The sequence below is a fragment of the Caldivirga maquilingensis IC-167 genome (assembly GCF_000018305.1).
Classification (GTDB): domain Archaea; phylum Thermoproteota; class Thermoprotei; order Thermoproteales; family Thermocladiaceae; genus Caldivirga; species Caldivirga maquilingensis.
Window position 1 is genome coordinate 173,015 of record NC_009954.1, and the last position, 57,671, is coordinate 230,685.

At 42.4% G+C, this 57,671-nt stretch carries 50 protein-coding genes (2 of these 50 running past the window's edge); 26 read left to right on the top strand and 24 right to left on the bottom strand.

From position 1 onward, the window contains the following. Positions 1 to 569, top strand: the 3' portion of a protein-coding gene (locus CMAQ_RS10315; protein ID WP_012185215.1) for an ABC transporter permease. Its footprint begins 784 nt before the window's first position; the window shows 569 of its 1,353 coding nt (coding positions 785-1,353); its start codon lies beyond the left edge, outside the window; the stop codon is at positions 567 to 569. Positions 570 to 597: 28 nt separating this feature from the next. On the opposite strand, the gene CMAQ_RS00760 is transcribed toward CMAQ_RS10315, so the two are convergent. Next, positions 598 to 1,026: a helix-turn-helix domain-containing protein gene (locus tag CMAQ_RS00760; RefSeq protein ID WP_012185216.1), complete on the bottom strand. Its 429-nt coding sequence runs from the start codon at positions 1,024 to 1,026 to the stop codon at positions 598 to 600. Positions 1,027 to 1,126: 100 nt separating this feature from the next. Between CMAQ_RS00760 and CMAQ_RS00765 the strand changes: the two genes are divergently transcribed. Next, positions 1,127 to 2,083, top strand: a complete 957-nt coding sequence (locus tag CMAQ_RS00765; RefSeq protein WP_012185217.1) for a carbohydrate kinase family protein — start codon at positions 1,127 to 1,129, stop codon at positions 2,081 to 2,083. Here the strand turns inward: CMAQ_RS00765 and CMAQ_RS00770 are convergent. Next, positions 2,051 to 3,226 (bottom strand): MFS transporter, encoded by a 1,176-nt coding sequence (locus tag CMAQ_RS00770; protein WP_012185218.1) that lies wholly within the window; start codon positions 3,224 to 3,226, stop codon positions 2,051 to 2,053. The genes CMAQ_RS00765 and CMAQ_RS00770 overlap by 33 nt on opposite strands. Before the next feature lie 233 nt (positions 3,227 to 3,459). On the opposite strand from CMAQ_RS00770, the gene CMAQ_RS00775 reads away from it, so the two are divergent. The 3 genes from CMAQ_RS00775 (at position 3,460) to CMAQ_RS00785 (ending at position 5,965) form a co-directional block, all read left to right on the top strand. Next, on the top strand, positions 3,460 to 3,810 hold the full coding sequence (locus tag CMAQ_RS00775) for a hypothetical protein (RefSeq protein ID WP_012185219.1): 351 nt from the start codon (positions 3,460 to 3,462) through the stop codon (positions 3,808 to 3,810). 157 nt (positions 3,811 to 3,967) lie between these two features. Further along, on the top strand, positions 3,968 to 4,933 hold the full coding sequence (locus tag CMAQ_RS00780; protein ID WP_012185220.1) for an Lrp/AsnC family transcriptional regulator: 966 nt from the start codon (positions 3,968 to 3,970) through the stop codon (positions 4,931 to 4,933). 150 nt (positions 4,934 to 5,083) lie between these two features. Continuing rightward, positions 5,084 to 5,965, top strand: a complete 882-nt coding sequence (locus CMAQ_RS00785) for an ATP-grasp domain-containing protein (RefSeq protein WP_012185221.1) — start codon at positions 5,084 to 5,086, stop codon at positions 5,963 to 5,965. A gap of 21 nt (positions 5,966 to 5,986) precedes the next feature. Here the strand turns inward: CMAQ_RS00785 and CMAQ_RS00790 are convergent, their stop codons facing one another. Further along, positions 5,987 to 6,736 (bottom strand): TrmB family transcriptional regulator, encoded by a 750-nt coding sequence (locus CMAQ_RS00790; protein WP_012185222.1) that lies wholly within the window; start codon positions 6,734 to 6,736, stop codon positions 5,987 to 5,989. A gap of 471 nt (positions 6,737 to 7,207) precedes the next feature. Beyond that, on the bottom strand, positions 7,208 to 7,357 hold the full coding sequence (locus CMAQ_RS10615; RefSeq protein WP_156769800.1) for a hypothetical protein: 150 nt from the start codon (positions 7,355 to 7,357) through the stop codon (positions 7,208 to 7,210). 130 nt (positions 7,358 to 7,487) lie between these two features. On the opposite strand from CMAQ_RS10615, the gene CMAQ_RS00795 reads away from it, so the two are divergent. Next, positions 7,488 to 8,684 (top strand): mandelate racemase/muconate lactonizing enzyme family protein, encoded by a 1,197-nt coding sequence (locus CMAQ_RS00795; protein WP_012185223.1) that lies wholly within the window; start codon positions 7,488 to 7,490, stop codon positions 8,682 to 8,684. Positions 8,685 to 8,689: 5 nt separating this feature from the next. Here the strand turns inward: CMAQ_RS00795 and CMAQ_RS00800 are convergent, their stop codons facing one another. The 8 genes from CMAQ_RS00800 to CMAQ_RS00840 all read right to left on the bottom strand — a co-directional run bounded on the left by CMAQ_RS00800 (position 8,690) and on the right by CMAQ_RS00840 (position 18,232). Further along, on the bottom strand, positions 8,690 to 9,697 hold the full coding sequence (locus CMAQ_RS00800; RefSeq protein WP_012185224.1) for an RNA-guided pseudouridylation complex pseudouridine synthase subunit Cbf5: 1,008 nt from the start codon (positions 9,695 to 9,697) through the stop codon (positions 8,690 to 8,692). Positions 9,698 to 10,529: 832 nt separating this feature from the next. Continuing rightward, positions 10,530 to 11,213, bottom strand: a complete 684-nt coding sequence (locus tag CMAQ_RS00805) for a hypothetical protein (RefSeq protein WP_012185225.1) — start codon at positions 11,211 to 11,213, stop codon at positions 10,530 to 10,532. After that, positions 11,191 to 11,889 carry a hypothetical protein gene (locus tag CMAQ_RS00810; RefSeq protein ID WP_012185226.1) on the bottom strand — a complete coding sequence of 233 codons (699 nt, stop codon included), beginning with the start codon at positions 11,887 to 11,889 and terminating at the stop codon, positions 11,191 to 11,193. The genes CMAQ_RS00805 and CMAQ_RS00810 overlap by 23 nt, the downstream gene beginning before the upstream one ends. A 368-nt stretch (positions 11,890 to 12,257) precedes the next feature. After that, positions 12,258 to 12,572: a 50S ribosomal protein L14e gene (locus CMAQ_RS00820; protein WP_012185227.1), complete on the bottom strand. Its 315-nt coding sequence runs from the start codon at positions 12,570 to 12,572 to the stop codon at positions 12,258 to 12,260. A gap of 134 nt (positions 12,573 to 12,706) precedes the next feature. Beyond that, entirely contained in the window at positions 12,707 to 13,486 is a 780-nt protein-coding gene (locus CMAQ_RS00825; RefSeq protein ID WP_012185228.1) for an HAD family hydrolase, read from the bottom strand. Positions 13,487 to 13,509: 23 nt separating this feature from the next. Further along, complete coding sequence (locus tag CMAQ_RS00830; RefSeq protein WP_012185229.1) at positions 13,510 to 14,733, bottom strand: TiaS agmantine-binding domain-containing protein; 1,224 nt, start codon at positions 14,731 to 14,733, stop codon at positions 13,510 to 13,512. Between the two features lie 82 nt (positions 14,734 to 14,815). Further along, positions 14,816 to 17,539, bottom strand: coding sequence for an MMPL family transporter (locus tag CMAQ_RS00835; protein WP_198002081.1), 2,724 nt, complete (start codon positions 17,537 to 17,539; stop codon positions 14,816 to 14,818). A gap of 108 nt (positions 17,540 to 17,647) precedes the next feature. Next, positions 17,648 to 18,232 carry a hypothetical protein gene (locus tag CMAQ_RS00840; RefSeq protein WP_012185231.1) on the bottom strand — a complete coding sequence of 195 codons (585 nt, stop codon included), beginning with the start codon at positions 18,230 to 18,232 and terminating at the stop codon, positions 17,648 to 17,650. Between the two features lie 364 nt (positions 18,233 to 18,596). Here CMAQ_RS00840 and CMAQ_RS00845 point away from each other — a divergent pair, with 364 nt between their 5' ends. Further along, positions 18,597 to 20,015: a hypothetical protein gene (locus tag CMAQ_RS00845; RefSeq protein ID WP_048062582.1), complete on the top strand. Its 1,419-nt coding sequence runs from the start codon at positions 18,597 to 18,599 to the stop codon at positions 20,013 to 20,015. 102 nt (positions 20,016 to 20,117) lie between these two features. Continuing rightward, entirely contained in the window at positions 20,118 to 20,303 is a 186-nt protein-coding gene (locus CMAQ_RS00850; RefSeq protein WP_012185233.1) for a 50S ribosomal protein L37e, read from the top strand. 1 nt (position 20,304) lies between these two features. Here CMAQ_RS00850 and map read toward each other — a convergent pair whose 3' ends face one another. Further along, a complete protein-coding gene (map, locus tag CMAQ_RS00855) occupies positions 20,305 to 21,219 on the bottom strand; it encodes a type II methionyl aminopeptidase (RefSeq protein WP_012185234.1) in 915 nt (304 codons plus the stop codon). A 52-nt stretch (positions 21,220 to 21,271) separates the two neighbouring features. Further along, the gene (locus CMAQ_RS00860; RefSeq protein ID WP_012185235.1) at positions 21,272 to 23,692 is read right to left on the bottom strand and encodes a valine--tRNA ligase; all 2,421 of its coding nucleotides are present in this window, start codon (positions 23,690 to 23,692) and stop codon (positions 21,272 to 21,274) included. A gap of 321 nt (positions 23,693 to 24,013) precedes the next feature. Here CMAQ_RS00860 and rrp41 point away from each other — a divergent pair, with 321 nt between their 5' ends. Beyond that, positions 24,014 to 24,742, top strand: a complete 729-nt coding sequence (gene rrp41 / locus CMAQ_RS00865; protein WP_012185236.1) for an exosome complex exonuclease Rrp41 — start codon at positions 24,014 to 24,016, stop codon at positions 24,740 to 24,742. Then, positions 24,739 to 25,578, top strand: coding sequence for an exosome complex protein Rrp42 (gene rrp42 / locus CMAQ_RS00870; RefSeq protein WP_012185237.1), 840 nt, complete (start codon positions 24,739 to 24,741; stop codon positions 25,576 to 25,578). The genes rrp41 and rrp42 overlap by 4 nt, the downstream gene beginning before the upstream one ends. 20 nt (positions 25,579 to 25,598) lie before the next feature. On the opposite strand, the gene dnaG is transcribed toward rrp42, so the two are convergent. Continuing rightward, complete coding sequence (dnaG, locus tag CMAQ_RS00875) at positions 25,599 to 26,957, bottom strand: DNA primase DnaG (protein ID WP_012185238.1); 1,359 nt, start codon at positions 26,955 to 26,957, stop codon at positions 25,599 to 25,601. A gap of 644 nt (positions 26,958 to 27,601) precedes the next feature. Here dnaG and CMAQ_RS00880 point away from each other — a divergent pair. Continuing rightward, positions 27,602 to 27,985 carry a hypothetical protein gene (locus tag CMAQ_RS00880; protein ID WP_012185239.1) on the top strand — a complete coding sequence of 128 codons (384 nt, stop codon included), beginning with the start codon at positions 27,602 to 27,604 and terminating at the stop codon, positions 27,983 to 27,985. A gap of 167 nt (positions 27,986 to 28,152) precedes the next feature. Continuing rightward, complete coding sequence (locus CMAQ_RS00885; RefSeq protein WP_012185240.1) at positions 28,153 to 29,499, top strand: glycoside hydrolase family 57 protein; 1,347 nt, start codon at positions 28,153 to 28,155, stop codon at positions 29,497 to 29,499. Positions 29,500 to 29,546: 47 nt separating this feature from the next. Here the strand turns inward: CMAQ_RS00885 and CMAQ_RS00890 are convergent, their stop codons facing one another. Further along, a complete protein-coding gene (locus tag CMAQ_RS00890; RefSeq protein ID WP_012185241.1) occupies positions 29,547 to 32,231 on the bottom strand; it encodes an alpha-L-rhamnosidase in 2,685 nt (894 codons plus the stop codon). 141 nt (positions 32,232 to 32,372) lie between these two features. Between CMAQ_RS00890 and CMAQ_RS00895 the strand changes: the two genes are divergently transcribed. Both CMAQ_RS00895 and rhmD read left to right on the top strand, forming a co-directional pair. Further along, positions 32,373 to 33,386 (top strand): galactitol-1-phosphate 5-dehydrogenase, encoded by a 1,014-nt coding sequence (locus tag CMAQ_RS00895; RefSeq protein ID WP_012185242.1) that lies wholly within the window; start codon positions 32,373 to 32,375, stop codon positions 33,384 to 33,386. 1 nt (position 33,387) lies between these two features. Next, on the top strand, positions 33,388 to 34,584 hold the full coding sequence (gene rhmD, locus CMAQ_RS00900; protein WP_012185243.1) for an L-rhamnonate dehydratase: 1,197 nt from the start codon (positions 33,388 to 33,390) through the stop codon (positions 34,582 to 34,584). Here rhmD and rqcH read toward each other — a convergent pair. After that, positions 34,581 to 36,533, bottom strand: a complete 1,953-nt coding sequence (gene rqcH / locus CMAQ_RS00905; RefSeq protein WP_012185244.1) for a ribosome rescue protein RqcH — start codon at positions 36,531 to 36,533, stop codon at positions 34,581 to 34,583. The genes rhmD and rqcH overlap by 4 nt on opposite strands. Positions 36,534 to 36,581: 48 nt before the next feature. Next, positions 36,582 to 38,342, bottom strand: coding sequence for a chloride channel protein (locus CMAQ_RS00910; protein ID WP_012185245.1), 1,761 nt, complete (start codon positions 38,340 to 38,342; stop codon positions 36,582 to 36,584). A gap of 147 nt (positions 38,343 to 38,489) precedes the next feature. Between CMAQ_RS00910 and CMAQ_RS00915 the strand changes: the two genes are divergently transcribed. The 4 genes from CMAQ_RS00915 (at position 38,490) to CMAQ_RS00930 (ending at position 44,420) form a co-directional block, all read left to right on the top strand. Then, on the top strand, positions 38,490 to 39,596 hold the full coding sequence (locus tag CMAQ_RS00915; RefSeq protein WP_012185246.1) for an AAA family ATPase: 1,107 nt from the start codon (positions 38,490 to 38,492) through the stop codon (positions 39,594 to 39,596). Positions 39,597 to 39,666: 70 nt separating this feature from the next. After that, on the top strand, positions 39,667 to 42,960 hold the full coding sequence (locus tag CMAQ_RS00920; RefSeq protein WP_012185247.1) for a coiled-coil domain-containing protein: 3,294 nt from the start codon (positions 39,667 to 39,669) through the stop codon (positions 42,958 to 42,960). After that, the gene (locus tag CMAQ_RS00925; RefSeq protein ID WP_012185248.1) at positions 42,950 to 43,537 is read left to right on the top strand and encodes a hypothetical protein; all 588 of its coding nucleotides are present in this window, start codon (positions 42,950 to 42,952) and stop codon (positions 43,535 to 43,537) included. Before CMAQ_RS00920 ends, CMAQ_RS00925 begins: the two co-directional genes overlap by 11 nt. Continuing rightward, a complete protein-coding gene (locus tag CMAQ_RS00930) occupies positions 43,524 to 44,420 on the top strand; it encodes a DNA double-strand break repair nuclease NurA (protein WP_012185249.1) in 897 nt (298 codons plus the stop codon). Before CMAQ_RS00925 ends, CMAQ_RS00930 begins: the two co-directional genes overlap by 14 nt. Here CMAQ_RS00930 and CMAQ_RS00935 read toward each other — a convergent pair. The 3 genes from CMAQ_RS00935 to CMAQ_RS00945 form a co-directional block, all read right to left on the bottom strand. Continuing rightward, on the bottom strand, positions 44,417 to 44,839 hold the full coding sequence (locus CMAQ_RS00935) for a helix-turn-helix transcriptional regulator (RefSeq protein ID WP_012185250.1): 423 nt from the start codon (positions 44,837 to 44,839) through the stop codon (positions 44,417 to 44,419). The genes CMAQ_RS00930 and CMAQ_RS00935 overlap by 4 nt on opposite strands. Beyond that, positions 44,824 to 45,528 (bottom strand): hypothetical protein, encoded by a 705-nt coding sequence (locus CMAQ_RS00940; RefSeq protein ID WP_156769801.1) that lies wholly within the window; start codon positions 45,526 to 45,528, stop codon positions 44,824 to 44,826. Before CMAQ_RS00940 ends, CMAQ_RS00935 begins: the two co-directional genes overlap by 16 nt. Positions 45,529 to 45,740: 212 nt before the next feature. Next, positions 45,741 to 46,235: a peroxiredoxin gene (locus CMAQ_RS00945; RefSeq protein WP_012185252.1), complete on the bottom strand. Its 495-nt coding sequence runs from the start codon at positions 46,233 to 46,235 to the stop codon at positions 45,741 to 45,743. A gap of 137 nt (positions 46,236 to 46,372) precedes the next feature. Between CMAQ_RS00945 and CMAQ_RS00950 the strand changes: the two genes are divergently transcribed. The 5 genes from CMAQ_RS00950 to CMAQ_RS00965 all read left to right on the top strand — a co-directional run bounded on the left by CMAQ_RS00950 (position 46,373) and on the right by CMAQ_RS00965 (position 52,189). Then, complete coding sequence (locus CMAQ_RS00950; RefSeq protein ID WP_012185253.1) at positions 46,373 to 47,284, top strand: dihydropteroate synthase; 912 nt, start codon at positions 46,373 to 46,375, stop codon at positions 47,282 to 47,284. Between the two features lie 11 nt (positions 47,285 to 47,295). Then, positions 47,296 to 47,469 carry a hypothetical protein gene (locus tag CMAQ_RS10620; protein WP_156769802.1) on the top strand — a complete coding sequence of 58 codons (174 nt, stop codon included), beginning with the start codon at positions 47,296 to 47,298 and terminating at the stop codon, positions 47,467 to 47,469. 71 nt (positions 47,470 to 47,540) lie between these two features. Beyond that, on the top strand, positions 47,541 to 50,210 hold the full coding sequence (gene rpoA1 / locus CMAQ_RS00955) for a DNA-directed RNA polymerase subunit A' (RefSeq protein ID WP_012185254.1): 2,670 nt from the start codon (positions 47,541 to 47,543) through the stop codon (positions 50,208 to 50,210). Next, on the top strand, positions 50,203 to 51,369 hold the full coding sequence (gene rpoA2 / locus CMAQ_RS00960) for a DNA-directed RNA polymerase subunit A'' (RefSeq protein WP_012185255.1): 1,167 nt from the start codon (positions 50,203 to 50,205) through the stop codon (positions 51,367 to 51,369). Before rpoA1 ends, rpoA2 begins: the two co-directional genes overlap by 8 nt. Positions 51,370 to 51,544: 175 nt before the next feature. Beyond that, entirely contained in the window at positions 51,545 to 52,189 is a 645-nt protein-coding gene (locus tag CMAQ_RS00965) for an acetate uptake transporter (RefSeq protein ID WP_048062586.1), read from the top strand. 9 nt (positions 52,190 to 52,198) lie between these two features. On the opposite strand, the gene CMAQ_RS00970 is transcribed toward CMAQ_RS00965, so the two are convergent. The 3 genes from CMAQ_RS00970 to CMAQ_RS00980 all read right to left on the bottom strand — a co-directional run bounded on the left by CMAQ_RS00970 (position 52,199) and on the right by CMAQ_RS00980 (position 55,185). Next, entirely contained in the window at positions 52,199 to 52,432 is a 234-nt protein-coding gene (locus CMAQ_RS00970) for a helix-turn-helix domain-containing protein (RefSeq protein WP_012185257.1), read from the bottom strand. A gap of 87 nt (positions 52,433 to 52,519) precedes the next feature. Further along, positions 52,520 to 54,034: an APC family permease gene (locus tag CMAQ_RS00975; RefSeq protein ID WP_012185258.1), complete on the bottom strand. Its 1,515-nt coding sequence runs from the start codon at positions 54,032 to 54,034 to the stop codon at positions 52,520 to 52,522. Continuing rightward, positions 54,031 to 55,185, bottom strand: coding sequence for a pyridoxal-phosphate-dependent aminotransferase family protein (locus CMAQ_RS00980; RefSeq protein ID WP_012185259.1), 1,155 nt, complete (start codon positions 55,183 to 55,185; stop codon positions 54,031 to 54,033). Before CMAQ_RS00980 ends, CMAQ_RS00975 begins: the two co-directional genes overlap by 4 nt. A gap of 432 nt (positions 55,186 to 55,617) precedes the next feature. Between CMAQ_RS00980 and CMAQ_RS10625 the strand changes: the two genes are divergently transcribed. The 3 genes from CMAQ_RS10625 to CMAQ_RS00990 form a co-directional block, all read left to right on the top strand. Further along, positions 55,618 to 55,782 (top strand): hypothetical protein, encoded by a 165-nt coding sequence (locus CMAQ_RS10625; RefSeq protein WP_156769803.1) that lies wholly within the window; start codon positions 55,618 to 55,620, stop codon positions 55,780 to 55,782. Further along, positions 55,739 to 56,146, top strand: a complete 408-nt coding sequence (locus CMAQ_RS00985) for a pepsin/retropepsin-like aspartic protease family protein (protein WP_232203776.1) — start codon at positions 55,739 to 55,741, stop codon at positions 56,144 to 56,146. The genes CMAQ_RS10625 and CMAQ_RS00985 overlap by 44 nt, the downstream gene beginning before the upstream one ends. A gap of 231 nt (positions 56,147 to 56,377) precedes the next feature. Next, positions 56,378 to 57,671: the 5' portion of a M48 family metallopeptidase gene (locus CMAQ_RS00990; RefSeq protein ID WP_048062587.1), read on the top strand. It continues 398 nt past the right edge of the window; the window shows 1,294 of its 1,692 coding nt (coding positions 1-1,294); it begins with the start codon at positions 56,378 to 56,380; its stop codon lies beyond the right edge, outside the window.

The window sequence follows — 57,671 nt, forward strand, 5'->3', positions numbered from 1 at the left end:
GTTTAGCCGCCTTCGCTCAATCAGTTCCATCATACGTAATAGCGTTAACCCTCATAGTTGTCTTTGGGGTGGTGCTTAAGATACTGCCAATAGCTGGTATTAATTCCATGGGGATTAAGCCTGGGGTAAGCATATTCTATTTCATTGATGTTGCTAAGCATTTAATTTTACCAATATTCTCATACTACATAATACTGTTTCCGAATTGGGTCTTCATTACGAGGAGCTTAGCGACAATGACCCTTACTGAGGATTATGTTTTAACAGCTAAGGCTAGGGGGTTACGTGAAAGGAGAATACTTAACTCTTATATTGGTAAAAATTCAATACTGCCTCAGTTAACCTTACTGGCTTACTCCTATGGCTTACTCTTCGGTAATAGTGTATTTATTGAAACAATGTTCGCAATACCTGGATTAGGCTACTTAATTAGTGTGACTGCAGGTACCTCAGACTACATGACTACCGTGGGAGCCTTCATGGTTATAATAATATCCGTGATCATAGGTAACTTCATAGCTGATTTAACGTATGGACTAGTGGACCCAAGGATAAGGGGGGTTGTTTAAAATCCCCCTAAGTGGGGCTTATTTTCACTCACTCCCCACTTAGGCTTGACTCCTCAATGGACTTTATCATTACTGATGATGTTGTTGACTCTATTAACTCCTTGGCTATATCATAATACGAGTTAACGAGTTGAAGCAACCTCTGCTTAACGTGATCAATGGGTAATGCATAGTAAACGTAGGTATAGCCTCCCCTCCTGGTTAACACGGCTCTCCTAGCCACTAATCCAAGTTGAATAAGCTTCATTAGTGACTTCTCCACGGTGCTTCTGGACTTCTTAATGGCTGTTGATATTTCTGATACAGTTAATGGATCATTACCATTATTGTTTAGTAACGTGTGATATACAGTAACATCAGTTATTGACAATTTCAAGATACATCTAAGTATATATTTCAAATCAATGTTCTTAACTAGATTCTCTACATCTACTTCTCTCAATGTATTTAGATACATCTAACCACCTAAGAGGGTTAGCCAGCAGCTATTTATAAACCCTTCTCTAATGAAGCCGTAATGAGTCAAGTTTAATTACTCCAAGTCTGAATCTTCAAACGTGAAGAAGCCGACAATAGCCTCAGTGGGTAACCTTAACCTAGATGTGTATTTCCGAATCCAGTCCCTACCTGAGAATGATGGGGCTGTTGAAGCATATGAGGCATACATAGGGGGAGGCGGGTCAGCAGCCAACTTCGCCATACAGGCCTCAAAGCTTGGAGCTTACGTAAGATTCATTGGGGCAGTTGGCTCAGATACCATTAGTGATGCGTTACTGGAGGATCTTAAGGAGGCTGGGGTTGATGTTAAGTGGGTTAAGAGAATTAATGTCGAGAGAAGTGGACTAGTAGTTGTTCTAATAGGTCCCGAGAACGGTAAAAGGATGATTGAGTACAGGGGTGCTAACCTAGGCTTAACACCCAGTGACGTAAACAGTGAGTCACTTAATGGGGTTAATCACCTACACGTAGCGTTAAGTAGATTAAACATAATTGAGGCTGGGGTTAAGAGGGCTAAGGAACTTGGCTTAACAGTCTCCGTTGATGGGGGCGCTGGGTTGTCATCATATGATTTAAACATACTTAAACCATTAATGGATGGGGTAAACACATGGTTCATGAATAGCCTTGAGGCTAGGAAGCTAACAGGCATTGATGACCCTATTTCAGCCGGATTAAGGATACTTGAGAGTATTAACGTTGAGGAACTTATTATTACCCTTGGCCCAGGGGGTGCAGTATCATTTACTAAAGATGGGGCTAAACTTGTTGAGGCCTTTAAGGTAGCGCCCATTGATACCACTGGGGCCGGCGACGTCTTCGCAGCATCATACGTATTCGCTAAGTTAATAGGCTTAGATAGGGTTAGTAGGTTAATATTCGCTAACGCCGCAGCCTCAATTAAAGTTACCAGGAGGGGGGCTAGGGCTGGACCAAGCTTCAGTGAAGTCCTAGAGTTCCTTAGGACCGTGGGTTACAGTGACTTAACGAATGAGATTAGGAGTATTCTTAACTAATGATGCCTTAGGGTTCAATTCCCTTAAGGACCTATATAGCAGCCAGGTGAAAGCTACGACTGAGGCTTCAACAATTATAGTCATATACCTTAAACCCATTAATTCAGCTGATACGCCTAAGGCGATGGGTGATAGTATGCCGATTATAGTCATTATTGATGAAAATGCGGAGTTCATTAAATTCCTCTCATCATCCTTCGAATCCCTTGAAATCACTATTAGTGAGAGGGGGTATGTTAAACCATGAGGCACACCAAGTATAGCCAAAGAAATGGCGTATAGGTAAATGTTCGGTGAAATAGTCATAATTACTAGGCCCACTATTGTTAGCATTGACATTGATAATGAAGCATACTTAACATCTCTAATAGGTCTTACTGAAATATAGAGCCTAGTGGCGAAGGATGTGGTGAAGAAGGCTGAGAAAAGTAAGTACACTAGTGAATTATTTGCATGGAAGTACTCTATGGCGTATATTCCCCCGAAGGCGGTTAACATGGCGAAGGGTAAACTATACATGGCATTATTGTATATTGCAACCCTGAAGCTGGCTCTACCCCATATTGAGCTTAACTTAAACTTAACTCTGCCAGGCTTCTCCGCTGGGAAGGGTAGTTTGGGGGATAGTAGGATCATTATTGCTGAGAAGACTGAGAAGAATAGGAATACATCCCTGAGGGTGAAGTAACGTAGTATTATTGACTCGATGACTGGGCCTATTGTTAAACTTAAACTAAGGGCAAAGGTATATAACGCTATTACCCTCTCCCTTGTCTCCTGATCCCTCCCTATTATGCTTGATGCCGTTGCAACGTTAGGCATTATTATACCGAGTAGAAAGCCCACTGCAATTGACGTTAACCAAAGGCCAATGTAGTTTACGAAGGGGTATATTAGGAATGTGAGGAAGTAGAGGAGTGTTGATGCTTCAAATAGTATTCTCCTCTTGGCTGAATCTAGCCTTGCGTTAACCCACATTGTAGCAATGAATAATGACACTGAAATAATACTACTTAGTAACCCCACCTCAGCCTCAGTGGAGTTGAAATACTCCCTAGCTATTAACGGTACCGTGGTCTGTATCATATTGTTGCTTGCCCTAGCCATAAACGTGAATACGAGTAGGATAATGATGGCTTGCATTAAGTCTCTTCCCTCTGAATTAATTAAGGAGCCTAGCTTACTCATATTTCGTTTTCTAAAGGCCTAAACCCGGTACCTTTTATAAAACTTACCCGGACAGATATATAGATCCACACTAAATATAAATAACCAATATAGTAATATATAATTATCAACACCGCTAAGCCAGCACTATTAATGCATTAATTAACATGAGGCTCATATTTATAAACAGATGAACCGCACTCGAATACGTGGGAAGCAGCATTAGCGCCATTGTTGATGGGATTGTGGGTGGTTGCGTAGATGGATACGTTGAAAAACATACCTTTAAGAGCGGGTCTAGGTATATTATAAAACCAAGCAACATGTTCATTGAACTCCACGTAATAAGTGAGGGCGATAACATTTGTGTGGAGATTTGGGACCATGAAACCAGTGCAGCCCCTGTGTATGCGCAGAGCTTTAGGGATAATGAATTCGAGGAGTCGGTAAACTACATAATTTGCAGGATATATCAATTATTAATGATCAAGAAAATGATGAGCATTAGACCTGAATCTGAAACCCCTCTAAGTTTAAAAGCCACGGCAGTTAAGCATTAAGGAGATTGAGTGATCATGGGCCCTAGCGCTGATTAATAATGATGAGGATGAATCCTTCCTCACAGGCTTAATAGTTTTAATTAAGGCGCCCTTAGGTAGTTAACTAAATGTATCAACCGCATAATTCATTTATATACGCTAATTAATCCAGACTCCAATGCTTGATGATAAGTCAAGGGAATTACTAATGGAGGCTCAATACAACTTCCCGATAACTGATAGGCCATTTCTAGAATTGGCCAGGAGGATTGGGGTCACTGAGGATTGGGTTATTGATTCATTAAGGAGGTTTAAGGAATTAGGCCTAGTAAGGAGGATTGGGGCTCTGGTTAATTATAGGGCTAGGGGCATGGTGTCGGCATTAGTGGCTTTAAGGGTTAGGGATGATTTAGTTAATGAAGTGGCCGCTGAGATTAATAGGGATAAGTACGTGACTCATAATTTCCTCAGGCTTCATAATAGGTATAACATATGGTATGTAACTAAGGCAACCAGTAAGGGGGAGCTTGAGGATAAGGTGAGGAGCGTGGTTAATAAGTTCGCATTAAGCCCAGAGGACTACGTAATACTTTACGCTGAGAAGACCTATAAAATTGATGTTAAATTTGATTTAAATGTCGGAGTTTCTAGGGCTAAGGTGCATAGATTACCTGAGACCAATCTTAAACTTGAGGATGTGGGATTACCCCTGGAGTTCTATGAGATGATTAAATCAATAAACATTGTTAAGGAACCATTCAATGAAATTAAGGATAAGTTCAAAATACCGATAAGCAGGATGACTGAGTTAATAGGGGAGTTAAGGGATAAGGGTGTTATAAGGGACTTCTACGCAATGATCGACCCTGACCTCGCAGGCTTTAAGGCCAACGCCATGGTTACCTTCAGTATAAGTGACTGTGAAGAGGTTGCTAATATTGATGAGGCAACTCATGTTGTTAAGAGGATTATTGTTCCAGGTAAGTGGAACCACAACTGCTACTTCATGATTCACGGAGTTAACTATAACATAATAAGTAGTATTGTACAGGATAGGTTAAGTAAACTTGGGGTTACTGAATATGATGTATTACCAAGCATACGTAACCTGCTACCGAATATGGCTAGGAGGATTGAACAGTAGACTTAAATGCATTATAGTGTCAATAAATGTAAATAAAATACTTTACAATAATACCATTTACTGAAGAGGGTTCCCTATTTTTAATGATTGGTTAAAAGTTTAAAAGCCATTTCATAGGCGATTTCATGGTGATTTAATATACCTTACACAATGGCTGTGGTGGCGGATGCACCTATACCGAGTAGGAGTAATAGGGACCTCTACTACAGTATTAGGGCTAAGGGGCATGTGGCTAAGTATATTTCAATCTCACGATTATCAATAAAGCTTGATGGAAGTGATGTCAGTGTAGTTGTTGGTGATAATAAGGTGGCTATTGATGGGGTCTTCCTAAGAAGCATAGGCTTCCTAATAGATGTTGAGCAATTCTTCCACAGGGTTAGTGTATTGAGGACCCTTGAGGACTCTGGTACAGTACTGGTAAATACTGTTGATGGCTTATTAAGGACCAGGAACAAGATAGAGACCCTTGCCCTATTAGCCAAGAACAAGATACCAGTGCCCTCAACAGTCTCCACTGAAAGCCTACTAACGGCCTACACTGCGGCTAAGAGCATGGGTCAGGTTGTTATTAAGCCTGTTCAAGGCTCCAGGGGTTTTGGCTCAGTCATGATCACTGACCCTGATATAGCCTTCCAAGTGGCTAAGTCACTTCTCGTGGTTAAGAAACCAATATATGTTCAGAAGTACATTAAGAAGCCTAACAGGGATATTAGAGTCATGGTTATTGATGGTGAAGTCTTCGGATGCATGCTTAGGGTTGCAACTGATGGTCAGTGGAAAACCAACATTGCCCAGGGGGCTTACGGTAAGCCATGTGATAAGATTGATGAGGAGCTTAAGGAATTATCCATTAAATCCACTGAGGTACTTGGATTAACGTACGCTGGTGTTGATGTTGGGGAGGGGCCTGATGGGTACGTGATTTTTGAGGTTAACGGTAGTCCTGATTGGCAGGAGTTAGCGTCAGTAACCATGAATAACCCAGCCCCTAGGCTAGTTGAGGTAATGGAGAGAATAATCAGGAAGTAGGTGTATTCCCCGTATTAATCCTTACCTATTAATGGGCTCTGACTCCCTCCATAGGGTTTCAAAGTACGTCTTAGCTATCTCAATAATATACTCCTGAGTGGAGTATAGTGATAGGTAGTCGGCACCATATTGAATAGTTAATAATACTCCATCCCCAATGAAGCCTGCGCCGAACATCATATCCCTAACCCTAAGACTAACCCTGGGTGGTAGGGTCTTAGCGTAATCAACTAGATCCCTTGTAACAAGTAACTTAACCTCAGACTTCTCCGTGGCCTCAATAATCATTGAGGCAACCTCATCATCAAGAAGCTGGCTATATGGTATTGCAACACTAACCTCCTTCACATTACCCAGCATAATCACCCTGGCTAAATTCTTAGTGTTCTGAAGCCCCTTAACAGTGAAGAGCATTTCACTCCTAGCTTTAATCGTCCTTTGGTTTGAAGCCTCATAAATCATCTGAAGGGTATTAATCATGGGCTTAGCCTTCTCGACAATATCATTAATCCTAGATACCACAATATTAAACATCTCCTTAGGTGGCTTAGCCACGAAAACCTCAGGCCTCTTACCTGAATCAACATCAATCAAACCCAACCTAACCATGCTCTTTAAAACACTGTAAACTTTAGATGAAGGCACATCAGCGTACTTCGCTATTAAACCAGCCGTTAAAGGCCCCCTCTCAACCAAGGTCAAGTACACCCTAAGCTGATACTTAGATAAACCAATCATCCTTAACAATGAGTTAACGTAATCATCCATCATTAAGTTAAACCCCCAACACCACAATACAATACCACTTAAAAACCTAAGGCTAAAGTTAGCATAAATTACTTATTTATAATTAAGAAAACCGATTTTTACCTTCTCATGCCGTATATCAGTATCATTAACGTTGAATACTCACCGGTACTATTAACAATACCTAAATGCACCCCTGAGGGAATAGCATAGGTGATCTATCTTGCCAAGTCATTATGTACACTAGAGTTTGCGTATTACTGGTAGTGCCTAATTCCCACTATTGTTAGGTCATAATAGTTCCAGTCATTGACATTAAGAACACTTGAGACCATGCATTAAACAAGTGTACGTTAGGTAGAAGAGACTAAGTGATTAGTATGGTGCCATGTTCTTCCGACCAAATAAATATGTTTCACTCATATTCATTACCTTCAATTTATTAATGGTCCACTTTCAAATAGACCATGGGGGTAAATACGTGATGCATGGCTTTTAAAAGGCCTTAACCTTAATGTAGAAGTAGGTGTAAACATGCCAAGCAGTGAAGGGCATTGTAGCTGAACCATTAAACCAATAGAAGCCTCTCCTAAGACATATCATTGATAATAATGAAATATTTGGAAAGTTTCCAAGTAACTTCATTAATACTCTAAGGATGACTAGGTTTGGATAACTTAAGAGTCTTTTCTTGATGCTTAAGTACGAATTTCTTAATTCATAACATTAGTGATCACGTAGTAATGCTTAATATTGGGGTTTGCAGACTCTAGTTATGGTTACTATTAAGGATGTGGAAGTCTACCCGGTTAGTGACTTAGCGACTGCTAAGGCAAGTCCATGGGCCTCTGTCTCAATAATAGTTAAGGTTACTACATCTGATGGGCAGGTAGGTTACGGTGAAGCCGTTCCAACACTTAGGGTTAATCAGGTTATTAAGGCTATTGAGGAGGTCAGAAGACTGGTTATTGGTAAGGATCCATTTAGGGTTAGTTATATATTCAGGGAGTGGTATAAGCATGACTTCTATATTAGTAGATCCTTTGAGTCAGCCACGGCATATAGTTCAGTGGATATTGCTCTCCACGACATATTAGGCAAATACTACGGTGCCCCTGTGTATCAGTTAATTGGTGGTTTAATTAACGATAAGGTGAAGGTTTACGCAAACGGCTGGTATTCGGACTGTGTTACACCTGAGGATTTCGCTAAGAGGGCTAAGGAGGTTGTTTCAATGGGTTTTAAGGCCATGAAGTTCGATCCCTTCGGCCCATACTTTGACTCAATGGATAAGGCTGGCTTAGAGGAGGCTGTGGAGAGGGTTAGGGCTGTTAGGGAGGCTGTGGGTAAGGATGTTGATATCCTCATTGAGGTTCACGGTAGGTTCAACGTCAATACCGCTGTGCAGATGGTTAGGGCAATGGAGCCCTTTGAACCATTATTCATTGAGGAACCTATTCACCCTGACTTAAACATGGAGGGGCTTAGTAAGGTTAAGAACGCCACAGGGGTTAGGATAGCCACTGGTGAGAGGATTATAAGTATTGAGGAGGCCCTCCAGTTAATTGAAAGGGGGCTTGTGGACGTTCTTCAACCAGACATAACCAATGCCCTAGGCTTCACAGGGATGAGTAGGATTAGGGCATTAACCGAGGCCTATGGTATAGAGCTAGCGCCGCATAATGCCTTTGGCCCCATTCAACATGCCGCCACTCTTCAATTTGATGCAAGCAGCTTTAACATACTGATTCAGGAGAGTTTCTACGAGTTTTGGCCTCAATGGAAGCGTGACATAATTGGTGATGCCTTTAAGCTTAATGAAGGCTACCATACAGTGCCCAGTAAGCCAGGCCTTGGTGTTACTGTTAATGAGAGGTTACTGGATGAGTTGAGATTCACGGGTATGGAACCATTCCATGAGGAGGAGCCCGTGTGGGTGATTAAGGGTACGTGGAGGAGGTACGGCTCCTAATTAGGCTACGTGGCCTGCTTACTGGTTCTCCTCCAGGTTGATGGATAAACACCCCTAGGCATAATAACCCTAGTTGGCTTAGCTACAATCCCCCTATTCATGTTAAGTATCTCATTAGTTGAGGCAGTGGATTCAGCCAACGCCACTAACTCACCCTTAAGCGTCATTAAGGCTACTAATTGACCACTCCTAATACCCTCCTCAACCTTAGCAACCCCCGGTGCCGCCAGTGATGCACCGTGGGCTATTGCATCCACTGCGGAGTCCCTAATGTAGATTCTAGGTAGGTGAATCACCATTTCCTCAACAGGCCTAATTAACCTCCTAAGCAGTGATTCATCACCGTAATCCCTCCAAAGTGAGTAAGCTTCCCTTAACGTATTCAAGTTAACTGTATTCTCCTCCCTGAAGCAACCGACCCTAGTCCTCCTTAACTCCCTCATGCTTGCACCAACACCTAAAACCTCACCAATATCGTAGCATAGTTTCCTAATGTAAGTCCCTGACTCAACATCAGCCTTAAACAAAACGTACCTACCGTCGAATTCCATTATATCCAGGCTATAAACCGTCTTAACCCTAATCCTCCTCTTAACAGCACTCTTGAGGGGTGGGCGTTGATATATTTTACCCGTGAACTCCCTGAAGACAGCCTTAACCCTCTCCTGATCCACAGTAGAGTGAAGGAGCATAACACCCACGTACTCCTTATCAACATTACTTATACCTTGCAATACCTTAGTTGAATCACCCAGAGCTATTGGGAGAACCCCAGAAACCCCTGGATCAAGTGTACCAGAGTGCCCAGCCTTACTGATATTAAGCAGCTTCTTAACCCATGCAACAACCTCACTACTAGTCGGCCCCCTTGGTTTATCAAGGATTATGAAACCGTAGTTAATGTACTCCTCAATCCTTCTTTCATAAGGATTAACACCATACCTTGGGTCAGTACCCTCATCCACCTTAACCTTAATGATCCTTTCACCACTACAGTTAAGTACATTAAACATAAACCACAGTCTCCTTCCCTTTGAAGGATTTTTATAAAAGTTAGGGGTTCAAAGGAGACTTCCCTACCTTAAAAAAAGAAACATCATGCCCCTTTCATAATAGACGTTTTTAAATCATCTGAGCAAACTTCTTTAATCACACTCCTTCCCTCAATGAATCCCCCTGGTTTACGAGTGAGTGCCTATTCCCTGACCTCCTCGCACTAGTGGGTTAGTTTGAGGTAAATTTGTGGATGAAAAACTTAATTAGTTTATACGCATACTGGCGAAAACCATAGCCCTGAGTCTCCATGACATGGGAAGTGAGGTTAATGAGGTTACTCCCGTGGAGAGATAGAGGTAATGGACTTTAGACTTAGCCCGAGGCTGAACCGGGCAAAGGCTTATGATGTTACCAAAAACCAATGAACCACCCAAAGGGAAATCCCACCCAAAGAGGTGCTATGTATGTTATCACTTTGACTAGTTAAGAAATGTCCTTAACTTAGATTTATAAATATTACTTTATAATCTTTGTAATTTATTACAAATTATAAATCTTATTTATGATAAAAACAAATAAAACATTATAACAGAAAATATCATTATATATAAGGCACAAAACAAGAACTACTAACTAATCGTCACATCACAGAACAAGGAATCTAAAACCACAAATCAATGTAACCAACATACAGCAACGCTCCATAAGAGCCGTAGTTTAGCCTGAAAGGATGCTTGCTTGGCATGCGGGAGATCCCGGGTTCAAGTCCCGGCCAGGTTACCAAACCTCTTATGTAATTAAATCCGTAATAATCTAAATCTCAGAAGTGGTCTAGAAGTTCTATGATTTTTAATTTATTATTTTTATTAACTGAATTTTACCTTTTATCATACATTTATCAATATTTTTATCTTTAATATTAACATCATAATTTTTAATTAAAAGGGATAAATCGTACCTTTCTTCCTCCTCGTTATAGGAAATATCTAAATCAGGCATATTTCTTATTGAGATCAATCCTTTTACGAAATTCTCATCCTTAGTTATGTACATAGCATTGTTACGAGATGATATTATGAAATAAAGTAAATCTCTACCTATACCCAACTTATGAATTAAGGTCTTTCTCTCTTTCCTAGGGATCTTATGCCTTATTCTATTATAAATATTTGAAGCAAGTTCTATATCAGACCAGCTTACATTAATGTAGCCAAAGCCAATATTCATAAAATCATCCCTTATTCTGTCAATGAAAGACTCAACATCATTATTGCTGATTTTTTGTAATTCAGTTATTGGTAATTTTATCTCAATTATTTTATCAATAATTTTATTTAAAAATTCATATGCAATTAAATTAATAATGCATATTTCACTAATTTTCGCTCTACGTAAAATATCAAGTATATAACTAGCAAAATTATTTATTACATTTCCCTCTGATATTATATATTTATTTAATAAATTATTAACAATGAAGTCAATTATTAAGCTAGTATCTAAGATGTATCTACAGCGTGATTCCCCATTCATAGAGTTTCACATATAGGCTACATAGTTTAAGTATTATTTTTAAGCCGTCCTCAGTGGCTAATTCATGTGATTGTAGTAGTTCCAGGGCTTCTTTGTACTTGTTGTTGAGTACCAGGAGTGATGATACCATGAATGCTAATGCATCACTAACTCTACCCCTGAGTAGGTAGTCCCAGTAGTCACCTATTAGTAATAACGCGATGGAGTTATTCTCGTTTAGATTACCATTAGCATAGGCCTTGCATGCTACGTTTCTTATTACCCATGGGGTTAACTTAAATATCATCTTCACCCTCTTAATGAGCTCCTCATAATCCTCCGCTTCATCTGGGTTTAATTTATCGATGTAGCTCGGTAGTTCACTTGAAATTAATCCCCTATCAATTAGGAATTTGAAAATACTGTAGAGTTGTTTAGCTGTGTTAATAAGTGCTTTTATGTAAGTTTCATAATTGCGATCCTTCATGGTGTATGCACTGGCGAGATACTCAATGTCAGTACTAAGTGAGTTAATAAATTCCTCAGCATACTTAATGCATTCTTCATTACTGCATTCTCCAAGGTTTTTTAATCCATTAATAATATTATTAGTGGATATTTTGAGAGTTTTGATTAATAATTCATTAATATCTGGTTTATCCTTAAGTATTATAATTGAAGTTCCATCAACACTCATACATGCAGTTAAAAGTTAATACACTATTTAAATTTTGCCCAACAGGCGGCTGGGCCTTCAATCCAATCACCTTGATCCCTCCATGGGACTCGGGGTATGCAGAATATTTGCACCTCACTTTTAAACTACCCAAACCTAAAGGGGCGAGACTTGCCGTTTATTTTTTGTCAATAGCTTTACATGGATTTAAACAGTGCCTTAAGTATAATGGGGAAGGCTGATGGAAAGTAATAACAATAATGAAGAAGCCATCAATGTCTCATGATTAAGCATCACCAATAAGAGGCGTAACCTCCAAGACCTTAGGGAAACTGCTAATTCAGGATTAGGAAGAGGTTAGTACTTACCGGTGGGTTTTAAGTAATCATTCACTTAGTTACCTTAACTGTAGGTACCATGAATAGCTTGGGTTGAACACCCTTCTTCATAATGTCAACGAGCCCAGCTGCCTCAATGGCCTTGGTCACCTCCTCATCTGAAGCACCCTTACTTATCTCAACTCTGTACTCTGTTGGTTCGAGGTGTTTAACATTGGTTCTCCTCCTCTTAACACCAGTTAGGTTCTTGGGTCCAGTAACAATGACGAATCTCTCATCCACTATATCAACTACAACGCACATTTTCCCTGCCTCCTTACCCGCCAGCTTAACGCATACTCTCCCAACATCAAAAACCTTAGGCATGATTAAGCCCTAGAGACAGGCCTTAAAATGCTTTATGGTATTTAAACCACTTAAGTTAACCTTAATCCCCGCTGGTTAAGGCGCAGTATTGGATCAAGTATAGTGAACCAATGAATACCGCTGATCCCCTTCATTTAACGGCATTTAGTCAAAGTATCTGTTAGCGTGAGGACGTCCTTTGTTCTTCTTATTATATATGCCTTACATTTAATGGCCTCATAGGGGCTGGAGTTAACTGGAGTATACACGCCGCCTGGGTCGTAGAGAACCCCCACTATACCGTACATTAATGCTCCAACGAAATCCTCCTGCAGATTATCACCCACGTGCGCAACTACGTCAGGCACCCTATCACCGATCAGGGAGTTTATGAGTGTTTCAAATATTATTGGGTGTGGTTTTGGGTAACCCACCTCATCTGAGAAGACTGCGTAATCTATGAATCTCCATAAGCCAAACCTAGTTAAGAGTGCCCTAGATACTCTACCGGGCCAGAATATGACGTTTGAAACTATGCCCACTAACCAATCCTCCTCCTTAAGGATGCTGAACACCTCCTCAACACCCTCAATGACTTTAATGTTCTGTGAATTAACCACGGTGTCCGCTATAACGTTTTGAACATCATTAACAAGCCTATTTGAGAACGGTATACCATATCTCTGCCCAATCCTCTTAACCAACCTCCTAGTGTTCTCGGCGGGTGGGGTGTATAGTAGGTTCATGATCCTGTTAACCCTAACCTCCCTCTCCATTAACCTATAGTAATCAGTAACCACGCTTGAATCCACAGAGTAACCCACCTCCCTATAGTACTTACTTATCGCCTCCCCAATCTCCTTAATCAACGCATCCCCATACTCAAGCACCGTCTGATACACATCAAATGTTATCACCCTTGTTTCCTCAGCCACAGTTAACCCTCAATGGGTAGTTTTTAAATTATCCATAAGGAAGGCCTATTAAACACATTAACTAAACCCTCAAGGCCTATTCTAGCAGTGGGCTTATGAAGGTGCCTAACCTCAGCCTCCCTTGGCTCCTCCAGGGTAAACTCACTGGTGTAGTTCATTAGCCTAGGTAACCCGGTAATTAATCCGCATTTAGGGCATTTAAGTAACCCAACCCTACCTGTGGATTCAAGGTTACTACCACACCTTGGGCATCTTGGATTCTTAACAATATTATTAAGCATTAATGCAACACCACCCTCCATGTATAAGTCTAGACTATTCACTCCTGGTTTAAATCCACCGTAGGCTATTAGGTAAGTGGCCTTATCAATGCTCTTAAACCCATAGTGCCTATATGAGAAGACATGTGTTGAATTAACCCTGATCTCAATGTTACCACCCTGCACTAGCCTCACTTCATTTACTGAACCCTCAACGTAACCAGTGGTGTATGGTTTATTCATGATGCTGTTAAGATGATGGCCAGTGGCTTGGTTTGTTAAGTAGATTAACCACCTTGGCTCAACATCCACTTCATTAATAAGCATTGATGCGAAGTGAATAATGTGGTATGGTGAATCACCCCTAATCCCAAATATCACTGGGTCGTTTCCATGAGGCTGTATTAAAACATAGTCACCGCTCACGTTCTCGAAGGTTAATGGAGTTGTTGAATCATTCAGCTTCTTAACAAGATCAATGGGTATGCTCGGCTTTGGGGTTGATTCACTGTAGGCCAGTAGCTCTAGGGTTGAGTCTTGGCTTAAGTCAGCCATTACTGAGGCTAAGGCTCCAATAACCCCTCTACCACCCCTGTAAATTACACCTAGCTTACTCATCCATTTAACCGCTGCATTAAGGGGAATTACATCACTTAAGGCCTTCCAATATATCCAATGCTCATTATTACTTATTGAAACCACTATGCCTGGGCTAGTTTTACCAATCTTATGTGAGTACGCATCCACAGCCCACTCAGCTAGCTCTAATGCTTCCCTTGGATCATCAACATTAAGGCCTACTGAAACCGCAGCGTTCCCCCTAGTCTTAAAGGGTACGTTTGGGTTAAGCCTAATTAACCGGGGGTATGTGATTATTCTCCATTCACCCTTAGTTTTAAGGAACTCCTTAAGCATATTATACATTACATACGTTGTGCATCCCTTATCATATGTGTCAGTGTCATCAATCCCAACCCAAGTAATCATTAATCAACTACCAGTGGTTCATTTAGGGTACTTAATTATTAACTTAACGTGGCTAATGAATTAAATGCGCGTTAATGCAGGATTATTGAACTGGTATTACTGCCCTTTGATCACTGCTTATCCTTGATGGCCACCAATTATACTTACCCGCTAGAACCATTATTGCAGGCATTACAGCTGGCCTTATTAGGAATGCGTCCATTAAGACACTTAAACCAACCGTGAACCCTATTTCCCTAAGTATATATAGTTGCGAAACCATGAGGCTCATGAAGGCTATCGCCAACACTAAGGCTGCCCCAGTAACTATTGGGCCAGTATTCTCAATAGCAGTCAATATTGCCTCCGGGTCACTCTTACCCTTAATAACCTCCTCCCTAACCCTCGTTACTATGAATATGTCGTAATCAGTGCCGACGCTTGTAAGGAGCGCGAAGAGTATTATCGGCAGTAGCCAGTAGGTCTCAACTCCAAGTAGCTTATAGAATATTAATTGACTTACTGCAAGTGACCAGGAGATGCTAATCATTACCGTGGCCAGTAGCCTTAAGGGAACCACCAGGCTCCTTAAGGCTAGGGAGAGCAGTAGTATGTTTAATGCTATTATCAGTATACTTATCTTATAGTAGAATTGATCCTCAAAAACCTTAACGAAGTAGTACTTATTTGCAGCATCACCACCAACAATTACCTTAACACCGTATTCACTAGCTACCTGGTTCGCTAGGCTTGTGAGCCTCACGTAAACTGGTATCAACTTGTCTGAGAGGGCATTGTAGCTTGTGGTTACCTTAAGTATGGCGATTGATGATGAATTATAAGCCAAGTTAACGCTCATGGTGAAGTTGAGGGAACTAATGGCGTTTTCCAATGATTGTAAGGCTTCAGCATTATTAGGTTCAAGGATCACGTATTGCGTTGATTTAACGTAATTAGGGAAGTAATGCTGCAGGATCCTGTATGCGTAAACTGACTTAACGTTAGGCATCAGTAGGAGGGGGTTCGAGGTAACTGGGTTCCTAATAATGAAGAGAACCGAGAGGACAGTAGGTATTAGGGCAATTGCAATGATTAACCAAGGTCTCCTCAGTGAGAACCTGGTTAATTTAATAATTACCCTTGTGCTTAATTCCCTCGTAGATGATTTAAGGCCCATTGGCCATAGAATCCTATCATTCATTAACGTTATTAATGATGGTAAAACCACTGTTGTTGCAAGTATGACGAAGGCGACCGTAACTATGTATGATAAGCCAATTACTTGAATATACTGGTAATTGGAGACTACGAATGAGCCTAAGCCAGCTGCTACAACGCTACCTGAGGTTAGTATGGTTGGTATCGTGAAACGCATTATAGTCTCTAAGGCCTGTGACGTATTGAAACCTTTTCTCCTCTCCTCTAGGTATCTTCCAATAACAAGTAGGCTGTAGTCAACCCCAATGCCGAAAACTATGGGTGATATCATGTAGACTGTTAGGTAGTATACCGTTAACCCCATTTTACCAAGGAAGTAAACGACCCCAAGTACCGCACCGTAGGATAGGATGAGCATTATTAATATGATTATAGGCGCCACTAATGTACCTAATACGAAGAGTAGCATTAATAGTACTGAGGCGCCACTGACTTCATCAATCATCGGCACATCCTTCTCTATTATTTCCGATAATTGACTTAGAACTATGTTGGTTGAGAATGGGTAAACATAATCATAATTAGTGAATAAGTTATTAATCTCTAAATCATTAGTGGAGTTAACTATAACCAAGGCATATCCATTTGAGTATAGTGAACCATTGGTAATGTTATTTGCATAAGAGTAGGCTGGCTTCTTGTATATTGATGAGACCACGAAGCTTAATGATGAGTTAAGCTCACTAATTGTCGTGTTTACCTGAGACTCATTGGTGCACGCTAATTGAATTAGGTATGGTTTAAGCAGTGGTGGTGTTGAGTTAATGAACCATGAAGCCACTAACTTAGCGGTAAGGGTTCTTGGGGGATTAGGACCCAGGGCAATCATGGGTAAAGCCAGTGGATTACTCTTAGTTAAATTCCTCAATATTGGTACATAGGTATTATTTATCTTAATCAGCGTTGAGTAGTATGATGATGAGAGAGACTCCTTAATCAAGCTTATGTTTAAGCCGTAAATAGGCAGGCTACCCACTGAGTCGTTCAATGACTTAATGAAGTATAGTAAGTATGGCTTAAGCCAACTTGAGTAATTACCATTATTAAGTAGGCTTTGCCCGGTCTCATTTATAACCTGCCATACTGAGTATGAGTAATCCACGGTGGATAAGTTTGTGAAGAAGGCCTTCATGAATAATGTGAAGAAGCCGCTGAATTCCCTTATTGTTAATGTGTAATTATTAAGTGTGGAGTAGTATTCATTACTAATACTATACAGTTCACTGCATAATAATGATTCATTAGCGTAAATTCCTCGTATAATACCGGTGTAGTTGCTTAAATACTCCTTCACTGTCTCATTGGTAATGGCGTAGTAACGGTTGATAACTTTATCATAAATACTGTTTAAATCATAGTAAGTTAAGTTAAGAGACCTTAATTCATCATCAATAGTGCTGAGTACGTAACGTGAATTATTAATATTACCTACGTAAACCGGTATCACAACTAAGCCTACTTGGTTCCCTAAATACCTATTAACTATACTGGAGGCTAATGACGCCTCCGTCCAAGGTGGAAGCACCTTACTATCACTGTAAACCAGTATCTTAAATGCGGATGGAGCATAGGGAGCTAGAGCTAGTATGAGCGTAATCCAAGCCGTCACAATCACTACGCTTAATGCAATTCTATGAGTATTGAAACACCAGCGCTTGTAATGCATCGCTAATAAATAGTTTTCCCTCATCTTACGTTAATTCCTGGTTAATGATTCTTAATTTAAGCCATGATTCAATTGAACCATTGATACTGCCTTAGCAATCTCAATTAATCCCCTTAATGAGTAGTATAGTGTTCTTCCACAAACCGCAATCACGTATGTACCACAGGGGTACGTTGACTTAATTCTTGATGCCAGTTCAAGACTAAACTTTTCAATTGTTAGATCCGTTAAAGGTATGTCCACACTAGTGCAGTTCACATGCATTATTAAGACAGCATCACCACCATTCTTCACACCAATATCCCTTAACTCAATAATACTGATCCCACTTGACCACTTCACTAATCCACCCATAACACAGTAATTGTATTTCCTTCCAAATACTGGTGTCAAGTCTACTTCCTGAATATTAACTATACCGTAGCCACTGAGTGATTTATTTAATTCCCTAACCCCATCGTTGGTTAATATTGAACCGGATCTTGAAGTTTGTATTAACCCGGATTCCTTAAGTTCCCTTAACCTATCCTTAATTACACCTTCCCCTATTCCAAGTAAATCAACTAAGTGATACCTGCCCATTCTACCCCTTAACCTTAATGTAAGCATTATTATTAATGAATCCTCGGTATCCATGGGTGGTTATTCTTTACTGGTTTAAAGATTTTTTCGCAATATACGTATAATTAGCTTAAACTAGGTATAAACCTATTCCACTTACATTATAAAGCATAATTAACTATTAGATAGGTAAATTAATGAAGGTATAATTACCTACTGTGATACTTGAGCTTCAGCATATTTAAACATATACACCAGATAAGGGACTATTAATGATGAGGAAAGGCTTTTACAATTCAGTTTATGTACCTTAGCTACGAGAATTAGAGTACTGATTAAGTTACTTAGTCTATACGCAAGGGAGAGATATAGTAAGTGGAGTATGATAATTATGTATACCTCAGCTATCTTAATGCTAATGCTCCTTATACTACCTCTCATGTTTATTATTCGTGATGAATCAATTAGGATGCTTCAAACTGCTGCGGAATCGTATCCAATTTACGTGTCACTATTTCTTTCGATAATGCTTACTGTTAATGCATTATCAAGGAGGTTTATAAGTAGGATTGTTATTCATGATCCTGGTTCACAGCCATTATCAGCATTATTAACTAGAACTGAGATTGACTTCATATTATCCAGTCCCTTTAACATTAATGCATTAATAGCCATTAAGTTAACTATTGATTATATCATACCCTATGCACTTATTATTACATTTGGCTCATTGCTCTCCCTATTATTAACGCTAATGAGTATTCATAATGCATTAATGTTAATTACGTACGTTATCATATATGTAGTTAACGTAGTATTGTTATCCACCTTACTAGGTTTATTTAATTTAATAATACCAAGAACTAATAATCACTACATTGATGTGACAATACCCGCTGTTACTTCAGCATACTTACTTGCCTCATCATTAATTAACCCAAGCCTAAACCCATTACTCAACATGAGCAATATTACCCTAACCCCCATACTGCTGGCTGCAATTGCACTCACATCAATACCCATCCTAAGTTTAACCAAGTTAATGTACATTGATGCATACGGTCTTTTAACGCAACCTAAGAGTAAGTTAAGTAAAGCCAGTGATTCATTTCCCCTTAATTCCTCAATATTCAGGATTATACTTAATACTTCAGTTAAGCAAGGCTTCAAGATAGCATTATCAGCATCAATAGTAACGTTCGTAACCTTAACTATCATTACATTAACCTTAACCACCCGCATAATGAGAGGCCTTGAATTCCTAGTTTACCTACTTGGCTTCCTTATAGCATACATACATACATCAATACTCGGTGGCACGTTGGCTCAGGAGAGGCCTTGGATTAACTTCATGGCTATGGATGGGTTAACTTACGTTAGGCTTAGGATGCTTTCAAGGCTAATAGTAACCTACGCATTATTAACACCCATTATAGCTTACTTACTGGTATTATTCCTGGTTACTGAATCACCATTAGTACTTCTTGAAGCATTCTCAATAATCTCCATGCCGCCGTTAACCGTACCCACTTCATGGATAATAATGGCTGAGGCTAAACTACCTCAATCAAGGGGTTTAATTGAGGATAGTCTACACAGGAGTAGCGTTAAGGTTCTGATTCTACTTGGTCTAATGTATGGTTTAGCTGGGTTATTCCTACTACCACTGGCTATGGAGAACATAATGATTACCACAGGTTTAATACCGGTTAATGAGGTTTCTAGATTCACCTTAAGCATTGGTTTAATTGAATTAGCGGCATCAGTCCTATACTATCTACTCATCATGTATAGTGGCTTCTCAGGGCGTGTTTGGCGTTGGTTTATTAGTAAGCTTGCTGAGAATGGTTACGTTTAGTTCAGTTAACTCTAACCACATCAATAATCAGCCATGCCAGGTTTCATCAATCACCTAGATTACAACGTAAACCTTTAAAACACTTACCTGAAGGTTAAGTCAATGACTAAGGGTACTCCATCATTTGGTAGGATGAGTAGGGGTAAGACGCATATCAGATGCCCTAGGTGCGGTAGACACTCCTACAATATTGTTAAAGGCTACTGCGCTGCCTGTGGTTACGGTAGATCAAGGAGGATTAAGCGTGGTTTAGCTAAGGTTCTTGGAAGGCCAGTGGGTAATAGGTAGTTTAGTTAATTAACTCAAGAACTTTGGCTAAGGGTTCTACACCATCTTGGGTCACTATTACCGTGTCCTCGAATTGAGCCACAAAACCATTACCACTCTCCATTAATACATTGTACCCATATAAGGCACCCCTTCTAGTAAGCTCATTAATAATGCTCATTGTCTTATCCTTAAATTCCTCAACCAACCACCTAGGGGTGAAGGGGAGTTGGTTAAAGTTCCTTGAAATGTAGTTTAATGCTGAATTAGCCTCCTCGGTAAGCTTCTTAACATTAGTCTTCAACAGCATGTATATTGTTACCTCAGGGGCATCAGTAACTATACCTCTACCATTGGTTGCGAAGGGTTCTATGGCGTATACTTCACCATTAAGCATCTTAACCCTACTACCATCATCGTAATTAGGCACTGACTTACCTGCATGCAACCTGTACCTACTTATTAAGTGGCCTGTTAGGTTTCTAATGGGCTTGAAGCCGAAGCTACTAATGGTCTTATCCACAATAGCCCCAATCCTACTTAACTCAACACCAGCCTTAGCTGTATCAAGGGCATTCCTGAGGGCTGTCCAGGCAGCCTTAGTTAGCATTGAGTAGGCATTATTGAAGTATACTGTGACAGCTGAGTCAACGATGTATCCATCAATGTGGGCTCCCACATCTATCTTAACCACTGAGTTAGGTGGTATTACCGCTTCATCACCTATCTTAGCAGTGTAGTGGGCTGCAACATTATTAACATCAATGTTAGCTGGGAAGGCTGGTAAGGCACCACTATCCCTAATTTCACCCTCAATCATATTACATAACTCCAGTATACTCATACCTGGGTGAACCTTATCAATGGTGTGTTTAAGCACCTTGTGAATAATGTCACCAGCCTGCCTATACTTTCTTAAGGCATCTTCACTCAGCATAATGAGCTTAAGTTCACGTATTTAATATACTTAACCCGCTTCACTATTCTAATTATGTTGAGGCTTGATTCTTAACCATGAGTATGTAAACACCCTCACCAATACTCACCGCCTCAGGTGGGGGTTTAGTGAAACTGAAGCTTACCTTATGCATTGCCTCAAGCTCCTTCCTTAATGGTTCAAGGTCGGGTTGAGCGTAGACAACTGCATTCAGCTTCTCGGCTAGGCTTATCCTCATCTTATTCTTATAACCCCATATTGCACTGTTAACATTCATGAATAACCTAAGTACCTTGCCCATTGGCTCATCGTAAGGCTCAGGGTCACTTATGGTCTCCCTATGGACACTTCCACCGTGAATACCCCTCCAAATGGCGTCGGCGACGAATGGCATTATTGGGGCAAGCATCTTAATTGAGTAATCCAAAACCCTATGTAGCGTGAACCACGCCCCCCTCTGCTCAGTTACTGTGAAGGAGCCGTCGCGGTTATATGCCCTTGACTTAACAGCCTCAATGTAGTGGTCTGCGAAGACATGCCACAGGAATTCATACACCACGGTGGCTGGTTCATAGGTATCCAGGTTGCTTAATCCATTTATGTAAATCCTAGTAACCCTATTTAGTTCATTTAATATTAACTTATCCAGTAGTGTTAATTCATAGTTATCATTAACCTCCGGGAATTGGGAGATGAACCTGGCTATGTTCCATAACTTAGTGACGAAGTCCCTGCCAGTCTTAACAATGTGTTCACTGTACCTATAATCATAACCAAGCCTACCGGCAACAGCAGCCCAGAATCTAACGGCGTCGGCGCCGTACTTTTCAGCTGGGGCTAGGGAATCTATTACATTACCCTTAGACTTATGCATTGCTTCACCCTTCTCATCAAGCCCCATGCCATTAATCCTAACGTACTTAAACGGTGGTTTACCGAACAGTAGTAATGATCTTAACACTGAGTAGTATAGCCAACTCCTTATTATCTCATAGCCCTGGGGCCTAATTATCTTATTTGGGTGAGCAACCTTGAACAGTGACTTATCCCTAGTGTACCCTGAGGCATACATCCATGATATTGATGAGTCGAACCAAGTATCCAGTATTCTATCATCACCTATTAATTTACCATCCCTACACTTCTCCTTAACCTCCTCAGGTGGTTCATCAGCCCACGGCCTATAGTACTTACCTGGGTTAGGTAGTATTGGCTTAGCGTTGCCGTTTGAGTCAACACAATACCATATCGGTATCTCGGTTCCATAATACCTCCTCCTGCTTATTGGCCAGTCGAATTCAAGTGAATTAACCCAATCAATAAGTGTCCTCTTGTATTCAGGCGGTATGAAGGTCATCTCATCAATAACCTTAAGGAGCTCGCCCTTAAACTCAAGTTGCTTAACGAAGTACTCCCTAGTAACTATTATCTCAATCGGTGTCTTGCAACGCCAGCAAACGGGCACTGTGTGCTTAAGGGGTTCCCTCTTAACCAGTAAGCCTGCTGTCTCAAGATCCTTAATAATTCTTTCCCTAGCCTCCCTTATACTCAATCCATCGTATCTACCAGTCCCCTTTAATTTACCATCCTGGGTGACGACTATTCTAGTCGGTAATCTAAGTTCATTAACTATGGCTAAATCCCTAGTGTCACCGAAGGTGCTTATCATCTCCACCCCGGTCCCGAACTCAACCTTAACTGATTGATGAGGTATTATTGGAACCTCCTGGTTAAATAATGGAACCACAGCATGCATTCCCTTTAACCTAACGTACCTATCGTCACTTGGATTATAGGCTACTGCCACCGTGGCTGCAAGTAATTCAGGTCTTGTTGTCGCTATGATTAAGTCCTCGCCTGTTTCCTTAACCTTAAATTTAATGTAATTTAAGTGAGTATCCTCCTCACGATACTCAACCTCAGGTTCAGCTAAGGCTGTACCACACCTAGGGCACCATATTGTTGGTCTCTCAGTCTCGTAGATTAACCCCTTATTCCACATTTCTATGAATGTTGATTGAGTCATTGTCCTGTACTCAACGCTATCAGTCCCATTGGGTATGTATTCAGCCGATATGCCCCATCTCCTAAGCACCTTAACCCACTCCCTCTCATACTCATCCAACTGCTCCCTGCATAGCTTCAGGAAATCAGCCCTAGGTATGTCCTGCATCCTCTTACCAAGCCTCTTCTCAACCTCAACCTCCACTGGTAATCCATTCCTATCCGCATACCATGGAAACACTACGAAATACCCCCTCATTCTATGGAACCTAGCTATCATATCCATTTGAGCATAGGTTGCGAATTGACCTATATGGGGCCTACCACTCATGTATGGTGGTGGAGTATCTATTACTATTATCTTCTCACCGTAATTCCCCTTACCATTAACACCCTCTTTAGCCCAAATTTCAAGTAACTCAAGCTCCTTCTTCACATCCCATGACTTCTCCTTAAGTTTAGGCTCCATACCAATAATAATCCCCACATCTAGTGCCTAGGTTTAATTTTAAGCTTTACGTTAAGACCATTAAGCACAGTACCCTCAGGTTACTATAATGTAGGCTTCATGGGAATAATTTCCTTCAAATCAGTTTAGAAGCATGAATATTAATTACCTATAACCAGTAAAGATGACTTAGATCCTAGGCATAATCATGATGTTATGATACTGCATTAACCTCAATTAAATTACACGTAATTCACCTGGAGCCACTGCTCTCTTAGGTTAATGGCGTTGCTTAATTAATCCTTAAAAATGTTTAAATGCTAGTCAAAGAGTGGTTTCAAGATGGCGAAGCAGTCACCCATACCTTTGCTAACTGATGGTAAGAGGGTTGATGGTAGATTGCCTGAAGAACATAGACCAGTTACAATGCAGGTTGGTGTACTGCCTAATGCCAATGGTAGCGCCCTAGTGGCTTACGGTAACACTGTTGTTTTAGCCGCTGTGTATGGGCCTAGGGAACCAATACCAAGGTACATAACTGTACCGGATAAGGCCGTTGTCAGGGTTAGGTACCATATGGCTCCCTTCAGTACCGATGATAGGAAGAACCCGGCCCCAACTAGGAGGGAGATTGAGATTAGTAAGGTTGTTAAGCAGGCCCTTGAAACAGTGGTGTTTCTGGAGCAGTACCCTAAGTCAACTATTGATGTTTTCCTAGAGGTTCTTCAAGCTGATGGAAGCACTAGGGTTACTTCAATAACGGCAGCGTCCCTAGCCTTAGCTGATGCAGGCATACCAATGAGGGATCTTGTTGTTGGGGTATCTGTGGGTAAGATTAATGATACGGTTATTGTTGATTTAAATAAGCTTGAGGATAATTACGGAGACGGTGACTTACCCATAGCCATAGCGTATAGGAAGAATTGGGTACTCTTAATGCAGCTTGATGGGGTGTGGAAGCCCAGTGAGGTTAAGAGGGGTCTTGAATTAGCCTTTAAGGCCGCTGAAAACATTTATAGGAATATGAGGGAGGTTTTAAAGGGAAGATACATGGCGGTGATTCAACAATGAGCAGTTACCCATTTGAAATAATACCATCCCTCAGGAGGGATACCTTAAGGAGACTGATAAGCGAGGGTAAGAGACCTGATGACAGGCAGTTAATCAGTATGAGGGACTTAACCATAAGGGTTGGGGTTATTAAGACCGCTGACGGCAGCGCCCTAGTTAACCTAGGCAATACTAAGGTGATAGCAGGCATTAAGTTTGAGTTAGGTAAGCCATTTGAGGATACGCCTAATGAAGGTAACCTAATAGTGAACCTGGAGACCCCACCATTGGCTGCACCAACCTTTGAACCCGGTCCACCTGATGAGAACGCCATTGAGATCGCCAGGATCATTGATAGGGCGCTTAGGCACAGTAATTACATACCCTTAAGGGACTTAGTCATAATACCAGGTAAGTCTGTTTACTCAATGTGGGTGGACATATATGTCCTTAACCATGACGGTAACTTAATAGACTCCTCAATGCTAGCGGCTGTTTCAGCCATTGCCAATGCGCAGGTACCAAGGGCTATTATTGATGGTGAGAACGTTAAACTAGATAAGTCAACTAAGATACCGTTAAACATTAATCCCCAGAACATGCCGCTAACTGTAACATACTATAAGATTGACAAGTACCTAATAGTTGATCCAACCCTGGAGGAGGAGGTTATGAGTGATGGTAGATTCACCGTGGCTTCGGATGGTGAGAACATTGTTGCATTACAGAAGGGTGAGGGCTACTTCACACCTGAGGAGGTTGACTCAATGATGAATAATACGTTGAATATTGTAAGGGACCTTAAGGTTAAGGTACTTGAAATGGTTAAAACACCTGCTAATTCACTATTGTTTTAAATATTGGTTTTAAAATTAGGTTACTTATTAATAATATCATTGAACGTTAAAATAACCATATCAGACGGTACCTTAGCAATATTACCTATCCTAGTCATTATAAGCATCTTAATACCCTTACCAACTGCAGCATCAACAAGCCTCTGGGTGCCTACCCCGTCGAAAACAATGGCGTACGCATCGTTAACCTGCTGAAGGGTATCAAGCAGATCCCTAACTGGAACCCTCTTCAACACCGTCCAGTTCTTATCATATATTATAGCCTCCAGTGTACCTGATAGTTTATTAATCTCATCAACAACACTGGTGGGTAGTTGGGGAGTCTGCTGAGTGGATTGCTGCATGGTAGTTACTTGAACCTGACCCTGAGTTTGGGCAGGAACCTCAATGACCTGCGTCTGCTGCGTAACCTGGACCTGTTGAATAGGCTGCGTGGGTTGCGTTGATTCAGGCTGAGGCTGGGGGGATGTTGGTGCCGCTGATGGTTGGACTTGAGCCTGCTCAATCTGCTTCTTACTCTCCTCAATTATTTGCCTATCCTTCTTACTTAACTGGTTAATATACTCCTCAACAGGTATCTTATTCCTGAGGGCCTTGGCAATCTCCTTAGCCGTCAACTGCTCAACCTCCTTACCTGGTGGAGCCCTGGCTATGTAATCTATGTCAGCCACCTTAAGCAGCTCCCTTAATATCATTTCACCACCCCTATCACCATCAGTGAAGGCTATTGTAGTCTTCCTGCGGCTTAACTCAATAACAGTCTTAGGTATACCACCGCTAGCCCCCTCTATGGCTATTACATTCCTATAACCATGCTTAATTAAGTTAACTACATCAGCCCTACCCTCAACGATTATTACTGTATCAGAGGATTCTACATCAGGCCCAGCAGGTAAGCCCTCTGGACCATATGATACAACCTCACCCTGCTTAACCTCACCGAGGAACTTATCCATAAGCTCCTTAGTATCAGGTATGGTCTCCCTCTCAATGAGCTTAATCAACTCCTTAGCCCTATCTATTATTAATTTACGCTTCTCACTCCTCAAGTCCTTAATTGAATTAACCTGGAACTTGGCGTTATATGGACCAACCCTATCAACAGTCTCAAGCATTGCAGCTATTAAAGCAGTCTCATAGTGATCCAGGTTTGATGGCACGTAAACCTTACCCACCGTTTTATCACCCCTATGCTCAACCTCAACCTCAATCCTACCAATCCTACTGGTGTTTTGAAGCTCCCTTAAATCCAAGTCAGAGCCCAGTAGACCCTCTGTTTGACTGAATAAGGCACCTATTATGTCTGGTTTATCCACGGTGCCTTGTACCTCGAAGCCAAGTTCTATTAGGTACTTGGCTGATATTGTTAATGCACCCATTAACACCACCCAATAGCAACCACATGAGTAGCTACCTTATTAACGTTTCTAGTAATAATAAGATATTAGGTTCAATGACTAGTACATAGTAGTGCGTGAGGGGAGCAAAGGGGCCCCTCGACCCTTCATAGGCCTGGGTCCCAGGTCTCCAGGAGGAGTCCCCATTACTGATGCATGCTCATGTTTTTAAACCTATGCGCAAGTTTAAAATAACCCGTGAATTAAACAGTGCTGGTGATTAAGCGCGTTGGTCCTGAGGAGTGATGAGAGACGGACGGAATGAAGACTTAAAGTTAATATAAGCACCCTCAATAATTAACCTTAGACTTAACTCAATTAATGAGTACATGAGGCATGATGGTAACGGTGCAGGGATCCTAATTAAACAAGGATCTTTGAGAAAAACAATGTAGAAGCATTACCACGCTCAGTCTCTCGGTAAGGCTAACTTATTAACCGAGGGTTAATCATTCAGGTAACAGTAGTTGCATTAGTACTTGTATTTACCTTAGGCTTCTACTAATTCCTTAATAATTAATAAGGTGGCTTAACATTGAACTTTAGTTTAAAGCTCTTCTTAACCACAGCTTGAATCGCCGTATTTATGGGTGACTAAGTGTTTTTAAACAGCAGGCTTACAGTTAGTGAATGTGCAGTCAAAGGCTGTGGTGCTTAAGTTCCAGAATGGTGAAGTAGTGGTGAGGCTGGATATGGCTAGGTCCCCCATAACTGCAACCAGGTTGCTGAATGCATTACCTGTTTCAACACCATTCACTAGGATAGGATCATTAATAACAATACCCCTTGACTTAGGTTCATTACCGGAAACATTCGAGGTTAAGGCTAGGAGAGGGGAGTTATGCTATAGGCCTAATACCAAGCAGTTAATCCTGGCAACAGAGGATACTCAGATAGGAACTAGAATTAATCCACTTGGAATAGTGGTCTCTAACATAGATCTACTGGATTCCATTAAACCAGGTATAGTCACGATAATTCCAGTTAACATTGAGGGTAAGGCAAGTTAACCTCATAAACATTCCACGGATTACCCCCTTTGGATAATTCCGTGTAGTTGCCTCATTTTTAATGCAACACCTTAATTGAGTAGTGAATAGTATTTGAATAATCTATGATTAAATAAGGCTACTGCATATTGCATAAAACACTAAACCACCGGTGGAGTATGCTTAACATGGTTAAAAACATCGTATTCTTCATGGAGATGCATCAACCTAGGAGACTTAATAGGCTTCTTCATTATCAATCCTCAATGGAACCCCTTGACCTTTTATTCGATGATGAACTTGATAAGCTTATTTTAAGTAGGATTGCAGCTAGATCCTACAGTAAGGTTCTTGATATTATTAAGGAGGCTAATAGGGAATACGGCTACAGGTTTGCGATTAGTATAACTGGGGTATTGGTTGAACAGTTGAGGAAATGGGCCCCGGAGGTTTTAGGGAAGTTAATTAACTTAATTAATGATGATGCCGCTGAGCCAGTGGCTGAAACCTATTACCACTCCTTAGCTTACTTAATTGATGAAGCTGAATTCAGGGAGCAGGTTATGATGCATGTTAATTTAATTGAGAAGTTAACCGGGAAGAGACCTGTTACTGTGCAGAATACTGAATTCATGTATAGTGATGATGTTGGTAGGGTGTTTTCAGAAATGGGGTTTAAGGTAGCCTTAACCGAGGGTGTGGAGAGGGTTCTTGGGTTTAGGCAGCCAACTTACCTTTACAAGAGCCCAAGCGGCTTACTGCTCCTGCTTAGGCATTATAGGCTTTCCGATGATGTTGGTTTCAGGTTTACGAATAAGTCATGGGACCAGTACCCGTTAACTGCCGATAAGTACGTTGCTTGGTTAAGGGCGACATGGGGTGATTTAGTAATGATTGGGTTAGACATGGAGACCTTCGGTGAACACATGCCTGAGGAGTCGGGAATATTTGAGTTCCTGAGGTGGATGTTTAGGCATGCTTATGAATCAGGCATAAGGTTCATAGCGCCAAGTGAGGTTAAGGGGTACGTGTCATCATCATATGAACTTAACGTTAATGAAGTAATATCGTGGGCTGATGCTGAGAAGGATACCTCAGCGTGGATTGGCAATGAAATGCAGTGGACGTCGTTTAACCAAGTGGCTATGCTTCACGGTTTAGTTAAGGAGCTTGGTGATGAGTATCTGAGGAATTACGTTAGGTTACTCATGGTTAGTGACCACTTCTACTACATGTCAACTAAACATGGTGCACCTCAGGATGTTCACAATTACTTTAACCCATACTACAGCCCCTATAGAGCCTTTACCCTGCATCAATCCGCGGTGCATAGGGTACTTAGCTACATGGCTAGGACGCATGGTAATGCCTCAGTTATTAGGCATTTAGCCAGGATTAAACTACCCAGTGAGTTAGCTACCTGGGTTAGGGGTGAGTCATTTAGTAAGGCTCAATGCACCAATGCCCAATACACGGCTAGGCTTATGACTATTAATCACCCTAAGTTAACTGAAGCCTGCAGTAAATCAAGCTAATGGGGAGTTAACATGATTCGCCTGCTTTAAGTCATGGTAAGGATAGTTTAGTTAATTGTCTTAATGGTGAATATGAATCTCCCTGAACCAACCTCAACCACTATACGGTCCCCAGCATCCTTAACCGATAATACCCCAGGGCTAACTTCAACCACCTTACCCCCACTCCAAAGCACTTTATCACCCTCCCTCACTACCGTTGATTCACCCAGTTTAGGTAAGTGAACCTCTGCGGTTGAATTAACGGGTACAGTAACCGTAACCACCAGTTCATCATTAACCCTACTCCACTCAACTGAGGTAAGCCCCCTAACAGTGTATAATGATGCTGAGCAATACCTCAACTCACTGGGTATGTTTGGCTTAATCATTATTCTTGAGAAACCCGGCTCCAGGGTCATTAACCCGGCTAAATCCCTGTAGAACCATGCGTCAATGCTCCCAAACATGTGGTGATTATGGGAATTCATACCAGCCCCAGTGAGCTTCTCCCACCTCTCCCACAGTGTGGTTGCACCCTCCTTAATCATGTACCCCCAGCCTGGGTACGATTCCTGCGTCACAGCCCTGTAGGCTAAATCAACGTAACCGTACTTAACCAGGACCTCGGGTACGTACTTCGCCCCAAATATACCCACCACTAAGTGCCTATCCCAATCAGCCTCAATATTATGCGCTAGGGCTTTAACTATGTCGTTAACCCTATTGCCGGGTACCATGTCGAGGTAGAGGGGTAGGGCATTGCATGTTTGTGAACCACCAAGCATTCTAACTGAACCATCAGGGGCAGTGTACTTTGAGTAGTAGCCGCGTTCCGTTAGGAAAACTCTATTGAAGGCATCCCTAATTTCCTCAGCCCTCTTAGTGAAGAAGCTGGCGTCTTCACCACGGCCAAGCACCTTGGCTATTTGGGCCAGGGTTAACGTATCCCTATAAAGTATCCATGTTGATAATATTTCAGGTGGGCAGTATTCAGCTGAGAAGACCCTACCTGGTGGTACCCATTCACCATACTTACTGAAGTAGAGTACATTATCCTTAACCCTTGAGTTGAGGAAACTCCACCACTTCTTCATAGCTTCATAAGCCTCCTCAAGAATTTCCACGTCACCGTAATGCACGTAGAGTAGCCATGGAATGTAAATTAAGGCTGTTCCCCAAGCTGGGTCAGCTGGGTACGTATTCCAGTAAGGTGGTACAGTATCCGGTATTGAGCCATCATCCCTCTGTGAATCAATAATATCACGAATGAACTTCTCATAGTACTTAACCATGTTGAAGTTAAACACGGCTGAGTCTGAGGATAACCAAGCATCCCCAAGCCAACCCATGCGTTCATCCCTTTGCGGGCAATCCGTCTGAATACCATTAAGTAGGTTAGCCCTTAGGCTCCACCAAGTGATCCTGTGGATATCATTAATTATTTTACTTGACGTAGCTATTGATCCAGTTGACTCAAAGTCCGTTTGAACAATAACGGCCTCAACATCATCAATAGACGGTACACCTGGGTAACCAGTCACCTCAGCGTACCTGAAGCCGTGGTAAGTGAACCTGGGTTCAAGAACCTCAACATCCCTGCCGCTTAATATGTATGTATCCGTGGCCTCGGCGCCGCGAATATTCTCAACGTTAAGTGATCCATCGGAATTAATGACCTCACTATGCCTAACCTTAACCTCAACACCACTACTCCCCCTAACCCTAAGCCTAACCCAACCGGTTATGTTTTGCCCAAAGTCAAAAACATAGACTCCAGGTCTTGGATTATAATACTCCCTAGGCTTCAATGTTCCCTTAACCTTGGTTCCAGGTACTGCGGCAGTGGACCTAAGCCTACCACCAGGTGGCTTAACTACACTGCATTGTACCCAGTTTGAGTCATCGAAGCCGGCCTTATCCCAGCCGTAGGGCTCCAGCCTAGCGTCATACCTGTACCCGTTATATATGTCGTCGTAGAGTATGGGGCCTTTAACTAGGCATTTCCAGGATTCATCAGTGTTAATGGTGATGACTGATCCATCACTCAGCCTGATCCTAATCATGGCGCTTGCCTTAGGTTCATCATAGTACTTGAGGCCAGGTATTTGGGCCCGGTTAGGTGAAACAGGCCCATACCTCCCCCTACCTAGTATTAAGCCAATGACGTTTTCCCCACTCTTAACTAGGTTGGTTACATCATAGACACTGTAGTAGACTGTCTTATCGTACTCACTCCAAGGTGGGTCAAGGACCCTATCCCCCACCCTTTCACCATTTATCCTAAGCTCATAGTAACCTAAACCAGTTACATAGGCCTTGGCCTCAATCACACTACCCTCCACCCTAAAGCTCCTCCTCAGTAACTGACCTCCACCAATCCATTTACCACTCCACTCCTCAGGCTTAAGTACCGCTGTCTCAAACCATTGAACATCACTCCAATCCCCCTCAACGCCATTTGAATCCCATGCCTTAACCCTCCAGTAATACTTAGTGAAGCTACTTAAGGGTGGTCCATTATATTTGATGACTTGATCCCTTGAATTAACCTTACCGCTATCCCACACATCACCAATACCCTTAACAGCGTTCTCAAGGCTACTACTCACTATTACCCTATAGGCTGATTGATACTGCCCCCTTTCCTCATGCTCAAGAATCCAGGAGAACCTGGGCTTACTCTCATCAATACCAAGGGGATTAACCGTGAATTCAACCCTAGCGTCTATGATTCTTAAACCGTGAACCATACTTATTAAATCTAGGACCCTATTTAACGAATCCGCTTAACGGGTTTAGGATTAATTTAAGCCTACTTCCCCCTGCCGCCACGTATTAGTTGTAAACGGGTTCGCTGGTACGTTTAAATCCCAGGTGTAGTTGATTAAGCAATGAGGGCTCTTGTTTGGACCGCAGTAGGTAGGATGGAGATTAAGGATGTTCCTAAGCCAATTCCTCAACCTGGCTGGGTCGTTATGAGGGTTAAGTACACTGGTGTATGCGGCTCAGACATAGGTGGATTCCTAGGTAAGAATGAACTTCGTAGGCCACCGTTAATAATGGGTCATGAATTCACCGGTATTGTTGAGGAGGCTGGACCAGGGGTTCCTAAGGAATACATTGGTAGGCTCTTCACCGTCAACCCAATAATTGGATGCGGTCACTGTAGGTATTGTAGGAGCGGGTTAAAGAACCTGTGCGTAATGAGGAAGATAATAGGCATTGATTACCCTGGAGCTTACGCTGAATACGTCGCAGTACCTGTGGATAACCTATACCCTGTAAGTGACCCAGTTAAGGGTGCCTTAGCCGAACCATTAGCCACATCATTAAGGGCCGTTAGGTTATCTGGAGTCAGCCTGGGTGATTCAGTACTGGTTATTGGCGCTGGCCCAGTGGGTTCACTGGCGATTAAGCTACTTAACATAGGCGGTATTAAGGATATTACTGCAATTGATATTAACGCTAATAGGCTTGAGTGGGCTAGGAGGTGGGGTGCCTCAAAGACACTTAGCACCACTGGGGAGGAGGCCTTGAAGACTATTAGGGAGCTTTACCCCGAGGGCTTTGATGCCGTTATTGATGCCGTTGGGTCAACAGACACCAGGAGACTAGCCATTAACACTGTACGTAGGGGTGGTAGGGTTGTGTTCGTTGGTTTACACGATAATGAGACTTCAATACCAGGGAACCTGATTGTTAGGGGTGAAATAGAGATTAAGGGATCCTTCTCCTACACTGATGAGGACTTCCGCAGGGCCGTGAATATAATTGAGTCTGGTTTACTTGACCCAAGGGAGGGTTGGGTTGACATTAGGCCTCTTGAGAAGGGCCAGGAAACATTCACTGAGTTAGCGGGGACTGAGACGAAGTACGTTAAAATAATGTTAACCCCAGGTGAGTAACGTGAATGATGTTGATGCATCAATTGAGCCTAAGAGGATTAAGGAGGTTAGGGCGTACGTGGTTAAGGGTGGTGGCGCTGATTACCATGATCAATCCAGTGAACACTGGATACTGGGCTACATAGCAACCCCCATTTCAATATACCCGGAGTACAGGGCTAGTAGGGCTTCCTGGGGACTTAACGTACTGGGTTCAGTGGTTGTTGAGGTTGAGTCAAGTGATGGTGAAGTAGGGTTCGGTATAAGCACTGGTGGTTACCCAGCGGCCTGGATAATTGAGAACCACTTATCAAGGTTCGTGGTGGGTAAGTACGTTGGTGAGGTTGAGAAGACTTGGGATCAAATGTTTAAGGCTACAATATACTATGGGAGGAGGGGGATTGTTATGAACGCTATTTCAGCTGTTGATTTAGCCCTATGGGACCTAATGGGGAAGGTTAGGGGCTTACCCGTGTATGACCTGCTTGGTGGACCTGTTAGGGATGAGTTAACCTTCTACGCCACTGGTCCAAGGCCTGATGTGGCTAAGAGCCTCGGCTTCATAGGTGGTAAACTACCTTTAATTCATGGGCCGGCTGATGGTATTGAGGGGTTGAGGGAGAACGTGAGGATTTTCAAGGAGGCTAGGGAGAAGGTTGGTGATGACTTCCTACTAATGTATGATTGCTGGATGAGCCTAGACCTACCCTATGCTCAAAGGCTTTTAAGTGAACTTAAGCCCTATGGCTTATTCTGGATTGAGGAGCCATTCATTCCAGATGACTACTGGTCCTTCGGGGCATTAGCCAACATTGCCCCACCAACCCTAGTGGCCAGTGGGGAGCATGAGTCCACTGTGCATGGGTTTAGGCTGCTTCTTGAACTTGGTAAGGTTAATGTAATTCAACCAGACGTAACGTGGGTTGGTGGAGTAACACCTATGATTAAGATTGCTGCATTGGCTGAGGCCTATGGGGCGTGGGTTATTCCACATGGCTCAAGCGTGTACGGTTACCACTTCATAATCACTAGGGTTAACAGCCCATTCGCAGAGTACTTAGTAGTATCCCCGGACGCCACTAAGATTGTTCCTCAATTCCACCCACTACTGAGGGATGAGCCTATTCCCCAGAACGGTAAGGTTAGGCTTAGTAGGAAACCTGGCTTTGGAGTTGAGTTGAATAGGGATCTATTAGTTAGGCCCTTTAAATCAACTTAACCAGCAACCTTATTGAAAATCCCCTTAACAGTATCCCAGGTGATTGGGTTACCTTCATTAGACTCAATTACCACTGATGGCCCTGGCACATGCTCAATAATATGATCCACAGGTATTTGCCTAGCCTCAGGATACCTCTTAATGAATAATTCCCTAATCCTACCAGCAACCTCACTCCTCTCACTGTTACCTGGCTTAAGGGTAATGTAGTAATTCGCCAGTGAACCCATGGCTGTTGGTGGTGCTGATACTAGCCTAATCACGTCACCGTCAATCCTTAAACCCACACTAATAATTAACTCAACACCCCTAACCCACCCCCTCTGTCCATATATCATGAATCCACCCTTAGACAAGTACTCGCCACTGGGCGCCTTCTTACTAACCTGCTCACCCTTAACGTAGTAGACGTCTATTGAATTAGCCCCAAGCTTCCAAGCCTTGGAGTAGGCTGCGGCGTATTGAGCAGCCTCAATTAAGTCCTGTTGCTTAACCTCCTGGCCCCTAGTAACCTTAATCACCGTCACTGGGCCTCCTTGAACATCAGCGTGAAGAAAGAGGTCCCATGGATTCATGTACCTCTTAACAATGGCCTCATTCTGCCCAGCATCCTTACCAGCTAGGACCGGTGAACCACCACTGGTTATGAACCACCTAAACCTCTCAAACCACTCCCTACTGGCCACGAATCTAACTGCCGCCCTAGTCTCCTCAGTGGCTTCATTAACCCTACTCCTTAATTCATTCACCTTACCCCTTAATTCCGTTAACTTAGCCTCAGCCGCCTTAGCCTTCTTCTCCAGTCTCTTAGCCTCCTCAAAGTACTTGGCCGCCGTCTCCCCAGGACTCTCCCCCAATGTTAACTCAACCTCATTATTATTCACCGTAACCTTCACTGTCTTCCTCAATGGATCATAATCAATCACCTTAATGCCACCATACTCAATACCCTTAACCTTAGCCTTGAAGGAATCCTTATCAGCCATGTAGGCGCGCAGCAGCGCCTCATGAAGCTCACTAAACTCATAGAGCCTACCCATGATTAACTCACCCCTCCTCCTAAGGTTCTCAGCCTCCCTTAAGTAACCACCCACGGTGTCCTCAAGTTCCTTAATGGATGACTCAAGCCTAGCAATCTCATCCTCAATACCCTTAACCCTCTCCTCAGCAACCCTCTCAACCTCAATTGAGGTGAAGTAATCGTCAACAGCCTTATTGAAGCTCTCAACCTCCTTGAACTCACCCTTAATTGAGCTAAGGGGTATGGGGGATACGTATGATGGTGAAGCATATATGACTGGCTTAAGCCTACCTAAGTGAAGAACCTCAAGAATACCCCTAATACTTCCCCATACTAGAACCGGGTCACTGCACCCAGACCTGGTGCAAACCTCCCTGGCCCAATCAGTACCTAACCCAAGACCCTTAGCTAAGGCTTCATCACTTAAGCCTGAATCCTCAATGAGCTTAAGTAGATTATCGAAGAACCTTGGATCCAGGAACCTCCTCGGGGGTTCAATGTAGGTTGATCCAACCTTAACCTCCCTATCCTTACCCCTGTACTCGTGTAGAAGCCACTTAACCTTACCATCAACAGTGAACACCATGTTGAAGGGTGGTATTAATTCAATGGTGAGTCTACCGCAGTTTAAGTCAATACTCATCACCCTATCTAAGTTAGCCTCAAACCTATTTATCACGCAGTCCTCAATAAACCTCCTAAGGGGACTGGGGGATAAGCCTTGAGGTATCCTCCAGGTTCGACTAATCCTCCTTGGGTTAGCGATAAGGTAGGCTACATCAGATGCCCTAATCTTAAAGTAATGCGAGTCACCAAGCCTATAAACCCTAATCAACCTCCCACCACTCAACGTGGCGTTAAGCTCAACCGCTATGGCCACTAAGTCAAGCGCATTAAGGGTCTTCTTAACGGGCACAGGCTTAGGCACTATTCCCCCTTATTAAACACACCACTTAATGAATTAAAACCGTATCCATTAATGATATGGTTGCTTATTGGGCATTAGGCTTCTTAATCTCTCGGTGTAAGCCTTATTCATGTTCTCCATGGTTAGTATCCCCAGGAACTCACCGTTACTCACCACTGGTACCCAGGTGGTGCCCAGTTTACTCATAACTGTTAATGCATCGTAAAGCGTGGACTCAGGGGTCACGTACTGGGTATCCCTAATAATGTAGTCACTAACCTTCCCCCTGCCACCATTCATGTTATAGATACTGATCAAGCCTATGAACCTCCCATCATCAACAACAGGCAACGCCGTGTACCTGAGTCTAAGCATTGTGTTTAAGGCTTTACCAGCATCATCACTTGGACTCACCACAGGTCCCTTAATTATTCTACAATCCTTAACCTTAAGCTCCATGATGAGTGGTACCTTGTATTCATTAGCATGGGCTGGGGAATCCCTCCTAGTTGGGACTTGGGCCCTATATATCGTATAGTCACCTGATACTATGTAGGCTATTGCCACGGCTATCATGGCTGCAGGCAATAATTGATAACTACCCGTCATTTCAATAACCATGAACATTACCGCCAAGGGGGCTTTAGCAGAAGCCCCGAAGAGCGCAAGCATACTCACTATTACAAATGGCGCAGGATTAGGGGTTAAGCCTGGTGTCAGGTAGTGGAAAAGAAGCCAAGCATCAAAACCAGTGAAAGCCCCTATCACTATGCCTGGCGCAAAGACACCACCACTACCACCTGAACCTACTGTGAATGATGTTGCAATAATCTTGAGGAATGGTAGCAGTATTAGAATCATAAGCGGTGGTATTAGTACTGGTGACGCAAATGCATTAACATTATTGAACTCAGCTAAGTTAACCCAACCATAACCAGTGCCTAATATTTCAGGCACCAGTAGGCCTATTAAACCAGTGGCAAGGCCACCAATTACAGGTTTCACGTAGTTGCTAATCCTCCACCTCTTGAAGGAGTCGTGAATGAAGTAGAAGGTCTTCACGTAAAGTACCGCTACTAATCCATCCACTATACCGAGAACGGCGTATAATGGTAACCTTAATGGATTGAAGACACCGGTGTAGTACCCGAATATTGGGGTGAAGCCAACAATGGAGCTAAATATTGAGTAACCCACCACTGAGGCCACTAGGGCCGGGAATAAGACCTCAGTCTCCATATCCCTCTTATAAAGCACCTCAGCCGCTAATATTGCTCCACCCATGGGTGCCTTAAATATTGAACCAATACCAGCACCAATACCAACAGCAACAGCAATCCTCCTATCCTCAGCAGATAAGCCTAATAAATCGGCTATAAACGACCCAATACCAGCGCTTAATTGAGCCGTGGGCCCCTCCCTACCGGCACTTCCCCCTGACCCAATCGTTATGGCTGAGGCTATGAGTTTAATAGGCGGTATTCTCCTTCTAATCCTGCCTTGAAGCCTATGAAAGGCATTAATCGCCGCATCAGTCCCATGACCCTCAGCCTCAGGAGCCCAGGTATACACTATTAAACCTGAAAGTAACCCACCTAAGGCAGTGGACACCGGTATTAACCAAAGCCTACCTGCATGAAGTACGTAGTTTAATGAACCACCCTCCCCTATGGGTAGAGGTGGTTTAAAAGCAATTAACCTAACCATGAATAAGTACTCCATGAACTTTAAAGTGAAGTAGAAGGCTAATGCCGATAAACCAGCAACCACACCAATCACGATTCCTAAAATAAACCACTTGACATAATACGGCAACTCACTAATGTTCATTAATACGCTGAGGAATTAAGGCATTTATAAGGCTTATTGTACAACATCATTACCCTTTAAACCCAGCATCATTGGTTCTCATTTAATTAATAAATCGTAATACTGGTAAGGTATTTAACCCGGTACCGGCAAGTTACCGGTACCGGTATGAAATTCATATTCGGTAGGGAGATTCTTGACCCATCGGAATTCTATGATAGGGAGGAGGAACTTAAGGTACTTATTAATTCATTTAAGGTTAGGCAACCAATTGCAGTTATAGGTTATAGGAGAATGGGGAAGTCGTCATTAATTAATGTTGCTCTTAAATTAATGGATAATGAAGATACAGTAACCGTTAAGGTGTCTTTAGAGGGGGTTAGAAGCATTAGGCAGTTTCTCGACCTTTACGTTAGTAGTATTCTTACGGAGACCGTTAGGAAATCGATTAGACTTAAATTGAAGGTAGACTTAATTAACATTAGAGATGCATTACATGCATTACTCGGCGCTGTGAGGGAGGCTGGGGTTAGGTTTAATGGACTGGACTTCTACGTTAGGCTTTACACTGATGTGATTGATTATAAGGTTAACATGATTAAGGCATTGGATGAATTCCTTCAAATGCCCCAGAAGATTGCTGAGGAGTTGGGTAAGAACATGGTGATTGCGCTTGATGAATTCCAGCAGGTTAGGTTCCTTAAGCAACCGTACCCTGATGTATTAAGGGTCATGAGGAGGATTTGGCAATCCCACAGCATGGTTGAGTATGTGATCGCTGGGTCTGAGGTGGGTATTATGAGGGAGTTACTGAGTAGGAGTGATCAACCCTTCTTCGCCTTCTTTAGGGTTATTGAATTAAAGCCCTTTAATAAGGACACCAGTATATCATTCCTAAGGGAGGGGCTTATGGAGAATGGGGTGTATTGTGTAGGTGAAGTCTTAGAGAAGGCTTATGAGTTAACGGGTGGTTTCCCAGCTTGGCTTAACCTGGCTGGTTTAAGAATGGTTGAGGGAGGCTGCGATAAGTGGTTTATACTAAATGACCCAACAGTCAAACTCATTATAGAATCCGAGTTAAGTAGCCTTAACCATAATCAACTTAGGCTCCTTAAGGCATTAGCCATGGGTATTAGGTTGAATAAGGCAAACGTTATGAAGCCTAACAGGGTTTTAAATGAATTAATCGCAAAGGGGCTTGTTGAGAAGACTGGGTGGGGTAGGTATAGGATTGTTGACCCATTGTTGGCGAATTACTTGAAGATTAATGGTTAAGGAGACTTAATACGTAATTCATTAATTTAACTGTTCCCTTAATTTAGGGGAGCCTTAACTCTACCTTAAGATGGGGAATCCTTATGAAGCATTAGGCTTCGTGGATAGGCCGCTTAACCCAAGTGGGCTCCCACCGGTGGTTAGGCGTTACGTCACCATGGGGCTTGAGAAGGAGATTAGCGAGATTATGAAGGCTGTGGAGGTTTTTCTAAGGGGTAGTGATAACATGCTGTTGGTTGTGGTGGGTCCGTATGGTTTCGGTAAGTCGGATCTACTTGATGATGTTGAGGAGAGGCTTAAGGGTCTTAACGTGGATGTGGTTAGGACCGCCCTCAGCCTAAGCATGAACATTAAGGATTACTTAATTAACAGATTCATGAGTAGGGATCCCAGTAAACCATTGATCCTAATGTTTGATGAGGCTGATGAGTTAACTAGGGCAGTCTCAATGTCAGGTGGAGTGAGTGGTGAGGTTAAGAACTCCATAATGCAGGTTACTGGATTAATTAGGGCTATTTTAGAACCAAGGAACTACGCCTCACTACTTAACCTTAAGCCAAGTGACTTAAGTAGAGTAATGATAATAGCAGCCTTCACCCCCCAATTATATTACAGTATACTGAAGAATAATGTACCGGACGTGTTCGATATTGCCAGGGGAAGGGTCTTCAAGGAGATTACCATTGATGATAGGGTACCCTACTGGCTTTACGAGGCTATCATTGAGAATAGGCTCCTATCATACTCAAAGCCGGAGAGACTTAAGGCTATTAATGATGGTAAACTTAACCCCCTTCACCCCTTTAATAGGGAATCATTATCATTAATATACCTAATAGCCAGGAGAATGGAGAATGGGCAGGCTTCACCCAGGAATCTGATTAAACTAACCTCCAAGTTACTTGAAATGATTACTGAGGATGATGGTCAATTAACCGTAAACCTCATGATACGCTTCCTAACCTCAGAACTAGGCAAGTACATTAACCTCAGTCTACTTAATGAGTTAAAGACCTATGGTGATGATTTAATGCACGTAGCCTTATCCGGCATACCTGTTAAGGCTAATCCCAGTGTTGAGTTAACTGGGCTTGTTGAGAAGGTTAAGGTTATTGAGATTAACCCAGAGAATGCCAGTGAATTACATGTTATTAATAACTTGAGGATGATTTACGGTAAACCACCAATAGCTGCTGATGACTTGAGAAACCTATCCATAGAGTACGGCTCATACTACACAGTACCAATGGATAAGGGGGTTAAGTTAGTGGTTATACTTCCAGCTGAGGCTGATGTTAAGGGTTTCATAAGTCATGAAGCCTACGTACTTAAGAAGAGTATTCACGATAAGCTACTTGGCTTAACTAATCCAGAGACCAGTAGTCTTGATGAGTTAAGTAGCTTCATAAGGCAAGTAGCCACAGCTAAGCCCATTGACGTAGCCAGTAGGATAATAAGCATGATCACTAAGAGTGAGCCTATTAAAACCCAGGATGGTTTAAGAATAGTCATCGCCGACAATGCCCTAGACGCTAGACTAGCCTACGTAGTGCTCACAAGCCCTGAGGGTGCATTAGGTGTTGCAGCTAACTGTGGTGTTAGGGTTAATGGGCAGGTTAAGCATGTTGATGGTTTAATAGGGCTCATTGTTAATGACCAGTTACTGACAAGTCAACTTCAAGGTAACCTAAACGTGAAGTGGTGTGGAGTTTATGATGCATCTCAAAGAATCCTGTTAATTAACTACGGCTCAGATAACGTGGAGGAATTGAGGGGAATCCTAATAGGTCTCTACGTATTATCCAAGTTCAGTAAGATACCCAGTGAGTACGCCAGTCAGGTTCAAAGCGCCACTAGGTTCATTGAGAGGATCAGTGCCTTCAGGGATTCATTGAGGAATCAACTCCTTCAATACACACTGGGCCTACCTAGGAGGAGGGAGGGTAAGAGGGATGCCATTAGGAGTGTTGTTAAGAGTTGGGTTGATGGTACTATTGATCAATTAACACCCTCAGCCTTTAAGTGCGGGGATAAGCCATGCATATCTAGGGTTGAAGCAACCTTGGTGAATTACCTAAGTAGCCTTAAGAGGCCGATTGATGAGAAGGAGCTTGAGTACGTTATAAGGGGGCTTTTCCCCATTCAATTATGGAGGGACTTCAAGGAACACGATTTAATAGACTTAATGAGGCTAAGGGGACTGCTTTTTGAACGTAATGGGAAGTACGTAGTGACCATTAATGGTGGATTCAACGAGGCCGTTAACGACGCATGCCTCAGGGTGAGGGAATTAGCTAAACTGCTTAATGGCAGTGTCCCAATAAGTATTGGTAATATTAACCTCACTTTACAGACAGGCTTCAGTGCACTTCAAGGAGAGGTTAAGGAACTTGAGGAGGAGTGTAGGTTACTCACAACGGTAATAAGTAACCCCACTGAAGATGAGTTGAAGAAACTGGCTAAAATTAACTTAAGCCTAATTACTCTTCAAGATAAGGTGAATGAGGTTAAGGAGAATGAGGGGAAGTTAATTAATGAGATGAAGAACACCATAAGTAACCTGAACACCCTAATCAACTCCCTGAGTAACCCTGAGGTTAATGTTGATGATGCGATTAAGGATGTTGTGAGAAGTAAGGTTAAGGAACTCCAGGAAACAGTAATGAGAGCTGTGGGTAACCTAAATGGCTTAAGCATTGATAAGGCATATGAGGCTTTAAAGTCCTTAAACGAAAACGTATCTAAGGAGATTAATAGACTTAGGAGGGAGCTGGAGCTTTCAGCATCAATACTGCATTACGCTCATGAACACGCGGTAATAGCACTTATATTATCTAAGGCGTCTCAATTAATTGGTAATGGCGATGAGATACCGCCTGAGGATAATATTACTGATTCAATAATTGAATTATTGAGTAAGGATGCGTTGGATGATTTAGAGACCGTGTTAAGTGAGTATGAGAGTAGGGTTAAGGAGGCTAGGGGGAGGTTAATAGACGTTATTAGCAGGGTTAAGGCTAAGGCTGCTGAGTTATATAATTCAGTTAACTGGCTTAGGCATAAGGGGTTGGTTAACCAGGACTTGAAAATGCCGAACTTGGATTCAGTTAACTTGAGTGAACTTAAGGCAAGCATTGATGAGTTAGTTAACGTTAACGGTATGGTGACCAGTAGGCTTAATGAATTAGCCAGTAAGCTTAACGTACCTTTAAGTGTACTGAGGTACATTGCCTCAATGGGCCCTAACGTCGGCCTTGATGAAGTAATCATGGCTAGGGAACTAGGCATGGAGTCCAGGGAGGTTATTAATTACCTTGAGACTTTATGGAGGGCTAAACTGGTGGAGAAGCGTTATGTCTCATGAATCTCCATTAATAGTGGCTGTGGGTAATGATCCTGGAAGCAGGTTATGTAGGCTTATTAAATGTGTAGACAACTATAGTGGTTACGTTGATGTAGCAATATGCCTTAAACAATGCCGAGACATTAAGGCACCCATTATTATTAATGTTACTAACTGCAATTGGGGTGGAGGGGTGGTTTACGGTAATGTAACCCTCAAGTCAATTAAATGCTGCAGTACAGACTGCGTTAAGATTATTGATAATAATATTGTTATTACTGGTTACGTGCCTAAAGTGTACATGGGGCCGATGGCTGAGGTATTAATTAAGGATGTTACAGCCCTCTGGAGGAGTACGCTTACTGATGATGCTGTTAATAGGATTAGTAGAAGGATACTTGCTGAGAGGAGTAGCCTTGGCTTATCTAAGACATTAATGGGCTTAGTTAGGATGCTTAAGAGTGGTGATGCCTCAGGCTTGGATGAGGAGGTGCTAATGATTCTTGAAACCCTAGGTATTGTTAATTCAGGAATACTAATGGATAAGGATAAGTTAAGAAGCCTAATAGAGGAGGTGAGTAGGATTGTATACCCTTGAATCATTAATAGGAGGCATATATAAGCTAAGTGAGGTTGAGTTAGCTCAAATAAGCACTGAGCTTGATGGCTTAAACATTAGGGACATTATAATTGAGATTAAGGATAATTCAAGTAATGATTACAACACTGCAGCAGTGGATTCAGGTTTCATACCGGTAAAGTACCTTGGAGTGATTATTGGTTTAATAAACGTGGCAACTGTTGTGCTTCCAAGTAGTGTGAGAAGTAGATTCATTGTGAGGATGGTTGATAACTTGGAGTCCCTTGAGGAGGCTGCTAAGCTTGAGGAGTTTAACTCAGCAGCTGACTTACTGAAGGACCATGAGTTAGTTTTAATGGATGGACCATTAGTGGTCAGTGATGAGGAGTCAAGTAAGTTAAATGCATTAATTAATAGCGCATTAAGCACCGGGCATTACGTATTATCCTTCACCAAGGAGGTTCGCGTTAACCGCGTCTCCAGTAGGTTAATGGGTGTTAGGAATCAGATTAATGAAGTGGCATTATTCTTCACCTTATTTGAAAGATTCAGGGAGAAGGAGTCGGGGTCTGTTTTAATCACGGTGCCGGTTAATGTGAGAAGTGGGGTGGTGGGATTCTACATGCAGGTTAATGGTGGTAGCCCCCCGGTTTACGTTGAGGCCAGTGAGAATGTGCTTAAGAATCCAAGCGTACTGGGGGCTGTGTCATTAATGATGAGTAGGGAGAATTACCCAATACCGCTTTACGTTGCTGATAAGTTATCTAAGGTTAGTGATGAGGTTAAGAGGTGGTTCATTATGGCATTACTTAGAATGGGTGAGAAAGGTGAGGTGGATCCACTACTGTATAGGTATATTAGGGATATGCTTGGTTACGCCAGGGGTAGAAGCCTTTATTAGTTTTGGGGTGAATCCTCGTTAATCGACTTAAGTATGCTTAAGACGTCTTGGGTTCGCTGAATGTAGACGTAATTATACTTACCCCTCTTCTCAACGTTAACTAACCCTAATTCACTTAACCTCTTAATTATCCTGAAGAGCGTGGACTTAGGTATGTTTAGTTCCTTACCTATAATGGATTGAATAACCGGCTTACCCCTACTCATAAGGTACTTAAGCACCTTAACCTCATCAGTGTTGAGCCTTGGCCTACTATCATTAATGGGTAATGAATCCAATTCGATACTATCATTAATCACCCTCAGTATTCCTTTAGTTAACCTAGCCTTAACATCATACATCATGTAACCCAGCACCATTATTAGGAAGGCCTCCATCATTACTATTACCATTATTACGTTACCTAAAGGTGGCTGCACTCATTAATCACCCTAGTCACTGAATTCTCAAGTTTATCGGTTAGTATTGTTAATAAACCAAGGGTTCTTATTGACCCACTGGCCAGTATCATGTAGCCGTAATTCTCTATATTATTTAGGCCGAGTTCAGAAATACCCTTTACAATGCATTCACTATTCCTTATCTTACCAATTACACTAATACTCACGTTAGCCGAGCCGGCGGTTAATCCACTGCTTAGGTTTATTGATATTACTGAGGCCACGTCACCAATCCTAATGACCTTGTAGGCTTCATTATTATTACCACTAACTAACCAATCATTATTACTAAGCATTAGTGCAATTTCTATGTTTGAAATGGGGGTGTTAGTCATGTATGACATTTCCTCTATAAGTTCACTTAACGCATTCAATAGGATTTTTAAGTCATTAATACTCTTAATACCCTTAAGTGTAACTGATGGTATTAACACAGCCATTTTAGAATCCTTAACGTAATCAGCGTAGAAGCCTAATGAACCAACCGCTGGGGCTATTATTGAGAACTCCTCCTCATTAACCGGGGTTATTGTTGCTATTTTAAACTCAATTAAACCTGTATTAACCATTCTATTGAATGATAATTCAATAAGCTTTCCATTAACCATTGAGTAAACCTTAGACTTCTCCACACCACCACTGAACTCCTCAACAATAACACTATCCATTACGAATTTTACCATGTATAAGGTGCTTATATGCATTACTGTTACTCATTAAGCTTCCCTAACGTTAATTCCACCATACTGCAGCGAGTCCTATAACTAACTACTTTTTAAGCCAATGCATACACCAGTGATTACTAAGAGTTTTAGTCAGGAGGCAGTAATGCGGATTAATGGATTACGTAATTTAATGATCCTCGGTAAGCGTTAGGGGATTAACCGCACCCACCACTTTTAGAAACGGTCATGGCTGTGACAAGATTAAGTATTTCCTTATATGGCGGTTCATTCCTTGGATCATCACTAACCCACTTATACCTAACTACACCTTGTTCATCAAGTATGAAGGCTGCCCTCTTAGCCAGCTTCTTTAAACCAAGTAGATCCTCAAGCACTAGGCCATATTTCTCAATGAACTGCCTATTAAAGTCGCTTAGTAATGTGAAGTTTAACTTATTAGCCTCCTTAAAGGCCTTTAATGCCCATGGTTGATCAACACTTATAGCAATTACCTCGGCATTAGCCTTATTCAGTAAACTCATATTATCCCTTATTGTGCATAACTCCTTCGTGCATACTGGGCTGAAGGCTGCAGGGAACGTTAAGACAACGACAGGCCTCCCTTTACCTAGGAAATCACTTAGCCTCCTCACCTTTAAGTCTGTGTCCAGTAGTTCAAAGTCAGGTGCCTTTTCTCCTACGTTAACCATGATAGCCTTGAGAGTTACTTAATTTAAAAACTTAATGTACCTATTCATTAATCTTGAACATATGGATTATCTTTATATTCCCTGGCATTGTGATGAGGAGACAGATTTAAATCTAGTCAAGTTGAATTACCCCTTTAATGAGACTTAAATTAAATGCACCTGAGGTTATGGCAGTCATTAACGTAAGCCCCGAATCCTTTTACTCAGCAAGTGTTAAATCAACTGAAGAGGAGTTGCTTAAATTCGCCATTAATGTGTTTAAGGCTGGTGTAAGGATCTTTGACATTGGGGGAATGTCCACTGCGCCATTTAAGAGAACTTGGGTTCCTGAGGATGTTGAGTTAAGTAGGCTTAAATGGGCAGTAAACCTACTGAGGGGGGAGTTGGGTGATAGGATTATCATATCTGTGGACACCTTCAGGCCACGTGTAGCCTCTGAGGTGGCTAAATTAGGTGTAGATGTTTTGAATGATGTGACTGGTTTAAGGTATGATAAGGGGTTGGCTAAGGTGGCTAAGGAGCATGGATTAGCCATGATACTGTGCGCAAGGGAGGCTACTCAAAGTGGCTTAAATCCCGTTGAAGCTATTATTAATGAGGCTAAGTGGAGTATTAATGTTGCTGAATCCATGGGTGTTAATGATATTATAATCGACCCATGCATAGGCTTCCCACCACTTGATAGGGACCAGAACCTGGAGCCGAATAGGCAGGTACCTAATACGCGTTACGATGACTGGCCCTATAGGGATATTTACCTTGTTGCTAACGCCGCAAGGATAAGGAGGGAACTTGGTAAACCTATTTGCGTTGGCGTATCAAGGAAGGGATTCATAAGGAGGCTACTGGGTGGTGGTGTTGAGGATTCCATATGGGGAACACTGGGGCTTCACGCATACTTGGCCTACGTGGGTGTGGATGTAATTAGGGCTCATGATGCAGTGGAGACTCTTAATGTTGTTAAAATTATTAATATGGTGAAGGAATGTGGTGGTGATTATTTAAGCTGCATTGATAACGTGAGAAAAGCTTATAAAGAGGCTGATTAATCAGTGGTCATATGTCTATTAACATTATTCAGGAATATAAACGATATAGGACTATTAAGCAGCTTAAAATGCTCCGAACAGTAAAGGCTACTAGGGAGGTTATGCTAATGGCAGTGGCCATGAGGCCACTACCCATTGAAAGGAGGGTTAAAGGCAGTATAATTGAAGTTAAGGCTACTCATTAAGGCATCCTTAGGATGCCTTTAACTGGGAGAAAAAGTTTTATAAACCCAACGGGTACTATGGTGATCTTAGAATGTCTTATTCTAATCAGGGAAGCGGTGAGGATAATATACCGCTTAAGGTAATTAAGGAAATAAGCTTCAACGTCCTCTCACCAGATTTAATACGAAAAATGTCGGTAATGGAGGTAACAACCTCAGAGACTTATGATGAAGCCGGCAACCCAGTTAAAGGCGGGTTAATGGATAGGAGACTGGGTGTTGATGAACCTGAGGCTAGGTGCGAGACCTGTGGCAATGACTGGAGGAGGTGCCCTGGACACTTCGGTAGGATTGAGTTAGTTAGACCTGTTGTTCACCCTGAGTTCGTTAAACCCATTTACGATATACTGAGGGCAACATGCCCTAATTGCGGGAGATTGAAGCTAACTGATGAGGAGTATAAGAGGTATTCTGAGAGGATTAAGAGGCTTAAGAAGCATTGGAGAGCCCTCTCCGATAGGCTTATTCTCAGGGTTAAGAAGAAGGCCGCGGCTAGGTCAACATGCCCACACTGCGGTGCACCTCAACCTAAGATTAGGCTTGATAAGCCATTCAAGTTCTACACTGAGTCCGAGGATGGTAGGTTAACTAGGCTTGACCCAGTTAGCATAAGGGAGTGGCTTGAGAAGGTGCCTGACGATGACCTTGAATTACTCGGCTGGAACCCCTCAACAGCCAGACCAGAGTGGGCTGTCTTAACGGTTTTACCCGTACCACCACCTCAAGTTAGGCCATCAATACAATTACCCAGTGGCCAAACCAGTGCAGATGACTTAACCCACGCCTTAACAACAATACTTAGGTATAATGAGAAGCTTAGAAACGCCATAGAGTCCGGTTCACCCACAACCTCTATTCTTGATCTTTGGGACTCGCTTCAAGCCAATGTAGCCACATACATTGATAATGAACTACCCGGTGGTATTCAGGCTAGGCATAGGAGTAAGAGGCCGCTTAAGGGTATTGCCCAGAGGCTTAAGGGGAAGGAGGGTAGGTTTAGGGGTAGCTTATCAGGTAAGAGGGTTGAGTTCTCAGCTAGGACTGTGATTAGCCCTGACCCTAATTTAAGCATTAATGAGGTTGGTGTACCAATTGATATAGCTAAGGAGCTGACTGTGGTGGAGCCTGTTACTGAGTGGAATATTGACTTAATGAGGATGCTTGTTGTTAATGGACCTGAGACCTGGCCTGGGGCTAATAGGGTTATTACGCCTGATGGTAAGAAGATTGAGCTTAAGGTTAGGAGGGATAGGAGTGAATTAGCCCAGCAGATTCAGCCAGGTTGGATGATTGAGAGGCATTTAATGGATGGTGACTACGTCCTCTTCAATAGGCAACCAAGCCTCCATAAGATGTCAATGATGTGCCACATAGTTAAGGTACTTCCAGGTAGAACCTTCAGGCTTCACTTAGCAGTATGCCCACCCTATAACGCTGACTTCGATGGAGATGAAATGAACCTCCACGTACCCCAGACCCCTGAGGCTAGGGCTGAGGCTAGGACTATAATGCTTGTTCAAAACTTCATAGTGACACCCAGGTACGGTGGCCCGATAATAGGTGCTAGGCAGGATTACATAAGTGGAGGCTACTTACTCTCAAGGAAGGGGAATGTGTTAACCAGGGAGAAGGCACTATTCATACTCGGCGCCGTTAGGGAGAATGTGCAGCTTGAGGAACCAGCAATAATGCATCCTGTGGAGCTTTGGACGGGTAAGCAGATAATATCAACACTACTGCCTAAGGACTTCAACTTCACTCAGGCAACATCCTTCAAGTCAACGTGCAGTGACCCATATAGGTGTGATACTGATGAGTACATTGTGGTTGTTAACGGTTACTTAGCCACTGGTGTGCTTGATAAGAAGTCCATTGGCGCTGAGCAGGTTGATTCACTGCTTCACGTACTAGTTAAGAGGTATGGTAATGAATTCGGTAGGAGGTGGATTGACTCAATGTTCAGATTAATAATAAGGTACATTGACATAAGGGGCTTCACAATGGCCCTTGACTCACTTAACCTACCTGAGGATGCAATGAAGAAGCTTGATGAGGTTAAGAACACCTACATTAAGGAGGCCTATGAATTACTGGATAAGTACTATAAGGGTGCACTTGAGGCTGAGCCAGGTAAGACTATTGAGGAGACCCTTGAGGATAAGTTAGCTGAAACATTATCAAAGATTAGGGAGGAGGCCTCTAAGATAGTTGACGACTACATGAATAAGGAGTCCGAGGTTTACATAATGGCTAAGACGGGTGCAAGGGGTAGTCTACTGAATGCCGCTCAAATGACCGCCGCCCTAGGTCAACAAACAATAAGGGGTGAGAGGTATAGGCGTGGCTTCACCGACAGGACCCTACCCCACTTCCTACCTGGCGATAAGGGACCTGAGGCTAGGGGCTTCGTTAAGAGTAACTTCAGGGATGGATTATCACCAATAGAGTACTTCTTCCACGCCGGTGGCGGTAGAGATGGATTAGTTGAAACCGCGGTAAGGACATCTCAAAGCGGCTACGCGCAGAGGAGGCTTATTAATGCAATGCAGGATATTTACGTTGCCTACGACGGGACAGTTAGGGATTCACAGGATGCAATAATTCAATTCAAGTACGGTGAGGATGGTATAGACGTCTCCAAGAGTGACCACGGTAGGTTAAATATAGATGAAATAATAAGGAGGGTGATGACAAGTGGCTGAGCAGTACCTAAGCCAAGAGGAGGTTAGGTCAAGGATTGAGACCCTTAAGGAGGTGTTACCCAGTAGGTTAGTTAATGAACTGCTTAATAGGTTGAATAACGTTAAGTTATCTGATAGGCAACTTGAGAGAGTTATGAAGGCTGTTGTGGCTGAGTACTATAAGTCAATAGTTGATCCAGGTGAGGCAATAGGCATAGTTACTGCTCAAAGTGTTGGTGAACCATCAACACAAATGATATTGAGGACCTTCCACTACGCCGGTTTAAGGGAGTTCTCAATGGCCTTAGGTTTACCTAGGTTAATTGAGATAATTGACGCTAGGAGGAAGCCCCAAGTACCTAGGATGACTATTTACCTTAAACCAGAGTACGCGCACGATGAAGAGAAGGCTCATGATGTCGCCAAGAGGATTCAAGCAATAACCATTGAGAACCTAGCTAAGAGCGTTGATGTGGATTACTTCAATTCAACAATAATAATAACCCTTGATGAGGATGCCTTAAGGTACAGGGGGTTAAGTGTTAATGATGTTAAGAAGGCCTTAGATAGGATTAAGGGTAAGGCAGGGGAAATAACCGTTGAGGGTAATTCAATAAGTGTGACTGTTAATGCCCAGGAGGTATCAGCATTAAAGAAGATGAGGGATAAGATTCTTCAAACCAAGGTAGCTGGCATAAGGGGGATTAAGAAGGCCTTAGTTATGAAGACTGATAATAATGAGTACGTAATATACACTGAGGGAACAAACCTCGAGGCGGTACTACTGCTTGATGAGGTTGACTCAACGAGGACAATATCACACGACATACATGAGGTTGCTGAGGTACTTGGTATTGAGGCTGCAAGAACCATGATTATGAGGGAACTAAAGGCCGTTCTAGATGACCAAGGCCTAGATGTAGACACCAGGCACTTAATGATGGTTGCTGACGTAATGACATGGGACGGTAAGGTTAGGCAGATTGGGAGGCATGGTGTAGCAGGCCAGAAAGTCAGTCCATTAGCCAGGGCAGCCTTTGAGGTAACGGTTAAGAACCTAATTGAAGCAGCCTACATGGGGGAGAGCGAGAAGTTTAAGGGCGTTGTGGAGAACATTATATCAGGCAGGTACGTGCCAATAGGCACTGGTTACGTTGAATTAATGCTTGAGCATCCGTGAAACTCACATATTAAACACCCGTAGTCAAGGCCTCATTAAATTAAAACTAAGCCTCATGATCCATATACTTAAATATATTTTAAGCTTATTAAATATCTACAATATTAAATAGTATTTTAATTATTTCACTATAAAGTGAAATAAATTTTATTAAATGCTTGAATCTATAGAAATTATGGCTTCCACTACGGTTACGATCAAGAAGGCTGACCCAACTGCCCTTGGAATCTTCTCCTATGGATTCAGCCTACTCATACTGTCAATATACGCTATGGGTTTTTACCCATGGAGTGAAAGCATTGTAATGATTGCACCAGCATTAGTATTTGGAGGGGTATTCCTACTTGTTGCAGCCAACTGGGAGTATAATAATGGGAACACCTTTGGAGCCACTGCATTCGGTACATACTCAGCATTCTTCCTAACATTTGCGGTTGCCCACATTGGAATTGTGGCTGGTTGGTTCTCCTCACTGGAGGTTGCGCACTTAATTGGATTACTTGCAGTAGCCTTTGCGGTAATGACATTCTTCTACTGGATGGGTAGCTTCAAGATGAACCTAGCGTTAAACTTAACATTACTATTTCTACTAATAACCTTCATACTCTACGCAATACCACTCACATCCCTATCATCATCAATGACTAGCTTAATGGGTAAAATACCTGATGCACTTAAGCCAGCTGGCTACGTAGGCTTCGTAGATTCATTATTCACAATGTGGGTTGGAGCTGCAGTAGTAATAAATGATAGATGGGAATTAGCTGGATTGAAGGGTCCAATACCCACTTACCCCCTCACTAAAAGGAAGAGTAAGTGAAGGCTCACTTCACGAGAATCTACTTAAAACCCTCATTAATCCCTTATTGGTTAAGAAAACGTTATTATCCTTTAAAGCCACGTAACCCTGGTCAACAAGTGACTTTAAGACATTACTCACTAAGCTTACCTCACTATTAATTATCTTAGCTAACGCGCTCACGCTTATGGCCTTACCTTCACTAACCGCGGATTGCATGAATAACGCAAGCAGTATCCTCTCCTCGGGTCCAGCCACACCCATGCCTAATTCCCCTTAAACCCCCTTTATAACTGTTTAATCAATTCGTTACCCTCAGGGATTAAGCCAGGTGAAATTAACGAGGGGGCCTTATTCCGGTGGTATCTCCTCGTAAACTAGGCTTAATGGTATTCCCTCCTTATCCCTAATGTACTTAGCTATAGTGAATACTACCAAGCCGATCACAAATATCACCGATGACTCAGCCAGTAATTGCATTGGGTTTCCTGTCACGTAAAGATAATACTGGGGTTGCGTTAACCAGTAGTATGCGAATATGAGTAGGAATGCTAGGTAAATTACCGTTAAGGGAATTATCACTGCTTTACTTACCTTAAGTTTAACAACACCCTTAAGGTACATGATTAAGGCCAATAACACTGAGGCTATGAACGTGAATACCAGTAGAATTAAGGCATCAAGATCCAGTGCGTAAAGGAGAGCTGAACTAAATGGTGTTAGTATTAGAATATACATTAGGATTACCGTCACCGCTAAGTCAAATAAGTGGGCTACAATGGGTGAGTGAGTCCTTGGGTTAACGTAGGAGAATGCACTCGGTAAAACCCTATCCATTGAGAAGGCTAACAGGTACCTTGATACCTGGATAACAACCCCCGTAACTGGGGCAATATACCAGAGTATTGATGAGTATGCTAAAGCCACTGCCATGGGGGTGTGTATTAATGCTAAGTCGGCACCTGGATTAACTAGAATGTAGCCATCATCCACCCCGTAGGCATTCATGTAGCTTGCACCAACGTAGAAATTAACCCCAAGGCTTCTTAGAAATGAGGCAACGAATAATGTGAAGAATAAGCCACCCATTACGAACATACCAACGACACCAAGGAGCGCCGTTACCCTATCCCTCTTAATCTCACCACCAATCGTGGCCGGGAAGTTAACGTACGCCCAAACAGCCGTTGTGAATGAAGCCATACCAAGTACACCATAAACCCCACCCACTGGCGAGGCCTTACTGGCGTTGGTTAAGGCCTCAGCATAAGCCGACCCTAGGGAAGCTTTAATTAGGCTTACTGGAAGTAAGGCAACGTAAATGGCTGAGGCTATGAAGGTTAATAGCGCTGCAGCGGATATCACCATGAACATTGTTAAACCAGCCCTGGCTGACGCCACATTAACCATTATTAACACTACCACTAGTGCCACGGCTATGGCGAACTCATACCTAGGGCTCATTATGATGCTTGCAAGTGGATTACCCAATGCCTGAAGAATAGTACCTAATTGGCTTATTGAGAAGTAGACTAATACGGCATCGTAAAGCATTTCACCAATGGTGAAATTAAACCAAGCAGCGAAACCCACCGGTGGGTTAAGCCTGGAGAAGTAGACGTAGTCACCGCCAGTCCTTGGGTATTGACGGGTTATTAGATACCACATAATCACCCCAGGTATGAACATTAACCATGATGCGATTAACGCCACGTAGGCTGCATTACCCCCACCGTATAGGTATATCCCAGTTAAGTATACGAATGGCACTATTAGGAAACCGTTATAACCCATACTCACTAATAATGCCTTAAGGGGCCCAACCTCCCTCACCAAGCCTGTACTCTCCCTCACGAAGAGGCTCATGCAGCAACACCGCTTAGGAAGGCTTCAATAACATCCCCAACCTTAACCCTGTACCCTGAGTCATTAAGAGCCTTGGCAAGCGCAGTTAATGCAGTAACCATGGCGTTTACAGATGCGGTGTAACCCATGTGCCCTATCCTCAATACCCTACCCTTAAGCACACCCCAGGAGCCCGCTATTAATGCACCGTATTTTAACGCAGCCTCCCTAATAGCCACGTCACTTAGGCCGTTGGGTACGTAGAATGCTGTTACCGTTGGGCTTGAGTACTCATCCCTCTCCGGTACTAGTTTAAGGCCCATTGCCCTCACAGCCTCCACGACACCCCTTGACACTGCCCTATGCCTCATGTAAACGTTACTGAACCCCTCCTCATTAATTAACCTCAGTGATTCAAGCAGTGCATTGATTAATGGTTCACTGTGGGTGTATGGGAACTCACCCTTCTCGATAACATTCCTCCACAGTCTAATGTTTAGGTAAAACCCCCTGTAATTAACCCTCTCAGCCTCATCCCAAGCCTCATTACTAATCACCATTATTGTTAAGCCCGATGGTAGGTTAAGCACCTTTTGACTACCCCCAATTAACACATCAATACCCCATGCAGTGTTAACCTCAACACCCCCAATTGATGAGACAGCGTCAACAATAAGCAACCTACCCTCAGACTTAACTACGCCTGCTATCTCCTTAAGGTTATTCAATGTGCCGCTGGGCGTCTCGCAATGAACCATGGTGACTACCTTAGCCTCCTTAGCCTCATTACGTAGGAACACCCTAACCTTATCTGGGTCAAGTAATTCACTGTAGTTAACCCTATGTATGATTGGTGATCCACCATATGGTGAAACAAGGTCCGCGAAGGCATCACCAAACATACCATTACTTAATACGGCCACCTTATCACCGGCCTTAATTAAATTAGCCACAGCGGCCTCAAGCCCACTCATGGCTTCACCAACCCATACTACCACATTATCCTTACTTGAACCAACCATACTAGCTATAATACCCCTAGCCTCATCATAACGCCTAAAGAAGTCTGGATCCAAGTCAGGGTTAGTGGTGCGCTTAGCCATAGCCAGTAGAATCCTCTGCGGTATCTCGGTTGGACCGGGGGTGGCTATTAATGGATCAATCGTTAACATGGTTCAATGCAACAGTTTTAGGGTAAATAAGCGTTGTTTAACGTTAAATACCGCCTACCCGCTCCTCATTAATCCGGGGTTACTTTAACCATGAGGGGCGCCTCTTAAACAATTCTCATATTTAGGGAAACTAAGTTGAGGAGGACCAGAATAAGGGACTTTTACTGCAACTATATAGCTTTAATTCCCTACCACCTCTTTATGTGAATCCTCTAACAGCATTCCCCTACCCATGGGCATGTTGAGTATTTTAACTCTTAGGCATCATTAGTATTCTGTTTCACGAATATTTTAAGTGGCACTATTGAGGGTTTACTTTAAGGGATGTGTTAAGTATGGTTTCTCTGAGGAATTAGCGTGTAGGCTCTTGATTAATCATACCTCAACTGCTTTAGCATTAAGTTTATATTACTAAACCGTGTTTATAGCTTGGTGCAGAGGCGTAGATTAGGCTACATGAAGATTAAGGAGTACCTTGGAATAACTAGGTTTGAGTTCATTCCCATTGATAGGGAGACGGCTCTTAAGATACTTAAGGGCGAGGTTAATGCCAGTGAGGTTATTGTTAAGGTTAAGGAGAGTAAACACAAACAATGAGACTTTGGTGAAGGCCATTGTTAATACAGGTTTCATAAGTGATGATCCAGAGATTGCATTACCCATAGTAGTAGCTGAGAGGCTGGGACTTTGGCCAAGGCCTAGTGAGGCCATTAATGCATCCCTAGACACAGGCGGTGGGTCTGTGGAGGTCTATGTAGTGCCCCGGTCATTGATTGTTAATGTCATTACCGAGGATAAGATCAGTGATTCTATCATAGCCAACGCATTGATCGATCCATATATTGATGAAACATTAATTAACGATGCACTCACTGAGGAGCTACGAATCGAAATACTAAGCCCCCGGAGTGGTTTATGGAGATTCTCGGGTGAAGCTATCATAAGGCGTAGTGCCCAATGATTCAGTTTAGTTAAGCGTAATCACTAGGATTCGAAGCATTATGTAAATAATGTAGTACTTAGTTGCATGGATCATTAAGAACCCTACTAGTTGAAACCCTCCCTAAATGATCAACGGATCTAGCACTTAATGAACGCATCATTAAGGAACTGTGCAATCATAGGGTAGTAAGCTTAATTCATTAAAATAACGCAATACTTATTAATAGGGAGAAGTAATGTGAATGCTTAAATGAGTATGAACAATGCTATGGTATTTTCAGTATGGGTTATTATGATGTTACTAGTAATTATGATGCTTACCACGTATAATATTGCCCTAGCGCAATCAATGGGCTCAATAATCATATTTGATAATAATCAAGTCACCTTATTTGTAAACTTGACAGCGCATGTCGAAGGGTATACGGTTGTTCATGTTAATGGGAGTTACGTGGCTTCGGTGATTGAATCATTGAGTAGTTCATGTAATTTAACCAGTTATAGAATCATTAGTATTAATGGTGATTACGTAAACTTAATTCTAAACTTCCCACCGTTATACTTAATGAGGAATTGGAGCCTAACATGTAACTTAACGTCATTATTAATTATCCTAGCCAAGCCCATTAGAATTTCATCACTATCATTCCCAACACTTAGAATAATTAATAATGCCTCAGGAATAATTAATGCAAGTAGATTAACGATGCGTATTACTGCGGGTTTAAACCAACCCTATGTTGCGTTAGTATACATTCTAATCATGGTGCCGGCCCCATTAGCCGCATATGTAATTAATGGCGTATACCTACGTAGATTAAAGGGGGTTGTTAGGTTTTACGCCTTCTCCCTATTAGGTAACCTAATACCCATGAGCATCTTTACTGCAACATATGTATCATCCATAGTGTTTCTAGACCCCATCGACCCCATGGCGGTTGCTTTACATTACCTAATACCCCAATTAAACCCCCTTGAACTTATCGTAATCTCAATAGTGGTGATTACGCTTCTGGCGTTAATACCATCAATAGCGATTACGAGTCATTATAGGAGGATTATTCTAAAGGAATCTAAACCATATATTGAAAGAATCACTAACCCAAGGGGGATTAGAAAGGCTGCGAGAATCATATCAACTGCCACCATACCCTTTATTGCCCTCACCGTGGCTTTAAACATACTGGTAATGAGTATTCATCAAATACCTGTATTAATTAAGTATGCTTTATCAGGCATGGTTACTGCTACATTAGCCTTCGCATTACCAAGCATGTTAGTTACTGGGATATTATTCAGGGGAGGTGAGTTTAATCAAGAGTTAACTAGGTTATCAAGTGAAATTTGGGTAATGCTTAAGGCTAAGGGTTCTTCACCCAGGGTTTACGTGGTTGATGATGTACTTGGGTCAGTTTACAATGCTGCAGCAACCTGGGGTAATAGGGTTTTCGTGAGCAGGAAATTACTTGAGTTAGTTAATGATGAGGAGTTAAGAAGTATACTTGTGCATGAATTAGGTCACTTGAAGCATAATCACCTCAAGT

Excerpts from the sequence above, each read along its gene's own strand:
- CMAQ_RS00760 (WP_012185216.1), bottom strand. The coding sequence starts at position 1,026 with ATGTATCTAAATACATTGAGAGAAGTAGATGTAGAGAATCTAGTTAAG.
- CMAQ_RS00770 (WP_012185218.1), bottom strand. The coding sequence starts at position 3,226 with ATGCAAGCCATCATTATCCTACTCGTATTCACGTTTATGGCTAGGGCA.
- CMAQ_RS00780 (WP_012185220.1), top strand. The coding sequence starts at position 3,968 with ATGCTTGATGATAAGTCAAGGGAATTACTAATGGAGGCTCAATACAAC.
- CMAQ_RS00785 (WP_012185221.1), top strand. The coding sequence starts at position 5,084 with ATGGCTGTGGTGGCGGATGCACCTATACCGAGTAGGAGTAATAGGGAC.
- CMAQ_RS00790 (WP_012185222.1), bottom strand. The coding sequence starts at position 6,736 with ATGATGGATGATTACGTTAACTCATTGTTAAGGATGATTGGTTTATCT.
- CMAQ_RS10615 (WP_156769800.1), bottom strand. The coding sequence starts at position 7,357 with ATGAAGTTACTTGGAAACTTTCCAAATATTTCATTATTATCAATGATA.
- CMAQ_RS00795 (WP_012185223.1), top strand. The coding sequence starts at position 7,488 with ATGGTTACTATTAAGGATGTGGAAGTCTACCCGGTTAGTGACTTAGCG.
- CMAQ_RS00800 (WP_012185224.1), bottom strand. The coding sequence starts at position 9,697 with ATGTTTAATGTACTTAACTGTAGTGGTGAAAGGATCATTAAGGTTAAG.
- CMAQ_RS00805 (WP_012185225.1), bottom strand. The coding sequence starts at position 11,213 with ATGAATGGGGAATCACGCTGTAGATACATCTTAGATACTAGCTTAATA.
- CMAQ_RS00810 (WP_012185226.1), bottom strand. The coding sequence starts at position 11,889 with ATGAGTGTTGATGGAACTTCAATTATAATACTTAAGGATAAACCAGAT.
- CMAQ_RS00820 (WP_012185227.1), bottom strand. The coding sequence starts at position 12,572 with ATGCCTAAGGTTTTTGATGTTGGGAGAGTATGCGTTAAGCTGGCGGGT.
- CMAQ_RS00830 (WP_012185229.1), bottom strand. The coding sequence starts at position 14,733 with ATGATTACTTGGGTTGGGATTGATGACACTGACACATATGATAAGGGA.
- CMAQ_RS00840 (WP_012185231.1), bottom strand. The coding sequence starts at position 18,232 with ATGGATACCGAGGATTCATTAATAATAATGCTTACATTAAGGTTAAGG.
- CMAQ_RS00845 (WP_048062582.1), top strand. The coding sequence starts at position 18,597 with ATGTTTATTATTCGTGATGAATCAATTAGGATGCTTCAAACTGCTGCG.
- CMAQ_RS00850 (WP_012185233.1), top strand. The coding sequence starts at position 20,118 with ATGACTAAGGGTACTCCATCATTTGGTAGGATGAGTAGGGGTAAGACG.
- map (WP_012185234.1), bottom strand. The coding sequence starts at position 21,219 with ATGCTGAGTGAAGATGCCTTAAGAAAGTATAGGCAGGCTGGTGACATT.
- CMAQ_RS00860 (WP_012185235.1), bottom strand. The coding sequence starts at position 23,692 with ATGGAGCCTAAACTTAAGGAGAAGTCATGGGATGTGAAGAAGGAGCTT.
- rrp41 (WP_012185236.1), top strand. The coding sequence starts at position 24,014 with ATGGCGAAGCAGTCACCCATACCTTTGCTAACTGATGGTAAGAGGGTT.
- rrp42 (WP_012185237.1), top strand. The coding sequence starts at position 24,739 with ATGAGCAGTTACCCATTTGAAATAATACCATCCCTCAGGAGGGATACC.
- dnaG (WP_012185238.1), bottom strand. The coding sequence starts at position 26,957 with ATGGGTGCATTAACAATATCAGCCAAGTACCTAATAGAACTTGGCTTC.
- CMAQ_RS00885 (WP_012185240.1), top strand. The coding sequence starts at position 28,153 with ATGGTTAAAAACATCGTATTCTTCATGGAGATGCATCAACCTAGGAGA.
- CMAQ_RS00890 (WP_012185241.1), bottom strand. The coding sequence starts at position 32,231 with ATGGTTCACGGTTTAAGAATCATAGACGCTAGGGTTGAATTCACGGTT.
- CMAQ_RS00895 (WP_012185242.1), top strand. The coding sequence starts at position 32,373 with ATGAGGGCTCTTGTTTGGACCGCAGTAGGTAGGATGGAGATTAAGGAT.
- CMAQ_RS00910 (WP_012185245.1), bottom strand. The coding sequence starts at position 38,342 with ATGAACATTAGTGAGTTGCCGTATTATGTCAAGTGGTTTATTTTAGGA.
- CMAQ_RS00915 (WP_012185246.1), top strand. The coding sequence starts at position 38,490 with ATGAAATTCATATTCGGTAGGGAGATTCTTGACCCATCGGAATTCTAT.
- CMAQ_RS00920 (WP_012185247.1), top strand. The coding sequence starts at position 39,667 with ATGGGGAATCCTTATGAAGCATTAGGCTTCGTGGATAGGCCGCTTAAC.
- CMAQ_RS00925 (WP_012185248.1), top strand. The coding sequence starts at position 42,950 with ATGTCTCATGAATCTCCATTAATAGTGGCTGTGGGTAATGATCCTGGA.
- CMAQ_RS00940 (WP_156769801.1), bottom strand. The coding sequence starts at position 45,528 with ATGGATAGTGTTATTGTTGAGGAGTTCAGTGGTGGTGTGGAGAAGTCT.
- CMAQ_RS00945 (WP_012185252.1), bottom strand. The coding sequence starts at position 46,235 with ATGGTTAACGTAGGAGAAAAGGCACCTGACTTTGAACTACTGGACACA.
- CMAQ_RS00950 (WP_012185253.1), top strand. The coding sequence starts at position 46,373 with ATGAGACTTAAATTAAATGCACCTGAGGTTATGGCAGTCATTAACGTA.
- CMAQ_RS10620 (WP_156769802.1), top strand. The coding sequence starts at position 47,296 with ATGTCTATTAACATTATTCAGGAATATAAACGATATAGGACTATTAAG.
- rpoA1 (WP_012185254.1), top strand. The coding sequence starts at position 47,541 with ATGTCTTATTCTAATCAGGGAAGCGGTGAGGATAATATACCGCTTAAG.
- CMAQ_RS00965 (WP_048062586.1), top strand. The coding sequence starts at position 51,545 with ATGGCTTCCACTACGGTTACGATCAAGAAGGCTGACCCAACTGCCCTT.
- CMAQ_RS00970 (WP_012185257.1), bottom strand. The coding sequence starts at position 52,432 with ATGGGTGTGGCTGGACCCGAGGAGAGGATACTGCTTGCGTTATTCATG.
- CMAQ_RS00975 (WP_012185258.1), bottom strand. The coding sequence starts at position 54,034 with ATGAGCCTCTTCGTGAGGGAGAGTACAGGCTTGGTGAGGGAGGTTGGG.
- CMAQ_RS00980 (WP_012185259.1), bottom strand. The coding sequence starts at position 55,185 with ATGTTAACGATTGATCCATTAATAGCCACCCCCGGTCCAACCGAGATA.